The organism is Nostoc sp. DedQUE08 (assembly GCF_034530895.1).
GTDB lineage: Bacteria > Cyanobacteriota > Cyanobacteriia > Cyanobacteriales > Nostocaceae > Nostoc.
In genome coordinates this window covers 57,672-115,342 of sequence record NZ_JAVRCD010000013.1, presented here as the reverse complement: position 1 = coordinate 115,342, position 57,671 = coordinate 57,672, and the positions used below count along the sequence as shown (strand labels likewise).

26 protein-coding genes and 1 pseudogene (1 of these 27 only partly in view) are annotated in these 57,671 nt (G+C 40.1%); 11 read left to right on the top strand and 16 right to left on the bottom strand.

Annotation, left to right across the window (positions count from 1 at the left end; translation table 11 throughout):
- From RMY64_RS11435 to RMY64_RS11375, 13 genes are all read right to left on the bottom strand, one after another.
- A protein-coding gene (locus RMY64_RS11435; protein ID WP_322700106.1) for a transposase crosses the window boundary here: on the bottom strand, positions 1-261 show its 5' portion. Its footprint begins 1,122 nt before the window's first position; 261 of the gene's 1,383 nt are visible here — the first part of the coding sequence; the start codon lies at positions 259-261; the stop codon falls past the left edge of the window.
- 304 nt (positions 262-565) lie between these two features.
- Entirely contained in the window at positions 566-9,091 is an 8,526-nt protein-coding gene (locus tag RMY64_RS11430; RefSeq protein WP_322700105.1) for a non-ribosomal peptide synthetase, read from the bottom strand.
- A gap of 64 nt (positions 9,092-9,155) precedes the next feature.
- Positions 9,156-10,364 carry a macrolide family glycosyltransferase gene (locus RMY64_RS11425; RefSeq protein WP_322700104.1) on the bottom strand — a complete coding sequence of 403 codons (1,209 nt, stop codon included), beginning with the start codon at positions 10,362-10,364 and terminating at the stop codon, positions 9,156-9,158.
- A gap of 125 nt (positions 10,365-10,489) precedes the next feature.
- The gene (locus RMY64_RS11420; protein WP_322700103.1) at positions 10,490-11,551 is read right to left on the bottom strand and encodes an NAD-dependent epimerase/dehydratase family protein; all 1,062 of its coding nucleotides are present in this window, start codon (positions 11,549-11,551) and stop codon (positions 10,490-10,492) included.
- A gap of 332 nt (positions 11,552-11,883) precedes the next feature.
- Positions 11,884-12,735, bottom strand: a complete 852-nt coding sequence (locus tag RMY64_RS11415; protein ID WP_322700102.1) for a cupin-like domain-containing protein — start codon at positions 12,733-12,735, stop codon at positions 11,884-11,886.
- Between the two features lie 48 nt (positions 12,736-12,783).
- Complete coding sequence (locus tag RMY64_RS11410) at positions 12,784-23,739, bottom strand: non-ribosomal peptide synthetase (RefSeq protein ID WP_322700101.1); 10,956 nt, start codon at positions 23,737-23,739, stop codon at positions 12,784-12,786.
- 225 nt (positions 23,740-23,964) lie between these two features.
- Positions 23,965-24,579, bottom strand: a complete 615-nt coding sequence (locus RMY64_RS11405) for an IS4 family transposase (RefSeq protein WP_322700100.1) — start codon at positions 24,577-24,579, stop codon at positions 23,965-23,967.
- Positions 24,580-24,846: 267 nt separating this feature from the next.
- Positions 24,847-27,708: a CHAT domain-containing protein gene (locus RMY64_RS11400; protein WP_322700099.1), complete on the bottom strand. Its 2,862-nt coding sequence runs from the start codon at positions 27,706-27,708 to the stop codon at positions 24,847-24,849.
- 230 nt (positions 27,709-27,938) lie between these two features.
- A complete protein-coding gene (locus RMY64_RS11395; protein ID WP_322700098.1) occupies positions 27,939-31,565 on the bottom strand; it encodes a filamentous hemagglutinin N-terminal domain-containing protein in 3,627 nt (1,208 codons plus the stop codon).
- A gap of 74 nt (positions 31,566-31,639) precedes the next feature.
- The gene (locus tag RMY64_RS11390) at positions 31,640-32,413 is read right to left on the bottom strand and encodes a DUF928 domain-containing protein (RefSeq protein ID WP_322700097.1); all 774 of its coding nucleotides are present in this window, start codon (positions 32,411-32,413) and stop codon (positions 31,640-31,642) included.
- 20 nt (positions 32,414-32,433) lie between these two features.
- A complete protein-coding gene (locus RMY64_RS11385) occupies positions 32,434-34,755 on the bottom strand; it encodes a CHASE2 domain-containing protein (RefSeq protein WP_322700096.1) in 2,322 nt (773 codons plus the stop codon).
- Positions 34,756-35,017: 262 nt separating this feature from the next.
- Entirely contained in the window at positions 35,018-36,298 is a 1,281-nt protein-coding gene (locus tag RMY64_RS11380; protein WP_322700095.1) for a DUF1822 family protein, read from the bottom strand.
- 23 nt (positions 36,299-36,321) lie between these two features.
- The gene (locus RMY64_RS11375; protein ID WP_322700094.1) at positions 36,322-37,965 is read right to left on the bottom strand and encodes a sigma-70 family RNA polymerase sigma factor; all 1,644 of its coding nucleotides are present in this window, start codon (positions 37,963-37,965) and stop codon (positions 36,322-36,324) included.
- A 945-nt stretch (positions 37,966-38,910) separates the two neighbouring features.
- On the opposite strand from RMY64_RS11375, the gene RMY64_RS11370 reads away from it, so the two are divergent.
- From RMY64_RS11370 to RMY64_RS11350, 5 genes and pseudogenes are all read left to right on the top strand, one after another.
- The gene (locus RMY64_RS11370) at positions 38,911-39,924 is read left to right on the top strand and encodes a transposase (RefSeq protein WP_322700093.1); all 1,014 of its coding nucleotides are present in this window, start codon (positions 38,911-38,913) and stop codon (positions 39,922-39,924) included.
- A 320-nt stretch (positions 39,925-40,244) separates the two neighbouring features.
- Positions 40,245-41,549, top strand: a pseudogene (locus RMY64_RS11365) (RNA-guided endonuclease InsQ/TnpB family protein).
- A gap of 175 nt (positions 41,550-41,724) precedes the next feature.
- Positions 41,725-42,414: a hypothetical protein gene (locus RMY64_RS11360; RefSeq protein WP_322700092.1), complete on the top strand. Its 690-nt coding sequence runs from the start codon at positions 41,725-41,727 to the stop codon at positions 42,412-42,414.
- 9 nt (positions 42,415-42,423) lie between these two features.
- Positions 42,424-42,621 (top strand): hypothetical protein, encoded by a 198-nt coding sequence (locus RMY64_RS11355; protein ID WP_322700091.1) that lies wholly within the window; start codon positions 42,424-42,426, stop codon positions 42,619-42,621.
- Positions 42,622-42,727: 106 nt separating this feature from the next.
- Positions 42,728-43,099 (top strand): hypothetical protein, encoded by a 372-nt coding sequence (locus RMY64_RS11350; protein WP_322700090.1) that lies wholly within the window; start codon positions 42,728-42,730, stop codon positions 43,097-43,099.
- Positions 43,100-43,137: 38 nt separating this feature from the next.
- Here the strand turns inward: RMY64_RS11350 and RMY64_RS11345 are convergent, their stop codons facing one another.
- Positions 43,138-44,079 (bottom strand): hypothetical protein, encoded by a 942-nt coding sequence (locus tag RMY64_RS11345; RefSeq protein WP_322700089.1) that lies wholly within the window; start codon positions 44,077-44,079, stop codon positions 43,138-43,140.
- Positions 44,080-44,411: 332 nt separating this feature from the next.
- Here RMY64_RS11345 and RMY64_RS11340 point away from each other — a divergent pair, with 332 nt between their 5' ends.
- From RMY64_RS11340 to RMY64_RS11325, 4 genes are all read left to right on the top strand, one after another.
- A complete protein-coding gene (locus RMY64_RS11340) occupies positions 44,412-45,101 on the top strand; it encodes a hypothetical protein (protein ID WP_322700088.1) in 690 nt (229 codons plus the stop codon).
- A 374-nt stretch (positions 45,102-45,475) separates the two neighbouring features.
- Positions 45,476-46,981 (top strand): NAD(P)/FAD-dependent oxidoreductase, encoded by a 1,506-nt coding sequence (locus RMY64_RS11335; RefSeq protein WP_322700087.1) that lies wholly within the window; start codon positions 45,476-45,478, stop codon positions 46,979-46,981.
- Positions 46,982-47,185: 204 nt separating this feature from the next.
- Entirely contained in the window at positions 47,186-49,654 is a 2,469-nt protein-coding gene (locus RMY64_RS11330) for a filamentous hemagglutinin N-terminal domain-containing protein (protein ID WP_322700086.1), read from the top strand.
- 19 nt (positions 49,655-49,673) lie between these two features.
- Complete coding sequence (locus RMY64_RS11325) at positions 49,674-52,166, top strand: CHAT domain-containing protein (protein ID WP_322700085.1); 2,493 nt, start codon at positions 49,674-49,676, stop codon at positions 52,164-52,166.
- On the opposite strand, the gene RMY64_RS11320 is transcribed toward RMY64_RS11325, so the two are convergent.
- Together RMY64_RS11320 and RMY64_RS11315 are read right to left on the bottom strand one after the other, a co-directional pair.
- Entirely contained in the window at positions 52,139-52,996 is an 858-nt protein-coding gene (locus RMY64_RS11320) for a hypothetical protein (RefSeq protein WP_322700084.1), read from the bottom strand. The two genes, RMY64_RS11325 and RMY64_RS11320, sit on opposite strands and share 28 nt — an antisense overlap.
- Before the next feature lie 345 nt (positions 52,997-53,341).
- Positions 53,342-55,186 (bottom strand): protein kinase domain-containing protein, encoded by a 1,845-nt coding sequence (locus RMY64_RS11315; RefSeq protein ID WP_322700083.1) that lies wholly within the window; start codon positions 55,184-55,186, stop codon positions 53,342-53,344.
- A gap of 267 nt (positions 55,187-55,453) precedes the next feature.
- Here RMY64_RS11315 and RMY64_RS11310 point away from each other — a divergent pair, with 267 nt between their 5' ends.
- Positions 55,454-56,962, top strand: a complete 1,509-nt coding sequence (locus tag RMY64_RS11310) for an NB-ARC domain-containing protein (protein ID WP_322700082.1) — start codon at positions 55,454-55,456, stop codon at positions 56,960-56,962.
- Between the two features lie 11 nt (positions 56,963-56,973).
- A complete protein-coding gene (locus RMY64_RS11305; RefSeq protein WP_322700081.1) occupies positions 56,974-57,306 on the top strand; it encodes a fertility inhibition FinO-like protein in 333 nt (110 codons plus the stop codon).
- The last annotated feature ends 365 nt before the right edge of the window (positions 57,307-57,671 follow it).

Genomic DNA, 57,671 nt, shown 5'->3' with positions numbered 1-57,671 from the left:
GACCGAGGTAACTGAAACACCTATTTTTTCCACTGATGCTTGGTGTGCTGCGTGTACTGATGGATGAACTCCGCAGACCACAAGGCTCATCAAATTAACTACTGTGGAGAATAATAGCTCACGAGTGTACTGGGTTTTGGCACTACGTTCAAACAGTTCATCTATGATTTGGGGACATAGTGCTTTCTCTAAAAGCCCACGAACCATCACCGATACTGGGCTTTCTGTGACAAAACGCTCAAATACCTGCCCTAGCAACATTTTTTTTCTCCACCCAACAGATTTGCACCTCTTTTTACCAAACTACAAATCAGCCCATCACACAACACCTTGAAAGGGCTAGTATAACTTAACACTGCCACCATATTTTGTTACAACTTCAGTGTCAGGATAGATTTTCACTGAGGGCGCTATATAACAAGCGACGTAACCTAATCGTATTTGTTTTGTCTTTCTACCTATCTCCTAATTAGGTAAAAATATCTACTTGTTTGCGCTGATGAAAACTTGCTAATTTTTTTGAAGTGAGGAAAAACCTTCAAAGTTTATTGTCGCAAACATTTTTTTAATTAGTATTACCCAGCAAAATTTCTTGAATAGCTGCGGTCAAGTCTTTGACATAAGGTTCTTTCATCAGACTCTCATGCTCTCCGATGATGCTGCAAACGCGCACCTGCTTGCTAGTTAATTTCTGCCAACCTGCACTGTCATCAGTGGGAAACTGTTGTGTGAGTGCAACAGTTTTGAACAGGGATAGAAGAGATTTAATTGGTTTTGGTTGATAGCAAAGACTCGCTTGCGTGTTGGCTTTGAAAACGTTAAGCAATCCCTGCACGAGATTCTTTCCAGAATTAGGAGGAACGATTTCATGATATTGCAACACTTGCAACACATGCTCAAATCGTTGTTGTGTATCTAAAACTGCAAGTTCCTCAGAGGAAACATTTACAGATTCGTTAAAGTGAAGTCCAATCTGTTTCACCATAAAGGCAAGGAGAGCAGCTTCGTCATCTAACGATGCCTCTTTTTCCATGTCGGGTAAGGGGGGATGGGTATCGATAATTAAAAGATTTTCAATTTTTTCTCCTGCGGCTTCCAATTGAGATGCTATTTCAAAGGCAACGAGTCCGCCAAAAGAGTAACCCCCCAGCAAATAGGGGCCGTTTGGAACTATTTCTCGCATCGCTTTAATGTAAGTAGAAGCCATTGCCTCAATGGAATCTAAAGGCTGTTGTTCGCCATCTAAACCAGGTGCTTGGAAGGCGTAAAGCGGTTGTTTTTTGCCGAAAATGCTTGCAAAAATTGAGTATGACAAGGCATAACCGGCTCCTGGATGTACGAGAAATAGAGGCAAGCGATCGCCTTTAGGTTGCAAGGTCAGTAAAACATCGGCATTACTCGGTTTGCTCCCGCCTTCTAAGTGGAGGGCAATCTTTTCTACGGTTCCCTCACGGAAAAAGCTGACGACCGGAAGGCTGTACCCTAATTGCTTTTCGATTTGGGCTATCAAACGGATCGCCAACAGAGAATGACCACCCAGTTCAAAGAAATTATCAGTAACACTAATCAAACTCACCTGAAGTGCTTCTTCCCACAGTTCCACCAATTTATGTTCTAACGGTGTGCGAGGTGGAATCCGTTTGCTCAAGCGTGCTTTCCCATCAGCGCTTGGCGCAGGCAATATTTTTCTGTTAACCTTACCGTTGGGCGTTAAAGGCATAGCATCTAAGAACACAAATGCTGACGGCACCATGTACTCAGGCAACTTTTCTTTCAAAAACTGACGCAGTGCGATCGCGGTAGGTGGATTCAGATGGGGGACAACGTAGGCGACAAGCTGCTTGTTACCTGGTTGGTCTTCCCGATCAATAACTGTTATTTCCCGCACATCTGGATGCTGGCTCAACAAAGTTTCAATTTCTCCTAGTTCGATCCGGAAACCGCGAATTTTTACCTGATTGTCAAGGCGGTTCAAAAATTCAATCTTGCCATCGGGTAGATAGCGGGCTAAGTCCCCTGTTTTATAAAGGCGGGTACCCTCTTGATCGCTAAATGGGTTAGGGATGAACTTGGATGCTGTTAAATCCGGGCGATCGTAGTAGCCTCTAGCCAAACCAACACCGCCAATATATACCTCGCCTGGAATACCGATCGGAACGGGTCGCAGTTCTCGATCTAGCAGATACACGAGTAAGTTTTGTAATGGTTTCCCAATCGGAATCTCTCGCCCATCCACTTCTAACTCCGACAAATTGCAGATGGTTGCCGATACTGTAGCTTCCGTAGGGCCGTATTCGTTCACCAGTTGGGGATATTCACCCACACACTTTTTCCAGGCATTTACTTGTTCTGGAAGTGCTCGCTCACCTCCAATCACGACCAGACGCAAGGACTCAGGTAGCAGTAAATTTCCGAGTGCTAATTCAAAAGTCACTTGCTGCCAGTATGCTGTTGGCAAATCCAATACCGTCACGCCATAATCCCGGCAGTTTTGCATGAAAGTTGCTACGGAACTCAACATTTCATTGGTACGCAATACTAACGTTCCGCCGGATATCAAGCAAGAATAAATTTCCGCAACTGCGACATCGAAACTAATAGATGCAAACTGGAGAAAACGCTCTCCACTGCTGAACCCACATTCCAGAATCCGCCCCTGCGTATAATTTACTAAAGACTGATGTTGAATCATTACTCCCTTGGGCTTGCCAGTAGACCCAGAGGTGTAAATAAAATAAGCCAAATTATCGGGATTAACCTGACTAACTAGATTCTCCTTACTTTCCTGAGAAATTTCTTGCCAGCTTGTATCTAAGAAAACTACATGTCCTTGATATTCGGGTAGTTCTGGTTGCAAATAATTCTGAGTTAACAACATCGACGCTTGGGAATCCTCTAGCATGAAGGTCAAACGTTGCTGGGGTAATTGCGGGTCTAAAGGCAGATAAGCCCCGCCAGCTTTCAGGATTCCCAACAGCCCTACAATCATTTCTAAAGAGCGCTCCATGCAGATACCCACCAGCACCTCTGGCCCTACGCCCAAGGATTGCAGGTAGTGCGCCAAATGATTTGCTTGCTCGTTTAACTCTCGGTAGGTAAGCTGTTGCTCGTTAAATACTGCTGCTACAGCCTCTGGTGTCTGTTGCACCTGAGTTTCAAACAACTGATGAATACATAAATCTTGGGAATAAGACCTCTGAGTTTCGTTCCATCCCACCAACAACTGATGTTGCTCGCTTGCTGGCAGTAAAGGTAATTCTGTAAGATGCAACTGAGGATTGGCGACAATCGCTGCAAGCAAAGTCTGAAAATGCTTCTCCAGCCGCTCAATAGTTGCTGGTGCAAACAAATCAGTATTATATTCCCATGCGCCCTCAAGTCCCTTTTCTGTCTCCATCATCGACAGAGTTAAATCAAACTTGACGGTGACGCCTTCCATTTCCAAAGGAGTCAGCCTGAGATTGGGCAGTTCCAAATTTCCGATCGGTGCATTCTGCAAGACAAACATCACCTGGAACAAAGGGTTATGGCTCAGGGAACGCTCTGGCTGAAGCTCTTCAACCAGTTTTTCAAAAGGCAAATCTTGATGGGCATAGGCTGATAAGGTTTTCTGTTTAATCTGCTCCAGCAACGCTGTAAACGACGGATTGTCTCTGACATCGGTTCTGATAACTAGAGTATTGACAAAAAAGCCAATTAACTGTTCGATTTCTTTACGGTTACGGTTAGCAATCGGGGTTCCAACTAACAAGTCGTGTTGTCCAGAATAACGCATCAACAGAGTTTTAAACACCCCTAACAATCCCATGAACAGGGTAGCGCCTTGAGATTCACAGAACTGCTTAAAGCCTTCATAGTTTTTGTGGTCTACCACGAAAGGAATTTCACGACCCTGATAAGAAGCGATCGCCCGACGGGGATAATCAGTTGGCAATTCTAAGGGTTCTAATTCTCCGGCGAGTTCCTGCTTCCAATAATCTAGTTGCTGTGGGAGTTGAGTTTTCTCAAAGGTAGTGCGCTGCCAGCTGGCAAAATCGCCGTATTGTAGAGAGAGTGGTGATAAAGGTGATTCCTTGCCTGTAGAAAATACTGGATAAATCGCAGACAATTCCTGCACCATTACTCCAAATGACCAAGCATCGGAAATAATATGATGCATCACCGCTACAAACACATGGGCATCCTCGGCCAACTTATAGAGATAGACGCGAAGCAAGGGCCCAGTTTGAAGATTAAACGGACGCACCGACTCCGATATCACTGCTTGTTTGAGTATCTCTTCTTTGTCTTGCAAGTGGCTGAAATCGGTAATCGACAGCGATATATCATTTGATTCGTTGATAATTTGCACGGGATTACCACTGGCATCCTGAGAAAATTTTGTGCGTAATACCTCATGCCGTTGGACTATCTCCTGCAAACTGCGCTCAAACGCTTGTTGATTTAAACATCCGTCCATGCGGAACCCTACCGCAATGTTATAAGCAGGATTATTCGCCTCTAACTGGTCGAGGAACCACAGTCTTTGCTGAGAAAAAGAGAGTGGTAAGTTGTCACGTTGAGCAATTTTTGGGATCTGAACGTTCTGATTTGTCTGATTCTCCGTCTTAATAGCAAGCAAATCAATTTGTTCAGCAAGACCAACGAAGGTAGGATATTCAAAAATTGTTCGCAAAGGTAAGGCTAAATTAAATTCTTCCCGAATTCGAGAAATCAGTTTCGTCGCCAGTAGGGAATGTCCGCCCATTTGGAAAAAATTGTCCGTTAGTCCGACGCGCGACCCTCCAAGTACATCGTTCCACATTTTACTTAAGCGTTCTTGGGTGGCGGTTGTTAATTTAACATCAGAATCCTTGGCAATTGTCTCTACAAGTTCTGGTGCAGGTAAAGCACGTCGGTCTAATTTGCCGCTTGGAGTCATGGTCAGCTTCTCCAGCAGCACAAAGGTGGCAGGGATCATGTATTCTGGAAGTTCTTCCCGTGCATATTGCTGGAGTTCGGGAATCAGCGCCTTGGCAAAACGGGCTTTCAAGGGATTTACCCAATATAATTGCGTTGGTTTTAGGGGGGCGCTATTTTGGGTAATAGGCATCATAGGTTTTGTCCCGTTTGCAGCATAGAAGCAAACGTCAAAAGAATTAGCACCAAAATCTTTTGAGTAGCTAATTGTGACTTGACAACCTGCTTGTTGAGCAAGTTGATAGAATTTTTGCGGGTCAACAGCTGTTTCTGGATTCAGCTTGTTCAACAACTCCCGCAGTTCGCCGACTGTAGCGACTCCGTTATTTTCCTGATACCACTGTAAAATAGTTTCGTCTTCAAACAGACGAGCATTGGGGACACCCCGCCAAGCAATGGGCAACTCTAGCCCCTTGATTGATTGCAGATTTCCTTGCTTCCAGTCTTCCCAGACAGGTTCAAATGTATGAGCTTTTGCAAAACTGCCTTTTTTGTGAAGAACCACATCGTAACGGTATTTAGTTAGCTCATTATGTGCGGTTTCTGCTTTGAGGTGAACTTCCACCCTTTCTAGATTTGGCAAAACCTGCGGTAGATTTACAAAGAAGGCTGGATCGAGAACGAGTTCGTTTTCTTTTTGAGTAACTCGTCGAACTAAGGCGGCAAAAGCTTCTCGGTCAGTTTCAGCCGCAGCTTGGAAACAAGCTATACTGGCGTGAAAAGCGTTTAGAGTCGGCAGGTGGCGATTATCGCCGATAAATAAACTTCCTCCAGGAGCTAGCGCTTGTAATGCTTCGGCAATCACTTGCTGGAAGTATTCAATCGAGGCAAAATACTGCGCTACAGAGTTAATAATAATCGTATCAAAATAGCCAGAAGGAATATTTGCAAAATCCTTTGCTTCCTGATGGAACAAGCGAACATTGCTTAAAGAGTGTTTCTGAGTGAGATTTTCTAGACGAGCGATCGCCTGTTGGGAAAAGTCTGTCGCCCAATAATATTCAACATCAGGCGCAACATTGAAAAGAATCATCCCAGTACCGCATCCAATTTCTAAGACGCGTTTTGGAGCCAAGGTTTGAATGCGTGTTAAAGTATTGTTTAGCCACTCGCGCATTTCTGGCGCAGGAATAGGTTGACCGTCATAGCTGTTGTTCCAACCAATGATATTAAAAGCTGCATCAGCTTCGGTTTCACTAGCGCTATAGTTTTCGTCAAAAGTATATTGCCATTCTTGAGTTTGCTCCCGCGTTAAGTTTTCATAATCGGGTATTTTCGCCAAATCAGTCTCAGGCACGATGTAAGCAACCAGTCGCACATCTTCTTGACTTTCTTGTTGGGTAATTACGCAAGCTTCTCGCACACCCGGATGACGCTGCAAAAGCCCTTCAATTTCACCCAATTCGATCCGAAAACCGCGTATTTTAACTTGGTGATCGTTACGCCCCAAATATTCGATTTCTCCGTTGTGCAGATATCGCGCTAAATCACCGGTTTTGTAGAGACGGTTATTTTCTTGCGGGTTGGCGGGGTTGACGATCATCCTCTCTGCGGTTAATTCCTCGCGGTTAAAATAGCCCCGCGCCACACCTGCACCACCAACATAAATTTCACCAACTACCCCCAAAGGAACTGGTTGTCTATAAGCATCGAGAATATAAAAAGATAGATCCGGAATAGGTTTACCGATAACACTTCCCAAACGCTTCTTGACATCGTTCCAGCGAATCGGACGATAAGTAACGTGAACAGTGGTTTCCGTAATCCCATACATATTTACCAATAGGGGAAAATCATCGCTGTGACGTTCAAACCACGGTTCCAAACTTGACAAATCCAAAGCTTCGCCACCAAAAATTACATAGCGTAAATTTAATTCGCTTTCTCGACAAATGATTTCTTCAGCTTGGATCAATTGGCGGAAAGCCGATGGTGTCTGGTTTAAAACTGTTACTCTGGCGTCAATAAGTAAGTTGTAAAACTCTTCTGGCGATCGACTCACTAAATAGGGGACAATAACCAAACGTCCGCCAAACAACAACGCCCCCCACATTTCCCAAACAGAGAAATCAAAAGCGTAGGAATGAAACAGAGTCCACACGTCTTTTTCGTTAAAGTGGAACCATTGTTCGGTTGCCAACATCAAACGTACAACGTTGCAATGGGTGACAACAACTCCTTTGGGTTTGCCAGTTGAGCCGGAAGTGTAAATTATATAAGCGGCGTTATCTGGATTGAGATTAACTTTTGGATCGGTAGCCTTTTCCTGAGCAAGTTCCGCTTCACAATTATCAATAAAAACTAGATCGGCTTGGTGTTTTGGTAGTTGCGTCTCAAATTCTACCTGTGTGAGCAAAACTGACACCATGCTATCCTCAAGCATATAGGCGACACGCTCCGCAGGATAATCCGGGTCAAAGGGAACGTAAATACCACCAGCCTTTAGTACTGCTAAGATAGCTACCATCAAATCCAAAGAACGAGACATCCACAATCCCACTCGTGATTCAGGTTTCACACCCAAACGGATGAGATAATGTGCCAGTCGATTAGCTCGTTGGTTTAATTCTGCGTAGGTTAGGGATTGATTCTCAAAAATCAGCGCCGTTTTGTTTGGACGCGAAGCCGCCTGTTGGCTAAAAACTTCATGCAAACAGAAATCTACTGGAAAACTCTCAGGCGGGTTTGCAGGCATCAACTGAGCGTATTCTTCGTTTGAGAGAACCGCTAATTGAGTTATCGGCACATCAGGTTGCGTCACTAAATTTTCCAGCAAATTACAAAAGTGACGCGCGATTTGTTCTACTGTTTGCCGTGTAAATAAATCAGTATTGTATGAAAAAACACCACTGAGATTATTTTCACTTTCTGAGATAAAAAGTTCCAAATCGAAGCGGGCGGCATCTTGACTTTTGATCGGAGTTACAGTCAAGTTCCCCGCTTGAAAATGAGGTTTTGGGGCATTTAGTAGAGTAAAAGCAATTTGAAATAGCGGGTTGATACTGGTGTTTCGTTCAACATTTAATCTATCTACGAGTGCTTCAAAAGGCACTTCTGAATGTTCAAAACTTTCCAGAACCGTTTCTTTTACTTTTCTTAAAAGAGTACGAAAACTAGGTTCTCTCGATAAGTCGGCGCGAATTACCAACATATTGACAAAGAAACCGATGAGTTTTTCCGCATCGATTCCTGGACGGTTAGCGATAGAAGTTCCCACGGGGATATCTTCCTGTCCGCAGTAACGCCCAAGCAGAACCCCAAAAGCAGCCATGAGGGTCATGAAGAGGGTAGCATCTTCTTGTTGGCTGAAATTGCGAATAGTCTGTGTCAGGGAAACAGGGATGGAAAAACTGACTAAATCTCCTTTAAAGGATTGTAAACGCGGTCGGGGAAAGTCAGTAGGAAATTGCAGAACGGGTAAATTTTTGAGTTGTTTTTCCCAATAGGCAAGTTGTTCGTCTAAAACCAAATTATTAATTTTCTCTTGTTGCCAAATAGCATAATCTGCATATTGGATATTCAGTTCTCCAAGGGCAATGACATCACCCTTGACAGCTAAATGATAAAGAGAAGCCAGTTCTTCAATAATCACGCCTATTGACCAACCATCAGCGATAATATGATGAAGGGTGAGAGCCAAAACATATTGTTCTGGTGCTAGTCGTAAAAGTTTGGTTCTGATTAACGGGCCTTTTTCCAAGTTAAAGGAATATTGTGTCTCCGAGCTAGCTACAACAGAGATTTGTTTTTCGATTTCAGCTTCAGCAATATCGCTCCAATCTTCCAAAATTAAATCCGCTAAAATATTTGGATGAATCCGTTGCCAAGGTTCACCGTCAATTGCCGTAAATGTAGTGCGAAGGCTTTCATGTCGCTGCTGCAATTGTCTAAAAGCTTGTTGCAAAGCCTCTATTTGCAGCGAACCATCTAAACGGAATATAGAACAAATATTATAAGCAGAAGAAGTAGGTTCCAATTCATGAAGGAACCACAAGCGTCTTTGTTGAAAAGAAGCCGGAGTTTCTGTAAGAGCGCGTTTTTTAATGAGAAATTTGTCTTCTTCGTGGTTAATACCTTCTTGTTCTAGAAGCAATTCTAAAAGTTCAAAATCGTTTGTTTCTAAATAATTCATAATGAATATAACTTAATCTTTGTGGTGGACTTGAGATTGAATCTTGACGATTTGCCTGCTCTTTTTATTCTCTACTTCCACTCATTGCCACATATCCGAGAATTTCATCTACCGCCCGCTTTGCTCCTCCGGCCGCCCGACAAGCATCACCCAAACGATCGCTATTTGCCTGAAATGAGTCATTGTTCAGGATGTGTAGTGCCGTCTCTCGCAAACGTTCAGAATTGACATCTTGGGGCAAAATCATGATTCCTGCGCCCTGCTCTTGAAGGCGACGTGAAATTATCTCTTGCTCGTAGGTTTGAGGAATTGCGATTGTGGGGGTTGAGTGCCACGCCGCTTCCCGTGCGCCGCCTCCCGCACCGTGCATGATAAATAAGCTGGTGCGTTCTAATATCTTCAGTTGGGGAATTGTGCCTGTAGCTCGAATGATAAAATTTGTGGGTATATCCCCCAGTTGGGTAGCATTGATCTCTGGACTCAGTACCATTAGAACTTGAGCATCGATGTTATGAAACGCCTCTATGCAAATTTTGTAAAAAGCTAATCCCGGATCGTGAATGCTGCCAAATGAAATCAAGATCAGCTTGTCTTTTTGCAACAGTTCCATAGGGAAATCAGATGCGATCGCCCGTACCGGATCGCAAGGGCCGACAAAGTGAAAGCTTTGGTCAAATTTCTCGACATATGGCTGGAGTTCCGGTGGTAAATAACAAATATTTAAGGGTTCTGGATTGGTAAAAGTATCGATAAATTCAATAGGTGGAATTTTGTAAGTCTCTCGCAGTTCTGTTTCATATTGACGAAACACTTGGATATCAGGCGATGTTTCTGACAACAATTCAGGTAGTTTTTCCTGAAGTTGCGGACATTCATAGAAGCTGCGCGGACAAAATGCAGCGCTAGCAATAGTGTTAACTGCCGGGACGTTCAGTAGCTGTGCTACCAGTTTTCCCCAAAGACACAGTGAGTCGTGAATAATGTAGTCTGGTTTGTCCGCGCGAACCGATTCCAGAAGTGTGTTCAACATTTCCTTAGCAGTCCAAGTCAAAGCTGTTACTAGCGAAAAATCATTATAGGCTTGTGGTGCTGCCTCAAGTCGTAGTGCTGGATAAAAACGAAAAGATGCCCCAAATGCCTCAATCTCTTTTTGGAATTTGGGAATTTCATAGTAAATAACTTCTTCACCTCTGTGAATCAGTTCTGCTACTAAACCAAAGCTTGGGAACACATGCCCAGCTGCTGAAACATTCAGAAATACAACACGGCTCATAAATTAAAATTTGATTAATCTGCTTTTCCTATTGATATAGGAAATATTATTTGTAACTTATGCAGTTATTCTTTGATTTATGTTGCCTAATTGCGGTTGATTCAGATTATCGTTGTCAAAACTTATCAAGCAATATATGTAAGTTTATCTGACCAAGCACCGACAATTTCTGAGAATATTAATTGCAAGGGTTTGGTGATCGACCAGTTGGGATAATCCTGCTTCATTTTCCGCAGGTCACTGTAGTAACATATATGGTCTCCCTCGCGGTTTTTATTTACATATTCATACCGCATCTTTTTGCCAGTCAGTGAAGTAACAATGTCAAAGGCTTCTAAGATGGAACAAGTATTTTCCTTTCCTCCCCCCAAATTGTAAACTTCACCGCTTCTGGGGGCTTGGATAAACTCTTCAATAAAGCGAGCAACATCATAAGAGTGGATATTGTCTCGTACTTGCTTACCCTTGTAACCAAAAACTTTATAGGTACGACCTTCTAAATTGGATTTTACCAAATAGCTGAGAAATCCATGTAATTCCACACCACTATGATTAGGGCCTGTCAAACATCCGCCGCGTAAACAGCATGTTTTCAGCCCAAAATAGCGACCGTATTCTTGAACCATCACATCAGCAGCAACTTTTGAAGCACCGAATAAAGAGTGTTTTGATTGGTCGATGCGGAAAGATTCTGGGATGCCATGCTTATAAGTGTAGTCACTATAGTCCCAACGTTTGTTTAACTCCAACATGGGAATTTCATTTGGTGCATCTCCATACACTTTGTTGGTAGACATATGCACAAAAGGCGCATCTGGAACAAATTGACGAGTCGCTTCCAACAAATTTAACGTTCCTACAGCATTGGTATCAAAGTCATCAAAGGGAATCTTCGCAGCCAAATCGTGGCTGGGTTGTGCTGCTGTATGAACGATCGCATCTGGTTTGAGACTCTCGATTAACTCTAGGATGCTAATGCGATCGCGAATATCTATCTCATGATGCACAAAACCTTTAATTAAAGATTCTAAACGCCATTGATTCCAACGAGTATCTCCTTGAGTTCCAAAGAAAACGGATCTTTGGTTATTATCTATACCGTGAATTTTCCACCCTTGCTTGGCGAAATGCAAACAAACTTCTGAGCCGATTAGCCCTGATGAACCAGTTACAAGTAACTTTCTCATTTGATTCTTGCCTTTATTTACTATTTCTCTTTGCTTGCGACGGGGAGAGAAAGCGCAGCGTTAGCGTAGTTGAGTTCAGAGCAAATTAAGGGTAATTTAGCGACCTGATATAAGTCCTAATTCAGTATTAACGTACTCCCCAACATTTACCTACCTGCAAGTTAGGATTTAGTACGTTTTTTTTGCAGAAGTCTAGTTTTTTCTTCTAGTATCATCTGTTTCATCCGTAGAAACGCTAGCGCTATCTTTTCAGTACACCCTTGTGAAGTTTCTTTCGCTATTAAAAACAGCACAGTTTTCTCAATCATTAAGGCATCAAATCTAATATAGAATCATTGACGAAAAGCTGACTTTAAAAGAGTGGGTATCTGTGCTGCCAATCTCCGCCCAGGAGGAGTTAAAAATTGACTAATAGGTGGCTTAGACCAGAAATTTACAGAAATATTTAGCTCCTGATTTGAATTGTCTAGGGAATATACTTGATGCCACCAAAAAGCCGGAATAAATAAAATTTCACCTAGTTCGACAATACACTCAAAATATTTGGCTTTTTGGAAATTGGGAAATTTATCCAAATCTGGCTTCTCAATATTTATTTGGCTCATGTGTGGGATTTTTGAAGTAGCAGGAAAAGGATATAATGAAGATGTTTGTTGGGGGTCAAACAACAGGAAACGCTTGTGATTGCTAACTTGAGTAAATAAGTTATCCATTGCATCATAATGTAATGGGGATATGTTGCCGCCAGAACCAATCCAAATAGTTGGATCGACAAATAACTTTTTATCAAAATATTTTGGGAGCTTAATATCTTGCAGTATTTCAGGAAATTCTATGGGAATTGACTGTTGTTGGAGATAGTAGAATTTCTCAAATTTATCTTTTGAAGCCAGAATGTTGATGAAGTCGCTAAATTGCATTTTCTGTTTCAAATTAGCAAATCCATTTTCCAAATCGCCTGTAAAAATGCTATTTTGTGAAACACTTATATCAACCTGTTTTTCGCTGAATAAGGTAGTTAGATAATTAGCAGTCCATAAAGACAGAGCATTCCAATCATTAATAACCCCAGTGATGATGACGGGTCTTCTAGGAGAAAGAAAATTTCTTTGGAATTCCTCTTTTGTCGGTTGTTCAATGCGTTCAATGTGGCTCACTGTAGTAAAATCATGCTTGCTCATCATACATAAAATTCATGTTTATAGATGTTTTTTGGAATTAGACAGACTATTTTAGTTGAGAAGTTTAGCTTTTTCTTCTGGTGTCATTTTTTTGATGCGTAAAAACGCTTTCGCTATTTTTTCAGTGCGTCCCACTTGAGGTTCTCGCGTCAACAAAAGTTGTGCCATTTTTTCAATTGTCACCGTATCAAAAAGTTCCCGTAATTCTAAATCAATCAAGAATACTTTTCTAATGCGAGCATGAACTTGAGCGGCTAATAGAGAATGTCCGCCAAGTTGGAAAAAGTTGTTTATAATTCCCACCCTCTCGACTTGGAGAATTTCTTGCCAAATATAGGTTAATGCTTCTTCGATCGCATTTCTCGGCGCTGTATAATCAACTTGACCATCGAACTGATTTGGTAACGGTAGAGCAAGGCGATCGAGTTTATTATTAGGTGTTAGAGGCATCGCATCTAGAAACACCCAAGAGTCAGGCAGCATATAATCAGGCAATTTTGCCAATATATATGATTGCAAAGTTTCGAGAGTGGGTTTTTCAGCTTCAGATTTGACAACTAGATATGCAACAAGCTTTTTACCTGCTACAGTATCGTCAATAGCTTGGACAATAGCTTGGGCGATCGCAGGATGAGTTTCTAAAACTGTTTCAATTTCCCCTAGTTCAATACGGAAACCACGGATTTTCACTTGGTAATCGCTGCGTCCCAAAAATTCAATTTCACCATTCGGTAGCCAACGTGCCAAATCACCAGTACGATATAATCGCTCACCGGGATTTGCGGCCAAGGGATTGGGGACAAATCTTTGGGCCGTCAAATCCGGTCTTTGGCGATAACCCCGTGCTAATCCTGCTCCCCCAATCAACAACTCACCTACAATCCCTTCTGGAACGGGATTACCAGCATTATCCCAAATATAAATTGACGTGTTGGCGATTCCCGTACCGATGGAATATGCATCCTGTTGCAGCTTAATTTCTTTGATGGTAGACCAAATTGTGGTTTCCGTCGGCCCGTAAACATTCCACAGATTCACCTTTAAGTTGAGAAGAGAGGCGGCTAAATCAACTGGGATAGCTTCTCCACCACAGAGAACGCGAAAATCATCATTTGGTTGCCAACCAGCTGCCAAGAGCAATCTCCAGGTAGTTGGAGTAGCTTGCATCACCGTGGCTTGGGATGTTTGCAGTAATTGAGCTAACTTAAATCCATCTCTGGTGGTATCCTTGTCAGCTAAGACTAATCTGGCACCGCTAATTAGTGGTAAGAAAAGTTCTAGTCCAGCAATATCAAAAGAAACTGTAGTTACTGCAACCAGAGTATCAGCAGCAGTCAGTCCCAGTTTTTCTTGGAAACTGAGCAGGAAATTCACCAGAGATTCATGCTGAATTTGTACTCCCTTGGGTCGTCCAGTAGAACCAGATGTATAAATAACGTAAGCTAAGTGATTGTTACTAACAACGGCAGGTGGTGCTGTATCTGGTTGAGTCGAAACCGAATCTAGCAACAGAACCTTTGCAGATGATGCTGGAAGTGCTGACACAATTCGATCTTCAGTGACGATTACAGCCGCCGTGCTGTCTGCAAGCATCCACTCCAGGCGATCGCGGGGGAAGCTAATATCTAGTGGTACATAAGCCGCGCCTGCTTTCATGATTCCTAACAAGGCGATTGGCAAACCTGCATGACGTTCTAAACAAACCGCCACTAAGGTTTCTGGCGTCACACCAAATTGCAGTAGTGCGTGAGCAACTTGATTAGATTTGCGTTCTAAGTCTGCGTAGGTTAGAGAGGGGAAAACAGCGATCGCATCGGGAGTCTGAGCGGCTTGCTGACTGAATAATTCATGTATTGGAGTAATGGGTAATGGAGAGTGGATAATTGGGTGATTTACCTTACCTACTTCCTCTTTCGATAACAGACCAATTTCACCGATGAATTGTGGTTTTTCTGTAACAAAACTGGTCAATATGTGCGTGAGACGATCTAAGATATCTCCTCGTTTTTTTGCACTCCCGATCTGCTCCCCAAAAGCGATTTTCAGCGTCAAATCATCTCCTGGCAAAGCATATAGACTGATCGGGTAATGATTTTTCTCCACAGACTCAACAGCATGGATCGCCAATTCTCCTGGATTTTGACGCAGACTTTCTTCCACCGGGTAATTTTCATAAACCACAATGGATTCAAACAACGGTTCTCCTCTAGGAATGTCACTCCATCCTTGAATATCTACTAAACGAGTGAAGGAATATTCATTAATTGCCGAGAGGCGATCACGCAATTCTATTAACCACAGCTTCAAGGGTGTGCCTGCATCTAATTTCAGACGCAAAGGCAAGGTGTTAATAAACAGACCCACCATCTCAGCAAAACCTGATAATTCCGTAGTACGTCCCGACACAGTGACACCAAAAATCACATCTTCAGAACCACTATATCGGCTCAAAAGAATGCCCCAAGCAGCTTGCACCAAAGTATTTAATGTTACTTGATTTTTTTGGGCAAATATTTTGAGTTGGGTGTAAATTTCTTTGGGAATAGTAGTTTGTAAGGTCTGGTAATCATCAGGGGAAGGTTTTTTAATACCCAAAGTAGTTGCTTCTTGCAAACCGCTTAATTCTTTGCGCCAGAAAGATTCTGCCAAACCAGATTCTTGTTTGTGCAACCAAGCAATAAAGTCTCGGTAAATGGGTGGTTGTGGTAAATTCGGGCGTTCTGTTTTAGCTTGGTAAAATGCGATCGCATCCCGGAAAACCAGCGGTAATGACCAACCATCTAAAAGTAAATGATGGTGAGTCCAGAGAAATTGCCATTTCTGTTCTTGGGTTCTCACTAAAGTCATCCGCATCAGTGGGGGCGTTTCTGTTGACAAGCTTTGCTGGCGGTCTATTGTTAACAAATTTGACCATTTTCTTGCTACTTCATCAATATCGTATTCGCGCCAATCTTCGCAGACAAAGGGCAAATTAACTTGGCGGTGAATGCGTTGCAACGGTCGGGGTAAATCGCGCCAGACAAAGGAAGCACGTAAACTAGGATGGCGGTTGATACAAGATTCCCAAGCCTTTTTAAAACTTTCTACGTCTAGAAATCCCTCAATTTTACCACTCACCTGTTGCAGGTAAATATCTTTTTGTGATTCATAATTTGAATGAAAAAGTATTCCCTCCTGAACAGGGGACAGAGGATAAATATCTTCCACATCAGTAGTTCCCGCCAAAGCAATAACCAGTTGTTCGGAATTCAGGTTAGCGAGGGGAAAATCAGCAGGTGTTAAACTGTATTCTTGATGGCGGCTACTTGCTAACAAAGTCTGTAAATGTTTGAAGAAACTATCTGCTAAACGGCGAATCGTTTCTTCTCGATGTAAAGCTTTGCTAAAACCAAACCGCATTTGGAGTTTGCCGTTAGCAATTAAACTAGTAATTTCTAGTTGAAAAGCACGCCTATTTTTGGGGTGTCGAGATAATCCGACATCTTCGCTAGCTGGGGTAAAGGGTGCTGCTTGGGAAAAGTTTTCATCAAATTGTCCCAAATAGTTAAACAGAATGCCTTGGGGAATTGGCGGTAAGATAGACGCGAATTCGGATTTTTGAGAGAGGATACCGTAAGTAAAGCCATTATTTGGCAAGTTCCGCAACTGTTCTTTGACACTTTCTAAATTGTTGAATTTGCTCTTTTGAGTTTTCTCTAGTTTGCAGGGGAAAAGAGATGTAAACCATCCCACAGCATCAGAGACATCAATAGCAGTAGAATCGCTTTCCCGTCCGTGACTTTCTAGGGCAATTAATATTTTTGATTCACCTGTCCATTCTGTTACCACTTCTAAAAGAACTGCCAGCAAAACTTCCTGAATCTTAACTTTGTGAGTGCGCGGCAATTCATAAAGGAGACTATCAGTTTCATCTTCACTGAAATTGCATTCTATTTGGGTAGCAGAAATTTCTGTGTTATCTGCTATGCCATCAGGAAAATCAAGAGGTAATTCGGAATTAGAAACTTGTTGTGTTTTCCAGAAAGCTACTTCTTCTTCCCAATCAGAATTTTCAGTCAGAGTGTGTAGATGGTGAGTCCATTGAGGGAAACCGACACTATGAGCAGATAAAGAAATTTCCTGTTCCGTTTGCAAGGCATTACAAGCTATAGCTAAATCTTGCAAAATGACTCGCCAAGAAACACCATCAACAATGAGGTGATGGATAATTAGTAGTAGCTTATCAGATATATTTTCGTCAGTCTGGAAGTAGACAGCACGAAATAGAGGGCCATTTTCTAAATTAAGTTGAGCCTGAAATTCAGAGGTGATTATTTGTAGTGTTTCTGATAGTTCTACTTTGGAAGTACCTTTCAGGTCAACGATATCAAAATTGAAAATATGACTATCATCGTCTAACCATTGTATCCATCCAGCTTCAGTTTGGCGGAATCGCAGGCGAAAAGCTGGGTGAATGGTAGCAATATGACTTAAAGCAGTTTGAAATTGTGATGCATTATATTCCGGTTTTACATCCAAGAAAAGCGCCTGATTCCAGTGTTCAGGATGACGTAATGATTGCTGGAAAAACCATTGTTGGATCGGAGTTAAGGGGACTGCACTGCCGACAGCAATTGAGAAAGAATTTGGGAATTTTGCTGTGGTTTTAATATAAGGTGTCAGTGCTGCCACTTGGGGATTTTTAAACAAATCTTGCGGCGTGAAATAAAGTCCAGCATCCCGGGCTTTAGCAATAATTTGCAGGGCAAGAATCGAATCTCCTCCCAGTTCAAAGAAGTCATCTTTAATCCCCACACGGGATACTTGTAGTACTTGCTCCCAAAGTTTAGTTAAAATCTCTTCAGTTTTGGTTTGTGGGGCAATGTATTGCTCACGAGTAACTGTATTTTCCTCTTGAGGAGCGGGTAAGGCGTTGAGGTTAATTTTCCCATTTGGTAGTAAAGGCCAAGCATCGAGACTAACAAACACCGAAGGAATCATATAATCAGGGAGCAGGGCAGATAATTGCGATCGCAAAACTGTTTGCCAGGATGTCGGCGGTGTTTTCAGTTCCAAATAAGCAATTAGTCGATTGGGTTTACCAGGAGTAGCAATAGCTTTAATCACAGCCCGAACTATCCAAGCTTGTTTTTCTAAAGCTGCCACAATCTCGCCAGTTTCGATGCGGAAACCTCGGATTTTGACTTGTTGATCTGCACGTCCGAGAAACTCAATCCTACCATCAGGTAAATAGCGGGCGCGATCGCCTGTGCGATACATCCGACTGCCCGCATTTTCAACAAATGGATCGGGTAAAAAGCCTTTGGCGGTCATTCTTGGGGCATTCCAGTAACCACGAGCTAATTGAGAGCCAGCCACAAATAATTCACCTGGTGTACCAATAGGCACAGGTTGCAGATGAGAATTTAGGATATATAAACGAGTGTTACTGACTGGTTTGCCAATGGGAATAACGTCGGTAATTTCGTTTTCTCCACAACGATGGAAAGCAACATCAATAGTTGTTTCCGCCGGCCCATAAAGATTCACCAATCTAGAGAAGTTAGATGCAACATCTCTAAACTCATCCCACACCCGTGTTTTTAGTGGTTCACCACCACTGAAAACTAAACGCAGACACGAACATTCAGAAAATCCCGGTTCACCAACAAGCATTTCTAAAAGACTCGGCACCAATTGCAGCAAAGTCACATTTTCTTGCTGAATAGTTTTGACTAAGTACGCCGGATCTTGATGACCTCCTGGCTTCGCCATTACGAGTTTAGCTCCTACCATCAAAGGTGTCCAGAATTCCCACACCGAAGCATCAAAGCTAAATGGTGTCTTTTGCAACACTACATCGTCACAATTCGCTCCAAAAGTCTCTAAAAACCAAGCCTGATGCTGGGCTAAAGCCTGATGGGAAATCGCAATACCTTTTGGTCGTCCAGTGGAACCAGATGTAAATATGATATAGGCGATATTGTCAGCCAAAACCGGAATTTGTAAATCTTCAACAGATTGAACTGCAATTTCTTCGCTATAAATATCAACGCAGATAACTTGGCAAGAATCAGCCAAAAAATTGGTTGTACTCTCGTTCTTCTGCGGTTCGTTTTTCTGATTCCAGATATCTAAATCAGAACGAGACAGCAGCAAACTAACATTAGCATCCTCCAACATCGACTGAATACGGACAGCCGGATAATCAGGGTCAATTGGTACATAACAACCACCTGCTTTCAGAACCGCCAACATAGAGCAAACCATGTCTAAAGAACGTTCCAAACAAATACCCACAGGCTGTTCTGCACTAATACGATCACCTAAAAATCGCGCCAACTGATTGGCTTTTTGGTTCAATTGGGTATATGTCCAACTTTCTCCCTCACAAATAACAGCGATAGAATCAGGATTTTCTGCGGCTTGTTGGGTGAAAATTTCATATATTGGGGATTGGAAATTGGGAATTGAGAATTGGCGATTATGAATTAGACGATCTATGACCAATTCACGATCGGCCTGTGGATTTGCAATTAGTGCCTCTAAACTTCTTTGACAATAGTTAGCAATGTTCTTGATTTGCTGATCATCAAATTTTTGCCGATCGTAGGTGATATTAAATGAGAGAAGTCCCGCAGCTACTTCCTCACTCCAACTGACAGCAAAAGGAATATTTGTTTCATCCAATGATTCTGACTGGATTAATTCCAATTTTCGCCAATTTAGCAGTCCTTGGTAAATGTGGAAATGAACAAAATTAAAGGAAGTTTCATATAAAGGTTGATTCCCATTTAACTTTTGCAGTTCTGCCAAAGAAAAACGACGATTTGGCATTAACTCTTGTTCAGCACGCCAAGTTTCTGCAATCAAGTCAACCCAAGAACCTCTCACTAATGATAAGCGTAATGGCAATGTATTTAAGAATAATCCTAAAACGCGATCGCTGTCATTTTCTGTCGGCCTCCCATTACTCACCAATCCAGTAACTACTTCTGTGTCGCCAGAGTAAAAACCAATAACTTGGAGATGAACTGCTAGTAATAACGTTTTCAGAGTCACACCCAATTGCTTAGATAAAGCTTTTAAACTGTGGGAAATTCTTTCTGATAAAGTTAGATCAAATTTCCCCATTTTTGGTTCTAAGGGAACCACATCCGGCCAGCGTGGTAGTCTAGTGAAGGGAATTTGTGCCAGTTTATTTTGCCAAAATTCTTGCTGATTACTATCAGCCAAAGCTTGTTTTTCTAAGGTGATAAATTTAGAGTATTTTAAAGCTGGTGGAGGTGGTGGTGCAGGCACACCCCGATCGAGTAGATGCAGATATAAGCCTGTTAATTCTGATAGAAAGTTAGCTAAACTCCATCCATCCATGATGGCATGATGCAAAGTCAAAGATGCTTGCATCACATTTTCATCCAGCAGGTGAATATGAAAACGCATTAATGGCGCACTCTTGTAATCGAAGCGATTCTCCCGTTCTGTGCCAATAAATATTTTTAGATAATCATCTTGTGCTGATGGTAATAAATTAGTTAAATCCTCAAAAACAACTTTGGCAGATACTTCTTTGACAACTGCCTGAATCGGTTGACTAAATTCAGCTAAATAAAATGCCGTCCGTAATATCTGATGTCTGGCAAACATTTGGGCATAAGCTGCTTCCCAAACTTTGAGATCAAAAGGTACACGAATTCGGAAACTGAAAACATCATGGTAAGTTGTAGAACTTTGTGAATATTCACCGTGAAAGAGCATTCCTGCTTGCAGTTGCGCCAAAGGATAAGCATCTTCAGCCCAATCTTGGAGCTTTTTTCTATCTGCTAGTGAAATTAAGGTGAAGGGTTCTTCATCAATCTTATTGCTGTTTACTACTTCCGATTGTGCCAACAATCTGGCTAAATCTGATAGCATAGGATGGGCAAAAATTTGCTCTATTTTTAAGTTTAATCCCTGAGTTTGGGCGAGAGAAACAATGCGAATACTGCGGATAGAATCGCCACCCAAAACAAAATAATTATCAAATCGTCCGACGCGATTTACACCTAAAACTTGTTGCCAGATGTCAGCTAAAATTTCCTCGATGGGTGTAGCGGGAGGAACAAAGGCAACTTCGAGATTTTCCCGTTTAATTTCTGGTGCGGGTAGCGCTTTGCGATCGATTTTGCCGTTGGCTGTCAGTAGTAATCGCTCCAGATAAACAATCTGCGATGGTATCATGTAATCTGGCAAACGCTGCTGCAAATAATTTCGCAGCGTTTCGATGGTTGGTTGCTTTCCAGGAGTACAAACTACATAAGCAATTAAGCGTTGTTGATTGCTTTGAGCTTCCAAATGAACTAAAACAATAGTTTCCTGGACATCAGGGAACTGGGAAATAACGGCTTCGATTTCGCCAATTTCAATTCGGAAGCCGCGAATTTTGACTTGGTAATCTATGCGTCCGAGATATTCCAAATCACCGTTAGGAAGAAAGCGCCCCAAATCACCAGTGCGATACAAGCGTGATGGTGAATCTACTGAGAAGGTATTCTCAACAAACCTTTCTGCGGTTAGTTCTGGTCGGTTAAGATAACCATGCGCCACTCCAGCACCGCCAACATAAATTTCACCAATCACTCCGGTTGGTAGGAGATTACCATCAGAATCTAAGATATAGAGACTTAAATCGGGGATTGGTTGACCAATTAAGCTACCAGATGAGTCGTCTATATCTTTTTTGCTAATAGGTCTATAGGTGACGTGGACTGTTGTCTCTGTAATCCCGTACATATTCACCAAACGCGTCTGATTTTCTCCATGACCTTCAAACCAGGGACGCAGACTTGGTAGATTCAGGGCTTCGCCGCCAAAAATGATGTACCGTAGGGGCGGGGTTCTCTCACCCGATTCTGCTGCTAGTAATTGAACAAAAGCTGAGGGAGTTTGATTCAGGACAGTAACTTGCTCATTGTCAAGCAGCTCAAGGAAGCTTTCGGGATCACGGCTGATACAATAAGGAACGATTACCAGTCGTCCGCCATAAAGCAAAGCTCCCCAAATCTCCCAAACGGAAAAATCGAAGGCGAAGGAATGGAAGAATGTCCAAACATCCTGCTCGTTGAATTCAAACCAGTGCTGGGTGCTGCGGAATAGTCGGGTAACGTTGTGCTGGGTGACTAACACGCCTTTGGGTTTTCCTGTTGAACCAGATGTGTAGATAATATAAGCCCCTGAATCTGGGTCAAAGGTATCTTCTATCAAAGGTTCATTGCTTTGAGTTAAATAGGGCGCATCTTCTCCATCCAGACAAATTTTAAGTGTGGATTCTGGAAGTTGGGGACTGATGGTAGTTGTGGTGAGAATTAGTTCCGCTTCACAGTCAGAAATGGTAAACTCGATGCGATCGCCAGGATAAGTCGGATCGACAGGAACGTAAACACCCCCTGCCTTAACTACACTCAACATGGCTATTATCAGTTCTGGAGAGCGCTCAAGGCAAATCACCACGCGTTTATCTGGACCAATACCTTGCTTTTGCAGATATCGAGCAATATGGTTAGAACGGCGGTCTAGTTCTTCATAAGTAAAGCTTTGATTCTCAAATGTCAGAGCAATGCGGTTTGGATATTTGCTTACAGTTTCTGCAAACACTTCCCTGATGGTAATTGGTGATTCGTAATTGGTAGTTCGCCTGTTATCAATTACCGATTCCTCATGACCAATTAGTGTTAAAGACTGCAAAGGCGCTTGGGCATTATTTGCCATATTAAATAGTAAATGGCAGAATTGCTCTAGCAATAATTCCATAGCCACCGCATCAAAGCGACTCGCATTGTAGCTTAATTTAACCTCAAGTCCATCCCCCGGAACAACCACTAGGGTCAAGGGATAATGGGTAGTTTCGAAGAAAGACGACTCAGGAACATTCAACCCAAAATCTGCTGATTTTAACGATTTATCAACCGGAAAATTTTCAAAAGCCAGCAAACTTTCAAACAGTGGTTGTCCTCGTGGAACATCACTCCATCCTTGGATATCTGATAGGCTGGAATGTTCAAACTGACACATTAAGGCTGTGCGTGCTTGCAGGTTTTGCAACCAAGAATTAAGGGTTTGTTCTCCAGATATTAAGACGCGAAACGGCAAAGTATTAATAAAAGGGCCAATCATCCCTTCTACTTCTGGTAGTTCTGGGGGGCGTCCCGCTACTGTAATTCCATAAACTATGTCTGTGTTGCGGCTATAACGGTTAAGTAATATTGCCCAGGCTCCCTGGATCACGGTGTTAAGAGTGACGCTACAATTTCGGGCTAATTTCTGCAATAAAGCCGTATTTTGAGGCGATAATTGATGTTTGATTTCTCCACTTTCAAAAGTACTATCTAGCTTGGTTTTAGACATGATTAATAAGGGAGTAGCACTTTCAAAACCACCCATATATTCACGCCAAAATGATTCCCCCTCTTCGGGATTTTTCTGTTTTAACCAAGTAATAAAATCACCGTAAGGTCGCACGCTTGGTAGAGAAATTTCTACATTTTCTTTAGCTGCTTTATGCAACATCAAGAATTCACGTAGTAGTATCGGCCAAGACCAACCATCCAAAATTAGATGGTGGTGACTCCAGACTAAATCCCAGCAGTCTTCACCTAGACGAATTAAGGTTACTCGCATCAAAGGCGGACGATTAAGAATAAATCCCTGTCGTCTATCTGCTTGGAGAAATTCTCTTACTCGGTTTTTTTGCGCGGAGTTACTCAAACCACGCCAATCTTCTTCTGCTATTTTAAATACGAGATTGCGAAATACAACTTGTACGGGTTCGGTTTGCCCTTTAATGATAATCGCAGTCCGTAAAATTGGATGGCGTTCAACTAAACTTTGCCATGCTTGGCGCACTGCAATTACAGAAACATCTCCTTCTAAACGGCAATGGAATTGCTCAAAATAAACGCCAGATTCTGGTTCGTATAAGGAATGAAATAATAGTCCTTTTTGTAAGGGAGTTAGGGGGAAAATATCTTCTATTTTATCTTTTAGACTCATATATAAATACACCTTAAATTTACTTGAACTAGACTGATGACAAAAACAGTAAATATTTAACAAGTTTTCTCAAACATTAATCAAAATATATTTACAAAGGCGATGATTTACTTCCGTATAACGTGCATTTGCTCTTACATAACTTATATAGAAATATTTTTGCCCAACTTATGCACTAAAAATGAACTCTGTCTTAGAGGATGTTTATAAATCTGACTTTTCCCGTTAAGTCTCTTTTGCAAGCTGCCAACCTTCACAAAGGTCATGCAATTTTAACCAACCTCGCCACAGTACCTGAATACCAATTGGTGTTTTGTTTCGATGTTCTAGGTAGCCACCAAGACGAGCGATGCCTACGGCGGGCTTCGCCAACGCTTCGACAGCCCAATTAACTGTGAGGAGTTTGGGTGGTTTGGGAGACTTAGCTTTTAAAATCTTGAGTTCAAGGGGATTGAGAATTTCAATTGCGGGAGCTAAAGGCTGAGTGCGGTGGAGATAAGTCAACTGTAAAAGCTCAACAGCAATCACACTCAAGAATCCAATGAGAGTTTTCATCCCCTCAGCAGCAAGCCGATATTTTTCTACCTGACATCCTGATTTTAAAATTTTATGATACTCCTCAACTCGCCACCGATAAGAATACCAGCGTAAAATCGTCGAAGCCATCTCCATATTTGCAACAACTTCTGTAGTTAGCAACATCCACTCGACAGGAGTTTCACCTTCGGGGCAATCCACTTCTGTAGCACGCAATGGGAGCAATGCGATTTTGGGAGGTGCTAAAACCAAGAACGGAAATAGGGTATTTCCAAATGCGTAGGCGCAGCCCACCGCAGGCATCGCAACGAAATAAACCTGGTTTTATTGAGAATATGGCGATGTAGTTGATAATTAAACCCCGATCTCAGAGCTGATTCGTAAACAAAAGCTTAAGAAACCATTCGCCTGATCATCAGACGAATCAATGAGCCATAAATCATTGCTTCACTTAACTCCGTTAGGACTTACGCAAGAACTCTATTGATGAAACAACTTAGAAATCAATCGCAGCATTAATTATAAACTGCTTGATTTAACTATGTTTTGGTTTATTTCAGTGACAGTCACCTAAAGCCAATTCCCTACTAAAACATACGGTGCCCAATAAAATGGATGTTCTTTATCCTTCAAAACAAACTTTTGAGCACGACGTAGGGCTTCTGCTTTACTTAAATTGGCATCTTGTGTTAACTGTCGATAGAATTCACTCATCAGAACAGAGGTAGATTTATCGTCTACTTGCCACAATGAAGCCAAGGTACTGCGTGCGCCGGAACGCACAGCGACACCAGCAAGCCCCAAAGCAGCACGCTTATCTCCAGTCGCTGTTTCACAAGCACTGAGGACAAGTAATTCAATTGGAGGAGGTACGCGATTAGAGCGCCCTACCACTTGTTCTCTAGTTTGCAGTATTTCACGCAACTGTTTAATTTTAATCTTGTCATTCCAAGCAAGAATATATGTATCTTCGAGTTTAGAACTAAATTTACCGTGAGTTGCTAAGTGAACTACAGGAAAAGAAATTGCACTGACTTGCTGTTCAATGTTGATGCTAGTAAAAGCTTGGTTGATGAGTTGTTTAGAAGGAATAATAGACTCTATTTGCTGCAATTCGGTACCGACATTTGACAGGGAACTAAAGCCTTGGCGAGATTCTGTTAATCCGGCGATTAATGCTTCCAATCGTCTTTGTTTTTGTTTGGGTGCTAGCAGTTGCAAACCGGGCGAAAGGGCAACACTATATTTTTCTATCAAATATTGTTTGCCGTCATAAAGCGCAGCCATTGGGATATTCTGCAACGAACCATCCATCACAAAGACTAGATTTTTGACATTGCTTTGCTCCAAATGTGCAATGGCAGGTTTGATAATCCAGTTATATACTTCTTGGGAAAGGTCTTCGCGATCGCGAAATGTATAGCGTTGTTCTAGTTTTTGTCGTAGTGCTTCTAAAGTATTTTCTACTTCAACTTTGGGTTTGTAAGTCGTATAATGCCGTAATTCTTGAGAATGTGGTAATTTGACAATTATTTCGATGCGATCTGCTAATATAATTGAATAAAAAACTGCTGTTACTGGATTAGAATTGTCCACTACTTCGTCAATCTGCGTTGGCTGGATGGTAATACAAGCATCTTGGAAAAAGTTGTCTAATTCAGCCAATTGCAAAGCTTCAATTATATCACGAGCTTGGTTTAATTTTTTCTGACTGACTTGTTTCGTTACTGCTTTGTCAGTCGAGGTTTGGTCAGATTCTAAAAGTAATCCTACCAATTGACGATACACTGGTTCTACTTCATCTCGAAAGTCAAATTGAGTGTCAGCATTAAGAGCTACCAAATCACCACGTAAAGTATGAAGAGTGGCCACTGCTGTGGTATAAGCTGCTACTGCTCTTTCTGAATCTCCCTGTAACATAAGCAGGCGTCCAAGTTGCCATTCCCAGTGATAAGCAATATCCGGTGCATTTATGAGTTGAGCAAGATTTAAAGCTGACTCGGTATATCGCTGTGCGTTTGGAAATTGTTTTCTCATCTCGTAAAATTGAGCCAGATAACCCAGACTATAAGACTCGGCTCGTTGGTCTTTGATTTCTTTGGCTTGTTGCACAGAGATATTTAATAGCTCGACAATTTCTTCGGAATTTTGGATTTTAGCTTGTTCCCTGGCTCCTGCTTGGAAATCCTGATTTTGGGTTGGGGAATTGAAAATTTCTTTTGTTGTCTGCTTGTGCGTTTTTTCAAAGCAAACCAAACTCTGAACAAAATTTATTCTAGCGTATACTGCGGCTCGACTGGGGGTTAAATTGGAGAGTGCAGATTTAATCGATCCAAGATATTCGCTCGTCGGTTGTTGCCCAAGAAACTGCAATACGCTCAAGCGATTGAGTTGGGCTTGTATAGCAGTAATGGGAGAACTTGACTTATTAGTGATTTCATGATAATAATCAAATGCTTTTTTGAAGTATTTGGTATCCTGTGTTTGGGCGCTCGCTGTTTGTCCACACCGCGATGAGAGAAAATTATCCTCGGTAATGCTTTCTTTGATGAGATTTCTTTTGCCCTTTGCGAATGCGGCATTGCCTAAACTGAGTAAAGTTGCACTTTCTTCTTGTGGCGATCGCAACTGTTGCGCTACTGTCAAACTTTGCTCCAGCATTTTTTGAGACTTTTCTATATCTCCACTGGCTAGCAGCCAATTCCCCCAACTTCGCAATCCAGCAGCTTTTAAAAGCGAGTTTGGCATAGAAAAAAGATTTTTTTCTACCTGCTCAAATATTTTCATGGTGCGGCGGTAAAGCCCCAAAGATTGGAAGGCTGTAGCCTGGTTAATTAAACTACCAATATTACCAGCAGTATCGCCAATTTCAGTATAGGTTTTAGCTGCCTCTTGCCATGATTGCAAAGCATTTTCAGTTTGCCCTAGTGCTAATTGTAAATTGCCTTGAGTGTTGAGGACTAGAGCGAGAATATGTTTTGCGTTACTAGTAGTTAATTTTGATTGGTTTAATAAATCGAGACTAGTTGTAATTGCAACACTTGCTTGGTTCCAATGTCCCAATTTTTGCTCACTCAAGGAAAGAAAATTTAACGCCAAAGCTTGGTTCAACGCGCCATTTTGGGACTGATAAACTTGTGCAGCCTGCTGAAAACTTTGCGCTGCAAAGGCAAATTGTCCTGATTGGTATAAAGTTTTGCCATTTTCTATCAGTTGTTCTATGCTTTCGGGGACTTCGGTATGGGATATAGAAACATTGCTAATTGGCTGACTTGATCCGATGGGGACTTTCTCAATAACTGGGACAATGGAAGCAGCCGATAGCAGATGAGCACCAAAGCTAAAAGTGAATCCCAGCAAAACTAATAAGATAATTTGCCACTTGTGAAATACACCCTTTTTTCTAGCCGTGTTCCAATTAGGTCTTGCCATTCCAAATCCACTCCAAAACAATCACCGGGGAGGCAGAGGGAAAGGGGGCTATTAGCTGGGAAAGCAAGCCTTTTCCTTCTGCGACAAACGTTGCGGAACATGGGTTAGAAGCCCCTTCCTTCCTGGACGCTTCTGCTGGGGCAAAGTACAAGCTCCGTCTCAGTCTTTCCCCTGCTCCCTACTCCTTGCCCCCCTGCCTCTTTCAACCATTGCCCTATGCCTCTTGTCCATTACTGGACAATTGCTGACTGACATCCAGATGATGAACTTCCTACTTTGCGTAGTGTTGCTGTGGGAGCGTAAGCTGTAAGAATCACTTCCCCATTCTGATTAATTATCCACCCTTGCGCTTCCATAATTTGATTAGGGCTTAAGGATTTATTCTCTCCCCTTTGTTTCCTTATACCCAGAAGGGATTCCTCTCTTCCTTTTACTACAGTAGTGAGTCGCCAATCTTCCCATACCGCATCACTATTAAGTGTGTTGTTGGGAGAGGCAGGTAAACCACCACTTCCGGTATAAGTGAAACTACTGTTAGCAGTTTTGGCGCAGATATTATCGTCTACTAAACGTGCTACATCCACCACATCTGTTGTTAAAGAAACTAATCCTTTATTAGGATCTGTATCAGGGGTATTGATTTGTATATTTCCGCTCAAGTCAGGACTTGCTCCTTTTGCAGTAATACTACTTATTAGCGGGAATGATGTTGTTTGAGATTGAAAACCAAAGATTTGAGCAACATTAATCTTGACATTTCCACCACGAAAGTTTTCAGAATCAGCACGAATATTACTATTTTCATTTTTAACTGCAACAAGAAAGGCATTTTTGCCATCGATTGTAATATTACCACCAGTAATATTATTTCCAGAAGCTTTAGTAGTAATTTCACTATTACGACGCATTAGTAATAAATCTCTTGGATTTAGATTTATATTGCCTTGTGTTGCAATGGTATCGGCTGAAATTTTACCTCGGTTGTCAAGACTAATCAAATTAGCATTTACCGTTAAATTGCCTGCGGCTCCATTTCCCTGACTGCTGCTAGATAGTTCGGCGTCATTGGTAATAAAAAGTGAGTTAGTTGTAATATCAACATTCCCTGCATCGCCTACAGCATTTTCTTCTACCTTAGTTTCAATCGTACTTGGTAATCCATTAGTGCTTGCTCCATCAATAGATACCATATTTTGAGCAACAATATTTATTTTTCCGGCATTTCCTTGTCCTTCTGTGCCTGCGCGTAAGTTCGCACCATTTTGCAAAAAAAGTGAGCCTGTATTAATGTTAATATCATTTGCTGCACCTGTTCCTTGAGGTAACACAAGACTATAAGCACCACTTCTGTTGTTATTAGTGCCTACACCATCAAATAAAACAAAATCAGTGGCGTTGATATTGACTATACCAGCATTTCCATTACCATTTGTACGAGTAGCCAAGAGGGCACCATCAGTGACTTTCAATGACCTAGCAGTGATATTTACATTGCCTCCATCACCTGGTTTAATTGTCGCAACTTCGGTGTAAATGCCTCCTGGAAAACCTTTTTGGTTAACTCCACTTAAATTAATGGAATTAGCAGCATTAATAGTTATACTGCCAGAATTACCTTCTCCTAGAGTGCTTGTTGCTATAAAAGAACCATCACTCAAGGTCAAAGAATCTGCTTTAATATCTATATCACCCCCCCTACCATTGGCGTTTTCTTGTACTCTACTATAAGCTCCTCCTTCAGTTATAAAAGACACATTATCTCGTGCTTGAATACTAATATTACCTCCGTCTCCTAATCCATAAGTATCAGCCTGGAGCGAGGAAGCACTGGCAACTGAGAGTGAACCTGTGGTAATGCTAATATCACCTGCTTTACCCGTTATTTGCCCTCCTAACAGGGTTTTTATAGAACTTCCATCTGATAAAGAGACGGTATCACGGGCATCAATGATGATATTACCTGCATCTCCTTGTTTGCTGTAGCTTTCTGCTGTTAATATGGCTTGGTTGGTGAGCTGAAGCGAACCTGTAGAGATTTTTACTATACCTCCGTTGCCTGATCCTTCGCCATATTCTCGCAAACCTACGCTGCTTGCAGCATAACTGTTACTACCATCAAATTGAACCGAATCAGCGCCAATTATTACATTACCTGCGTTGCCTTCACCGAAAGTAGCTGCTGTTAAAAATGCTCCATTAGTAACCGAAACTGATCTTGCTTGGATTGAAAGGTCATTTCCATTTCCTTTGCCGCCTGGTTGAACTGCGGTATCCGCTTTACTATTATTTGCAAAGGATACACTATCGCGAGCCTGTATTTGCACGCTACCCGCATTTCCTTTTGCAAGGGTACTGGCACTAAGAAACGAATTATCGTTCAGTGTAAGTGAACCCGTATTGATTTTTATGATCCCGCCATTACCTTCTCCTTTTTCAATTTGACTGAAAGCAAAAGAATTATTATAAAAATCAACGGTATTACGAGCATCAATTGTTAAATTGCCAGCATCTCCCGTACCTAAAGTACTAACCTTTAATTGAGAGTTGTTACCAACTAAGACAGAATCAGCTTGAATTTGCAAATCTCCACTTTTTCCTACATCTGTAGGGTTTGTAGGTTCTAAAGTAGTCGAGCCAAAGCTTCCATCTAGAAAAGAGACTTGTCCGCGAGCATTTATATTGATATTGCCGGCATTACCTGGACGCTGCAAGGAATGATCGCCCAAAGAACGAGTGTAAATTCCAGATCCGACCTTTAGAGATAATAAGCCAGTAGTAATATTAATATCACCAGCATTGCCGATCCCATTCGTTCGAACCTGATTTCTAACTTCGCTTTGCTCTTCTATACTAATTGCTTCCGTGGCATCAAGAGTAATATTTCCAGCTTTGGCAGTTGCTGATCCCAAATTTTCCTCAATACCACCATTGAGTGAACTTCCTTTTAATAAATCTATGTTGCGTGCGTTGACTGCAATACTACCACCATTCTCATAAGAAACATTAGCGATCGCTCCATTATTCAAAAATACATCGCTTCGTGATAATTCTGGTACTTGAGTACTAAAAATGTTGCCATCTGTAAAAAGGTTTATACTTCCTGGAGCAGCTAATCCTGTTAATTCGATTCGTCCACCATAAGCATTTAATTGTCCATTATTCATCGTTACATTACCACCGATTAGTAATATGCTTTTACCATCGGGTACTCGCAAACCATAGGTTTCAAAACCTGTTAAATGAGGGCCAGCAGGTGCAACTGAGCTATTTTGAATTGCTCCTGTAGTGATTTGGTTGTATAAAAAAGCTGAAGGATTAATTGTCAGTAGCGGTGAAGGCGCTTCTGGATTTGTCGCGCTGAAGTTGCCTAGACTGCTGAATTGTAAAGCGTTGGCTGTTGTCGCAATAAAGGAACCACGAATATCTAAGGTACCAGTTGGGCCAAATACAATGCCATTCGGATTAATTAAAAACAGGTTTGCATTTCCAATAGGGTTTGTCTTGATTAAGCCATTAATATCAGAACGACTGCTACCTGTCACTCGACTAATAATATTTTGAACGTCTGAGGCGTTGTTAAAAAAAGCAGTACTTCCATTGAGAACAGAAAACTCAGAGAAACTGTGGAACAGATTACCGCCTCTTGTCGTTCCACCCTCAATAACTGTAGTATTGCCCTCTAATTTGACATTAGAATTATTTGGCAGAGTGCTATCCGGTGTAATTTGAGCAATAGCACAATTAGCAGAGAATATTATCGCACCAGCGAACTGACAAGTTAGGGCTTGGGCGATAAGCGAAGCATAGCGCGGGTATGCGATCGCAGTTCTTAAACCTTTGAAGCATCCAAAACGCATATATTTTTCCAAAATAGCATCCCTCTAAAGAGCTAAAAAAAGTGGGTGCAGATATCTAATGCCCGATGCCCATGTTAGAGACTACAACAAGGTACGATCGCTTCAGTAGAAATATTTTCCAACCCCACAGACTCCAACAAATCTTTCCAATCAGTCGCCAAGGTTGCATCTTGGCGTTGACGGGTGCGAAGTTCTCCTAAAGTAGTTAGAGCATCTTGCCAAACACCTGCTTGAGCATAAAGAGCTACTCGTTGACGTGGGGTTGCTGTATCTAAGGCACGTGTTAATTCCTCTTTTGGGATAATGCGTTGTACTAACCCCTCAACTGCTATATCATCTGAGCGGCTTTGGGGGTTACAATCAATCAAAAAGTACCAGTGATAATATTGCCCAATTTCCAGCGGTTTTTCTGTTTTAGGAATACTAACCCTAATCACTCCTGGCGTGTTGGATAAAGTAATAGGAATTGGTTCTTTGGTAAGAGAGTTATTTTGTTCATTCAGTAAGACAAATTTTACTAAGTTGATATTCTTGGGTACATAGGGAACGTAAAACCAAAAAGTTGGATGTTCATCTGTGGTTAAGCTTAAAACAGTTTTGGACTCCAAAGGTACTAAAGCTGTGAGAGGTTTGTTCGCCGCTGGACAATCACCGCGAGTTCCTGCACCTGTTCTGTCTCTCGGTGCGCCTCTATTTGCTGGCTGTTTTTCTAAGCTTGGCTGAACAAAACGTATTTTTGTAGTGTTTAATTGCTGAGTTTGTGCTGATAATTGCGTAATATTGACTAATAAAAAAGTTGCACTCAATACTAATGCTTTTAGTGGTGAAAGAAAGTCGATTTTAGTCATAATTAAATTTTTATTTCCAGTTATTTTTTTATGAATAATTTTTCGGATTTTTTTACACTGATTCCAGTGATTACTAATCCTAGTGCAGAAGGAAGAAATGGCATCCAACCTCCATATAGCAAAAGAATAAAGCAGCATCCGTAAAGGATGAGTAATTCAGCACTAATGAAAATAGCAAGTTTCAATTGTGAGCGACTGTATACAGCTAATATTCCGGCTACCAAAGACGCACCGCAAATCCACAATATTTCACCCCATGCAGGTAAAACCCACAGCAGCGATCGCTTGTCCAAAACAGCACTTATAATTTGACTAACCATGTGTGCATGAAGCAGTACTCCAGAAATTTCCTGGTGGGGGGTCGTTGCCATACTATAGGGTGTAAGAAAATAGTCTTTAACGCTTTGTGAGTCAACGCCAATCAAAACAATTTTATCTTTTATCCAGTCGGGGTTAAACTGATTATTCAGGATTTGTGCAACACTAACTTGTTTGGCAACCTCCCGTGAAGAACGATAATTAAGTAGTATTTGATGTCCGTATCCATCAAATTGCTGATAACCACTTGTGGGGATATCTATAGGTTTAAAGACTATTTTGCCAAGTTGCAGGTAGCCTTCGTCAGTAATATTAAATCCGATGCCTTCTTTAGCTAGATATTGTCGTGCGAGTTGAAAGTTGAGGGAGTAGGGCGACTTGCAATATGACCCTACATCTGGTGTTATAGATAGTAGATTACGACGGATTATCAAATCGCTATCAAATACAACATCACTAAATCCTATGCGGTTAGGTGGAATTTCCGGTGGTGGTGAAATCCCAACTGCTTGTTGTTTGCTACCGCCAAGTTGACAGATAGCAATAAAATTGTTGTCAGTTCGCAAATGATTTGCTAAATCTGGATATTGAGAATCTACCGGAAAATCTCGATAAATATCCAAACCAATTGCTCTTGGGTTGTAAATTGACAATTTTTGCAATAGTTTTTGTAGCGTACTATCTGATAGTGATGATTTTTGTCTTTGTTTTTGAGCCTGAATATCTGCTTCTGTGACAGTAACTACTAAAAGACGTTTATCTGCGCCTTCATCAGGTCGCATCCGCATCATTGAGTCGAAAGCCGACAGTTCCCATTGTTGCATGAAACCGAGCGATCGCACTCCCGTAATTAAGCTGGGGATCAAGACACTCACTAAAAATGTTATTTTCAGATTACGCGCTCTCAATATAGGGAAAGTAGCTTTATTAGTTTGACCGCATAATTGTTGCCAAGTTAGAGTTTCTTCCGCTATATTTTGACAAATCATAGGTAGCCAAGAAGCAGCAGGAAATTCCTCTTCCAACCCCTGTAATCTTGAACGTGCATAACGCACCGCTAAATAGAAAGATTTACCTTCAGAAAAAGCTCCCAAGAAATGTTTTAGAAACTCTTGTGCTATAAAGTCTGGTATTTCCTCCCGCATAACAATAATTTGGCTAATTTGCAAATCACTTAACTGTCGCGCTAATCCCAAACCATCACAAGAATTGAAAATAGCTATTTTTAAACCGCGTGAAATTGCATAACTCAACGAATTTTTTAACTCGGTTATTGTTAATGTACTAGTTGGGTTTATATGTATCTGACCCCGATCATTTTCGCTCTGACTATGACCTGCAAAAAACAGTATATCCCAGCCTTGTTCGTCCCAAAGCCACTTATCTAATTCCTGACGTGAAGGCTCTACTAAAAATACTGTTGATGCATTTCGTAATTGTGCTAAAATATTTCTATCTTGTTGAATATCAATCCCTTGACTATTACCCAAAATTGCCAATATTCTAACTTTATTTGTTTTTTGTTTGGGTAATCGTATTACTCGCTCATATCTTGGAGTACTTACAGCAACTTCGCATAATTGGTAATGCTCAATAAAATTCCATAAATGCCAAGGTAGCCGTTGTAGAAGAGAATCGCTTGCTTCAATAATCACTTGAAATTCTTCATTTAAAGCCAATTTCTCACGTAACTTTTGATCGATTGGGCGAAATGAATCAGAGTTTAGCCAAGAATTAATTGCTTCATATAATTGTTCTTGAACTTCACTAAAATCTACTTCACCAACGTTATTTAAACCTGTGGATTCTACTTCGATTCCCGAACGACTCACGAATCGTTTATGAAGTGCTTGATATATTAATTGAAAGCGTTTATAAAGTTCAGCAATTTTTGTTGCAGGAGGTAAACTACCTGTAAATTTTATCGGACGAGAGTTGTTATTTTCCCACAATTGTGCAGTTACAGGGAAAAAGCCATCGTTTAAGTTACCTTTTTCTAAGCTGATAACAATTAACTTACTCATCTTTAATTTTAATATAGCTATAATTCACAGTCAAAATGCATACTGATTTAATGCATATTATAAGTTTTAATCTGTTACCTCATGGCTTGAAAATACTAATTAGTTCATATCAACTTTTTTAAACACTTATAATATTTGTAGGTTAATTATTTGAAGAACAAAACCTAACTCGACTTTAAAGCTCATTTTGATTTTCACAAGCATCAACCCAATTTGTATCAGTAAATTTTATTATAAGTAATTATCCAAGTTTGATATAGTTTCAAATAGAAAAATTTTCTGTCATCCTGAAATTATCAAGAGTCAATTGGATAGAGAATTTGGTTCCGCTTAACCCTTTAAAACGGTTAAGTTGAATGTAGCAATCTAGACTTCTCGATTCAATTTGTTGTAGAATATTTCCCGATTCTAAAAGCATAACTTTGAGATTTGCTGGCAAATATTTCTTATTGCCAGTGGGATGAACTTGTACGATAATAGCAACTTTCTTGTCTTCTTCCTGTGAGAGAGCAAGCATCAGTGCTAAAGATTGCCCTCCTAATTGTACCCCTAAATCAATTAGCTTGACTCCATTTACACCTGTTTTACTAGTTGCAGAAAAACTTCTGAACTCAAATGCTAAATTTCCTAGTTGTGAATTTAAAACTTCGTCAAGAGGTTGCCATCCTGCTGTAAACAGCTTCTGAAACCATTGATTAAGGTTCACCTGAATCAATGAAGAGTCTACAGAGACGTTATTCATTGATTCTATACTTGGTGACAAGTATTTATGAGCAGTGGATACAAGATTTTTTTCTTGGCTTAAACGTTGATTATACAGTTGTTGTCGCCACTGTTCGTTGGAAATTAATGCCGCCCACTGAGCAAATGGTATATCTAAATGTACTCTGGGAGAATAAATAGAAGCATCACTCAATGTCTGCAATAGGTTTTGAGCTTCTGTTGCTGACAAATTTACTTCAGGTGGAACTTCTTCTCGCCAACGCAATCCAAGTGTAGCAAAAAGTAAGGTAAAATTTTCATTTAACTGTTCGATAGGTAAAGAATAAGTGCGATCGCTTGAATTATATTTGCCTTGGTTTTTCAATTGACGATGGGTAGCAAATCCGCATACTCGTATCCAACAATCATCATCATCACCTTCCAAATTTACCTGCACTGATATATAATAGTCACCTGTCCAACTACTAATATCTATCCATTCTTGCGGTACGCGCAATTCTTCTATATCTATTGTTTCAGTCGGCACGAATACTATCTTGGTTTCACCCACCTTAATTGCTGTGCCATTTACTATCTCTAAGATCGTAGGTAAATTTTCTTCACTAGGAAATATCTCTGCGCGTAAAGTATATTCTTGCAAGGAAACCTGAAACCAAGTGAGTAAGCGGCTCAAGCAGATGCGATTAAGATAAGCATTATAAATTGCGATCGCATTTGAGTGATGTTGGGAAAGCTGCCATACTTTTTCTTGTTCGGCTGTCTCTACCTGCAACCAAATATGCTTAACGTCAATATTTACGAAATCTGATAAACTCAACATAATCTTCACCCTCACTAATAAAGTTAATACAACTGATTTTGGATATATATTTCCAGTAGGTAAATTTTTTCTTCTAGTTTTAATTCTCCCTTTCCTAATTTAGGTTCATTTTTTAACACTACTTTTAGTAGAGATTTGTAATAGTTAACCAACCATTTTTCTAAATATTCTTTCATCCAAATATTTATTTCTAGCATCAATTTTTCTTGTAACATATTTCTTGCTTTAGTAACCCTTGTGGCTATTTCACTCAAGCTAATACCTAACTGAGAAGCAATTTTTATCTCATCTATTTGCTCTCCATAATAAAGTTGGAAAACCTCACGTTCTTCATTTCCTAATTTTTTAATGGCTGATACTAAAGCTGCTTGAATCAAATCTGAGTGTACTGGTGTATGATAGTCGTTTTCTAACCATCGTTTTACATACTGTTTAACCCATTGTTGTGGTTGGGAGATCCTTGCTATAGCTTCTAATAATTTGATTGTAGATTTAGTTAGATAACGAGAAATTGTACTTTGATTCATTCCTAATCTATCTGCTAGCTGTTTTTGATTAAATCCAAACCCATAATAGAGAAGTAAAATTTTCTGCTCATCCAGTTTCATGGATTGAAGTTGCTCAGATAAAATTGAATTAGCTTGATTAGCCAAAAATCCTTGTTCTCTTGTATCCTCAGTGCTTGATATCTTTTCCCATTCGATCTCCGAAACTTGTAATTCTGATTTAACTTCAAATTCACCTGATTGGAAAGCATCAAGTGAAAATTTTGGTATAATTGATATCGGATAACTTTCTAAAGCTTTAATGCAAATCTCCATCCAATCTTTAATTTGTTTTGCAGTCACCTTAGTAGAGTTAGCAAATACCTCATGGGGTGCAGTTGGTAATACTTTTTCCGCGTTATAACATTGAGCAGATTTTTCAAAATCCTCTTCGTCAGGTGCTATCCACTTTTTACCTGTAGCTCTAGTTGAATTCTTAACTTTGCTAATTAAATAAACTTGCTTAAAGTATTTTCTAACAAAAATAATTAATGAAATTTCTGGCTCGATAACTCCGAATACTTTTAGTGCTTCTATGAGTTCTTTATCACTCTTTTTGTATAACAATCTCCACCGGGAAAATCTATTAGTTTCTGCTGAAAACTTAATATGGTTTTTTAATATATTATTTATATATGTATCTATATTTGCACTTTCATAATTATATTTAACTAAAATCTCTTTCAGTTTCAGTGGATTATAAACTAGCAATCTAGCAATACATAAATATTCTTCCCAAGAATTGGCGTTACGGTCTTTAGATAAATCTTTAGCAGCCCAATAACATTTCTCTTCAAAGTAACTTGCTAAATGTTCATAGGCAAGTTGTATTTTATTATTTGGCTCCCAATCTGCTATTAATTTTGATTCATCAAATGCTATTTTTCGCCAAAACTTTGCGATATCTATTCCTTTATCATGATGGCAGAATAAATTAGAAAACTCCTGATGCTTTTCTTCATATAATTTCAAATTACGTTGCAGAGAAGGTTGATATTTCCATTGCAACGCTAATTGATTATTTTGGTCACTCAGCACAATATAGGTAGAAAATTTATTAAGATTATCCCTCCGTTTTGGTAGTACGGGAATAGTATTATACTTGGTAAAATTAAGCACCATATTTCTTCTACCTACTAGATAACAAAATGAGATTTACAATCTATGCAAAGGGAGCAACGCGATTTGGTGAAGTGCTAAAACCAAGAACGGAAATAGGCTATTTCGGGATGCGTAGGCGCAGTCTGTCGTAGACATCACAACGAAAACCCTGCTCCTGGTTTTATTGAGAATTTAGCGATGTAATTGATAATTTAACCTTGATCTCACCAAATCGCGTTGTTCCTATATGCAAGTATTAAATACACTGCCTTGTTTTGTGTGATTTTAGCTTTACTGAACTTATTGGGAGCAAAGCAAGCTAATTATGCGGGTTGTAGGCATAATTAAAACTTGAGAGTAGAAATCGGTCAAAATAGCTTATACTTTGACCTTGTGAGCATAGAATACAGCGCTTCCGGCTATTATGCAATATAGTTTTCTCCTTGCTCCTCTCCTATGGGAGCAATGCGGTTTTGTCAGATCCAGTAAAAAACAAGCGATCGCAAAAATAAAATCTAAATAATAAGTAATTTTATTTACTAAGTATGTGCTGGTAGCCACGAGAATTCATCTTGATAAGATATCTCAAAAAGATTAATAGCAAGCCATTCGACGATTGTTAACAAAAATATCTACAATTAGTCTTTTATACCTAGTGTTAATTCAACCAAATAATAAGTTGAGAGTAGAAGTAAAGTATAAAATTTATCAAGCAGTTTCTGGTTTGATAAAGGAATTAAAAGAAGTGGGGGAATATGTATCCAGATCCACTCCGCTCCATCCCCAATTAACAGGACTTACGCAACTGGCACAGCGCGCTCGCTCTTTTGTAGTATTTATGTACTATATAAAATAGCTGACCCATAGGCCATTGCTGAAATTAGTAACAGTAATCGGCTGTGTCAAATATTCTTCAAATCATGAGAAAATTAGTTGAGGATGCATAAAATAAAACAATAGTAGTTTATGAGATTTACTAAACTTAACTATTGCCAATACTTGTTAAGTAGTCAGATTAATTATACTCTCACAAATTTGGCAGAGCATTTAGAACAGATTAGTCATGATAAAATTAACCGCTATCTCAAGAATGAAAAGTTAACGCCAAGGTTGCTTTGGGATAATGTTAAAGATATCATCGAAGTAAGTGAGAACGCATATTTAGTGTTTGATGACACAGTAATTGATAAACGATATGCCATAGAAATAGAAACAACTAAACGACAATGTAGTGGTAACGAGCATAGAGTCATCCAAGGAATTGGACTAATAAATTGTATATATGTCAATCATGAACTCGGAAAATTTTGGGTAGTTGACTATCGTATTTATGACCCGGACAGAGATGGAAAAACAAAGATAGTTCATGTGACGGAGATGCTGCAAAACCTTGTATATCATAAAGTTTTACCATTTCAAACCGTGTTAATGGACACTTGGTATGCCACAAATAAATTGATGTTATATATTGATGGGTTAGGGAAATATTATTATTGCCCTCTGAAGCGTAATCGACTTGTTGATGATACAGACAAGCAAGAAGATTATAAAAGAATTGAATTGTTATCTGGGGATAATGAGCAGTTAAAATCAGGTAAAATAGTTAAAATCAAGAAATTTACCGCAGCCAAAAAAGTGAAACTGTTCCGGGTAACTGTCTCCACTGACAGAACGGATTTTATCGCTACGAACGATTTATCTCAAGCTTCTACGGACGTTGTACAAGAAGTGTGTAAGGTTCGATGGAAAATTGAGGAGTTTCACCGTGAATTAAAGCAATTGACTGGCATTGAATCATGTCAATGCCGTAAGGGTCGGATTCAAAGAAATCATATTGCTTGCGCTATTTTAGTCTGGCTTAGGCTCAAAGATTTAGCTTATAAAACTGGCCAAACAATTTATCAAATTAAGCATGGATTGTTATCAAATTATTTAGTTCAGCAACTAAAACGTCCGGATGTTCCCATGTTTATCGTGTAGTTGCTTGGCGCGCGGCGCGGCTACACCGCGCCATTGCTTGTGACAGTTGCGTAAGTCCTGTTGCGTAAGTCCTGTTGTAGCCAAATTGCTCAAGCTCTTTCATTGAATCCCTGTACTGTAGCTAAATGGGTAAAACGAGGCCGGCTCAAAGCTATTCGGCGTTCTGCGACAAATTACCTCGTTAAGAGTCGGGATTTAAAACGGTTTTTCAAGAATCCTCCACATTCTATTAGGCATCGGATTGCTGCGATAGATCCGCAGATTATTAGCTATTTGGTAGGTTAGCTAGTATTTTCAGTCATGCGAATAACAATAGAGAGGTGATTAATTTGTACAGTTGTCAACAAATTTTAATTCATCCAAACCAAGAATTGAAAGCTATTTTAGAGTTCATCTGTTCAGAATCGAATAAGTTAGCAAACTGCACCATTTACTATGCTCGTCAAATCTGGTTTAAGGCGAAACGCTATATAACTAAGTTTGAATTACACCACCAGATGAAATCAAATCGACATTTTCAAACACTCTATTCTCAGGCTTCTTAGCAGTTGTGCAGCTCTATGTATGAGTCGTTTGCATCTTTCAAACAACTTAACACATTGTACAAACGTGGTGAATTGACAGATAAGCCAAGTCCTCCAAAGTATAGAAAAGATGGTTTGAACTTGGTTACTTATCCTAAACAACCATTAAGGCTAAAAGACGGACAAATCACAATACCTCTTAGTTCCCTAGTAAAAATATGGTTTAAGTTAGATTACTTTACTCTACCTATGCCCTCAAACTTGCGATTTGAAGATATTAGAGAGTTAAGAATTTTACCGAGGAATCGCTGTTTTTTTGTAGAGTTCGTCTATAAGACTAATCCTGTTGCATCAGATGTAGATAAAAGCAGGGTGTTAGGAATTGACCACGGATTGAATAACTGGTTAACCTGTGTTTCTAACCTTGGCAAAAGCTTTATTATTGATGGTCGGCATTTCAAAAGTTTAAATCGTTGGTATAACAAACTCCTCGCAACAATTAGAAAGAACAAACCTCAAGGTTTTTGGTCAAATAAACTTGCTGCTATCACTGAAAAACGTAACAGACAAGTTAGAGATGCCATTAATAAAGCTGCACGAATTGTTATTAACCATTGCATAAAAAACCGAATTGGACGGGTCGTGTTTGGCTGGGGACAAGGAATCAAACAACAGACTAATCTAGGGAAGAAACGCAACCAGCAATTTGTACAAATCCCAACTGGTAGGCTCAAAGGGCGAATTAAGCAACTGTGCCAGCAGTATGGCATTGAGTTTATAGAGACAGAAGAAGCTAACACCTCAGCAGCATCATTTGTTGATGGGGATACACTACCAAAACACGGTGAAAAACCCGATGGGTGGAAATCTTCTGGTCGCAGAGTAAAACGCGGATTGTTCCGCACGAGCCAGAATTGGTATATTAATGCAGATTGCAACGGAGCAGCCAATATCATCCGCAAAGTAAGCACAACACTTAGTTTAAACTTAAGTGGAGTGTCTAGGGGGTCATTGACTACCACCACCCGGATCTATATCTGGGTGACAGCTAAGAAGAAACGGGGTAACGAGGTTTTAGCCCGTTGCATAGTTTCCGCTTAGAGTCTCCGCGTCTCAAGATGGGGGAGTGTCAAAAAGATATGTTCGAGATTAGTCTATCTCATTGACGATAAAGTTGATTTAGAAGATTTCTAAATTTGTGTCAAAAAGATATGTTCGAGGTTAGTCCATCTCATTGCCCAGTGCGGCCCTGCCCGTTACATCCAGAATCTTAGAGATGACCACATACCGCCAATTAACAATCTGGGATGTGCTTGATGAGTTGTCCGAATCTCCACCAACTTCTTCCCTTGATGCAGTATGGCAGTGCTTGGATACAGAACTGCATGATTTACCTATTGAAACCCAATTATCAACCGCAGCGCTTGCCTTCAGTCAGATTGCGGATATTCTTAAGTCTCGTGCCGAAATGCTGTTGCAAGATACCCGCGATCGCAATAGTCTTTTGGGACCAATTGTTAGCACCGATCTTTTTGCTGGTCTAGTGCGGACAACAATGCACTTAGATTTAGATGATTTGATTGAACTGCAAACACCACAAACCTTTAGACCACACGGCCCACACCAATTTTTATCTCCTACTGAGTTGGGTGATTCTGTAGTAGCACCCGTTGAGAAAGCGAATGTTTTGGCAATGCTCGATGAGGTAACAACTTTAGAAGATGTCCGCAATTTGGCATCAGATGAGGATGTCCAAAAATGGCAAAGTGCGATCGCTAACTATCTGATAAATGTCAAAGATGAGATTTCTTTAGTTAAACTGCAACGTGTGTTGCAAATGCCGATGGTAGAAGTATGGTTGGGACTATTGCTGGGTGGGTTTACATTAGAACAGCGTGGTGATTTTTATCACAACCAAAATGTCTGGGTGAAAAGCTCTCCAATCACTAACACCTACCCGATTTGATTTCAAATTTTGAACTTTCAAGCTGCTTTGACACTCAATAAATTCATCACTTCTACTGCTGACAAACCAAATTGTACTCTCTCTCAACAGCCACCAGCAGCAAAGCTTGCAAGGATGACAGATACGGTGAAAGCAAAATCCCCAATTCTTGCAACTACAAAATGCTTGAAACCCTTGATTTATCGTTACAATAGTATTAGTAGTTAACAACCCCCAGAGGGTTAGTCTGAGCGCTATTGAGCTTATTCGTTGTCAGGAGATTTCTTATCTTCTTCGTCATCCTTGTCAAAATTTGTATTGCTGAGGGGGACTTATGGGTGAATCGAAACGCCGAAAGGCAATATTAGGCAATCACTATGGCTTGCCTAATATTTTCAATGAAGTCCAATCAATGTGGACGCAGATTAATTTCTCGCTCAAGCGAGTCAAAGATTCTGATAGTGGATGTTTACTTGTTCAATGTTCTAACAACGACCGAGGATTCCATCAAGACACTATTGCCCAAATTCAAAAAGAAATAGAAAATTGGAAATGTGATTTGGATATTCCTATCTTGATCCAAGTTCTCCCAAGGGGAGTTCAAAATTCAGGAACTAAACTTTTTGATGGGTTCGTTACCCTTTGGTGTAATTGTCCGGAATTTGAATTGTGGCGAGAAATATTTGAAACTAAACTCGATAAGTGAACTTTGTTGCATTAAATTATTGTTTCCTCGCTGCACCATCATTTCTGTTGCCTCCACTCGATTTTGTACTCCCGTTCCACAGCCGCCAGCAGCTTTGCCTGCAAGGATGACAGATACGGTTTGGCTTGTTTCCCCAACCCCTGCAACAGCCAATCCACAGCCTCGTCACGGTTGGTTACTTGATGCAACTGCCGTAACCTCACACATAACTGCTGCATGAATTGGCAATCTTCATCAAGCAATTCCAGTAACTTCAGGTGTTCGATTTTTACAGTGTAGTCGCCGTCCCATGTCTGGACTGTATAACTATATTCGCCAACATGAGTTACCACTCCCCAATAACCCGCTTTACCCCTCAAGTCTGGATTATCTCTGGGCAGAAGAATGCAAATTTCACCAATATGGTAAGGATTGGGTACTTTCGTGCTTTCACGTATCCTATCTACAATATCTTTCACTATGCGACCAGATGGAATCTTATTCCCAGCTTGCTCTACTGCCTGTTGCCATACATCCGCTTGCACAGCCGGTTCCAACTCTGCTTTCGCCAAAAACCGCAATTGTCGTTCGTTGGTCGGCATTGGAATTTGCCGACCATTGGTCGGCAAAAACTTTTGAAGGTTCTCATAAACCACAGTAGCCGAAATCTTCAAGTAAGCCGCGTCACGACTATAATTGAAGCGATCGCGGCAGTATTCTTCAAAACTACGGTGCGTGGAACGGTACAGCCGTCTGTCCCTCAACTCCATCAACGCCTGACCTGCTGACAAAAATGCCCTTTCTACCTGACGTTCCAATTGCAAGCGTAAGCTTTGTTCTTCAAGAGTCAACTCTGTAACTTCAACAGCAGTCACCGTAATCGTTGCTGAGGCTAGGTTGTCTTGGCCAGAAGTATTTTCGGGAGCAGAGTCGGTTGCTGGCTTTGGTTCACCAGATGCCAGAGGGATAACTTTCTTGCGTCTAGATGGTGGTTTGTTCATTGCCCCACCTCCAGGCTGACAGCAGTCGAACAAATATTGATTTGTGTCATCATGAAATATACTGTTTTTATTTATGCCCCCATCTTTTAAATAGGTTGGGGTTTTTCATTGCTTTTTATATTTTGCACCGATGAAAGAATACTTTGACGAAAATCAGTCTAATATCACAGTTAACAAGAAATACTTCAGCTGTCAGGAGCCTGAATTCAATTCTGATTTTTGACTTCTGCCAACTGAATTCAATTTAGCTTATTCTAGAAAATACCCTCTTCAACACATGGGTAAAACAACGGCTAATGCTTGATTATTTGACCGCGAGTATTGCATTTTGGATGACTTTGTTTGGAGTACAAGAGTCGTTGTTAGAATTTCGCCTGGGTTATCTCGGTCGCTACTGGTTTCTTGCGATTAGTGCTAGCTTACTTCTGAGCTTTTTGCTCTCTGCCCCGATTATTATCACGCTAATCATTAGATTTACAGTAGATCCGTTTAGTTTCCCAGGTAATCTGATTCTCTCAGGAATTGCTGCGGCAATCTTTGGTGTGATTCTCACCCTGGCGCAATGGCTGATACTTCGTCAAACCCAGATGACACCGAGAGTTTTTGCACCGATTAATACTGTTATTGGAATTCTCGTTTACTTCCTACTAGTGTGGCTCAATGAGGGTAGTTTGGAGTGGAGCGGTAATCCCATTCAAGGCTGGAAAACTGTAATAATATTTTTGGCTGGTGGTGCAATTACCGGAGCAGCCACTGGTAAAGCCTTGGATTTTTACTGTGAGAGAGTAGAACAGCGATTAATTCAGCTTGAAAGAGACAGGGTAGAAAGAGAAACCAGAGAGAGAGAACGGATAGAAACAGAAAGAATAGAAAGAGAAAAGCTTGAAATAAAAAAGCTTGAAATGGAAATTATAGAAAGAAAAAGACTCGAGAGAGAAATCGCTTTGGAGGAAGAAAGAAAGTGGTATGAAGAACATGGCGATGATGATTTCGATTATGAGGATGATGAAGATGAAGAATAATATCTGAGCTTCGTGTTATCAGTTATACAAAATACTACAATCTTAAATACAATTTCTACTCAATCAGAGTATATTTTAATATGGCTATCAAATACCCTCTTTTACTTGCACTGTTATCCCTCTCTATTATCTGTGTTGGTACGGCTTCCGTCTCTACACTCTATTCACCAATACCAACACCATTAGCACTTATAAAGGGCAACCAAAAGTACCCATCAATCATCTGAGTTTTTCTCTCAACAATTTTACAAAAGTTTTTATTTTCTGGAATAAAAAGCTCTGTAATGTGGTATTAATATGCTAATACACTGATACACCTGTTTGAAGTTCCCTGTCAAATTTAGTCTGGTGTTTACTCGGCTTTCTTTTGCTTTATGGAAAAAATATATGATGTTGTAATTGTTGGTGCTGGCCCCGTTGGATTAGCAACTGCTATTGGCTTACGCAAGCATGGTATAAAAAATGTTCTTGTCATTGACCAAACTCGTGCCTTCCGTCAGGTTGGCCATGGGTTGGATCTTCTCCCAAATGGATTAAAAGCTCTCAAGTGTTTAGATTCTAACGCTTACGAAGAGGTCAGAAAAACTAGTGTTAGGCTCTTTAATCCTCAACAATCTAATAACGAGAAAACTGTTAAAACCAATCAGGAACAAAAACCTCCAAAGACTTCTCCTAGATGGGTTTACAAAAATTTGCAGGGGCAGCTAATTCGGTCAATACCTCTTGGGTTCGACGACTGGTTTAAACATTATGGGGAAGGTCGAGTGTCAGTTCCTTGGTATGATTTGCAGACAACCTTAAGACATCTACTACCTCAGGAGCAGGTTCAAGCTAATCACCGTTGCATCGATGTTGTGGATGAACCAGAAAATGGGTGTGTCCGAATAGATTGCGTATCTAATACAAGCATAGAAACCAACCCCTATGCTCATTGGGCAAACGAAGACAAACATAATGATACACAGTTCGAGAGTTCAAATACTGTTCCCAAACAATTAGAAACAAAATCGCTTCGAGCTAAGTTAGTTATTGCAGCAGACGGGATTAACTCTACAATTCGTAAAGTTATTTACAAAGATAGTCCATATTGTGATTTTGCACAGCCTAAATATTCAGGATTTACAGCAATATCTTGTATGGAAACAGCTGAGATACCAAGTGAACTGTGGACAGAATTACAAGATAAATTTTTTCAAGACTCATCAATTGTAACACTTAGTAATGATCGAGTATTTAGTGATCAACCTTGGATAGAAAAACCAAGGTTGATGTTATTTCGCAAACGAAGCAGTCAAGTTGGATATATCATAACTCTGGCTTTGCCTTTGGATTTATTACAGGGTAAGTCTGGAAGTTCTTTGATTAATTTAGCTGTACAGGAGTTAGAAAAGGGAGGCTTTCCTCACATACTCAAGCAATTAGTGCGTAGCTCTCCCCCTACTAATATGCAGCAGCGCCCATATTACATCCACCGCGCTACCATTTCAGATCCTATCCAAATTCATAGCAAAATTGACATTAATACTGAAGAGTACCCTGTCAAATTTCAACCATCCTGGAGTAGCGGGCGAGTTGTACTGGTTGGTGATGCAGCACATGGAATGCCTCCGTTCACAGCTCAAGGAGCTAATCAAGGACTTGAAGATGCATTAGCTATTGCAACGATTATTGCTAACATCGCTCTCGAAAATAACTGGGATGATAAGCAAGCTATAGCCACAGCCTTTGAGAAATATGAGCATCTTCGACGCCCATTTGTGACATATGTCCAAAAGGCAACATTGACAGGTTTTCCTCACTCATCAAATGAAAAGTGGCAAGAATATCACCAACAGGTATATTGCCGTAATTTTGACCAAGTAGTAGAAGCATTGTTGTGAAAGCCTCTGCGAACAAGGCATAGTTAGGAAGCAGATTAATTTTTCTCCTACCTGGTATCATCTGTACTACTTGAAATAAATAATTTTTCTGAGTTAATTGGACTTGATAATTTTCTTAATACAAATAATAGCCAGACTTTGTTCTATGAGTAGCAAATGCATTTTATTCATTCATTAATCACAAATATAAAAGAGGGGCGTTCAGTGAAACAGCGTGCTACACAATTCTGGAGTATTCAAGGTAGCATACTCTTTTTTTTGCTAGCCTCCCCATCAGTTACAGCACAAGTTATACCAGATAAAACGTTACCCGTTAGTTCTATTGTTACATTACAGGATAATACCAGAGTCATTGATGGAGGCACTATCAAGGATAGCAACTTGTTTCATAGTTTTGAACAGTTTTCTATTCCTACAGGCAACACGGTTTTATTTAACAACGCTCAAAATATTCAGAATATTTTTGGTCGTGTAACAGGCTCATCAGTTTCCAACATAGACGGGTTGCTCAAAGCTAACGGCATAGCCAACTTATTTTTAATCAATCCCAATGGGATTATCTTTGGAAAAAATGCACGATTAGATATTGGTGGCTCGTTTTTTGCAAGTACTGCCAGTGCTGTCAAATTTGCTGATGAGTTTGAGTTTAGTGCTACAAATCCTCAAGCGACACCCTTGTTGACTGTTAGTGCTCCTGTTGGCTTACAACTTGGGAGCAATTCAGGTGCAATTCGGGTACAGGGTACAGGTCAAGGTCTAACTGCTCCAAGTACACTGCGTTCACCAATTATTAGGGGTAGTACCTTAACTGGTCTCTCGGTACAACCAGGTAAAACATTAGGTTTATTAGGGGGTAATGTTACTTTAGAGGGTGCCACTTTGACAGCAGAGGGAGGAAGGATTGAACTGAGCAGTGTTGACTCTGGTATGATCAGCCTTATTCCAATTGTTCAAGGGTGGACTTTAGGATACGAAGAGGTATCTTCTTATAAGGACATTCATCTGTCTCAACAAACCTTAGTAGATACCAGCGGGAATAATAGTGGCTCTATTGCTATACAGGGTAAGCTTATCTCATTAAGCGATGGCTCCATAATTTTAGTTCAAAACCAAGGTTCACAACCTTCGGGCGGTATTAGTGTCAATGCTTCTGAATTACTGAAATTGAGCGGAATCTCTCCAGATGGAAGATTTCCTAGCATCTTGCGGACTGAATCTACAGCTTCTGGAAGTGCAGGAGATATAGACATCTCCACTAAGTGGATGGTTATTCAGCAAGGAGCAGGTATAAGCAGTAGATCCTATAGTTCTGGCAAGGGAGGTAGCATTAATATCAATGCCTCTGATTCTATAGAATTGCTTGGTTTTTCAGCCTCTAATCCTTTTATTACCAGCAACATCACTACTAGTACCTTAACTACTGGGAAGGCAGGAGACATCACAGTGTCAACAGGGCGGTTGATAGCTGAGGATGGCGGAGTGATTATATCTTTAACTCGTGGAATCGGCGCAGGAGGTTCGGTGACTCTGAATGCAACCAATTCTGTACAATTACTGAACTCTGTGGAATTGATTAATTCAGATAGAGAGTATGTTCCTAGCTATTTAGCTGCTTCAACTTTTGGTACAGGAGATGCTGGCAATCTAATAATAAATACATCAAAAATGGTAGTGGGGGATATGGCAACAGTTAATACTTCCACTATAGGCTCTGGCTCTGCTGGAAGTGTTACTATAAACGCTTTCGATTTAGAGATACGCAATAGAGTAAGTTCGTCTGCGATTATACCAGATTCAGACACCCAAAAAGTATTCGGAGTTCCTTCAGTACCAAGTGGCTCCCCTGGAGAGGTAAATATCAATACAGAAAGTCTACGTATCACAGATGGTGGACAAGTTAGCGTTAGCAATGAGGGAACAAGTAGTGATGCTGGAAGGCTTACAATTAATGCTCGGTCAATTACTTTAAATAATAAAAGCTCTATCACTACCGCAACTGCTTCCGGCGAAGGCGGCAATATCGACATCAATACACAGAATTTACAGCTACACAACAGTACTATTAGTGCAACTGCCGAAGGTAACGGTAATGGTGGCAATATCGACATCAATACACAACTCCTAACTAGTTCAGAAAACAGCAGCATAAAAGCTGATGCATTCAAGGGACGCGGTGGCAATATTCGCATCAATACTCAAGGATTGTTTTTTTCTCGTAATAGCAGAATTACAGCCAGTTCCCAGTTGGGAGTTAACGGCACGGTTGATATCAACGGATTTTACGCTAATCCTACCGACATTAAAGCAACGTCAGAAATAGTTAAAGAACCCCCTAAGATGGCTTCAGGTTGTGCTGCACAGTCAGGCACAGGAAGAGATATATTAACTGTGGCTAGCAACAGACCACTACCCAACTTTGACGAGCACCTAGATCCTCAGCCTATCTGGCAGAAGAATTCTGGTTATTCAGTTGAGTCCATTGAACTCCCAGTTAAATCACAGCCGTCAACGATCAAGGAGACTACGAAAATTGTAGAAGCTCAAGGTTGGGTAATAAATTCTAGGGGAAACGTCGAATTAGTTACAACAATACCGAATCAACCGACACCTGGTAGTTTTTTGGCTGCTAGTTCGTGTTCTTCAGTCGGTTCTGTAACAAAACTTTTCCCATAATTAGAAACAAAATAAAGCAATGATTAAATGGAAAACTTGGCTAAAATACATTGTTTTAGGCATTCTAGCTTTATCAATAGTTCTAAGCAAATCATCTCTGTTATCAGCTCAGACTGCTAAAAAAGAAACAAATCTACAGCAGGCTGAACTGCTAACCCAAATAGGCAGAAAACAATTAAATCAAGGTCAAGCAGCAGAGGCTTTTGAAAGTTGGCAACAAGCCACAGAAATTTACCGTCGGATAAAAGATACTGAAGGTATTAGTGGAAGCTTAATTAATCAAAGTTTTGCCTTGCAAAAATTAAGTTTACACTCTCAGGCTTGCAAAACACTTTTGGAAGCTTTGAAGTTAAAGGATTTGATCTGTGAGGCTACACCAAAAGAACCTACTGAATACGAAAAGTTAAAACTAACAACAGCAATCCATAGGCTAAAATTAACGCCAATAAATTTATTAGGTTTACAAAGCCTGGGGCAAGTCCTACGTCTATTTGATAAGCTAAGTGAATCTGAAATAGTTTTGGAAAAAACACTATTACTTACTCAGCAAACATCTTCAGAAAATATTAGCGAGATTTTACTGTTATTAGGTAATACAAAACAGTCCATCTACAAACGACTGCGAGATGAGTATAAGTGGATAGAGGAGCCGCTTTTTAGAGAGACGATTGTAAATCTTATTCCACAGAAGGCACAAGAGTCACTTATTCTATACCAACTTTTGGAGAATAAAGCGAATGCTCCCGTAACCGTAAAGCTACAAGCCCAACTTAACCGTTTGAGCTTATTGTTAAACTTTGAAAATTGGTTAATAGATAGCTCTAAGTTCGCAGATATTCACGCAAAAATAAGTCAGCAGATTCAACCCTTAGCAAATCTTATATTGCAAAATCCTTCAGCGTTTTCTCAATTATCGCTTGAGCAATCTATTCAAGCTAAATTAAAATTTGCTAATAGCCTAAGTAAAATTCAAGAGAAATCTTTGCATTCAACAGCTATTCAGTATGCTACATCTGCTCTACAAACAGCTAAAAGCATTAACAGCCAACAGTTAGAATCTAAAAGTTTAGGCGCTTTAGGTAAGTTAAATGCAGAGAAATCGCAAACATATTTTGAAAAAGCTTTAAACTTAGCTCAGTCAATTAATGCTGTAGATATTGCTTATGAATGGCAATGGCAGCTAGGAGACTTATACCAAAAACAAAGTAAATTTCAAGCAGCAATTCAAGCTTACGGTGCGGCCATTGACAGCCTTACCCAAATTCGCGACAATCTTTTGTCTAACAATTTAGATGCACAGTTTTTCTTTTACGAAAAAGTAGAGCCTGTGTATAGGAATTACATGCGACTGCTGATAGCAGAACAATATCCTAATTTTGAACATCAAGTCATAAAAACTAACCAACAACTTCAAATAGCACAGTTGGAGGATTATCTGAAATGTGGCAAGCTCGACCTTGTTGCCTTAGATAAAATTCATAATCTTGCTAGTGCATCAGCAATTATTCACATTATCGATCTGGACGACACCATACAAATATTTGCTCAACTTCCAGATTCTTCCATACACCACCACTCTGCTGACCCCAAGCTAGTTAAAAATCATGTCAATGCTTTGCTAGACATCCTGCAAAGCAAAGAGCTTGTTTCCAATGGAGAGGAGCTTATTATTTCACATTCTCAAGCACTTTATAAGCATTTAATTGAGCCTCTGAATAAATCTTTACCTCCCAACGGAACCTTAGTATTTGTTTTAGACAAACCTTTTCAAAGTTTACCGATGGGTATACTTCATGATGGAAAAGATTATTTTTTAAAGCAATATAGCTCCTCAGAAACTTTAGGGTCTAGAATGCGCCAACCTCAAGCTTTACCTCAAGAACATTCCAATGCTCTAATTGGTGGAATTTCCACATTTGCTCCTAGCTATAATGACCCTGATGCTCCTCAAGGGTTACACCCTCTACCTGATGTAGAAGCGGAAATAGCAGATGTGAAAAAACAAACCACTTCTTCAGTAGGTTTAATCAATGAAGAATTTAATACCAAGCGGCTTAGTCAAGAATTAAGTAAAAAAGACTTTAACATTCTTCACTTAACAACACATGCTCAATTTAGTTCTATTTCTAGAAGAACGGGATTTTTAACTTGGGATGAGTTACTCAATATTAACCAGTTTGGCACTTTACTAAAAAGTAAAGCTCAAATCCATCAAGATGCAATTGAGTTATTGGTGCTAAGTGCGTGTCAGACAGCCAAAGGCAATAAAATGTCAGCACTGGGAATTGCTGGTGTAGCAGCACAAGCCGGTGCGAGAAGTACAATAGCTACTTTATGGCTAGTAGATTCTAAATCTAGTGCTATTCTCATGAATGAATTCTATAAAAATCTGAAAAATGGTGTTTTTAAAGCAGAAGCTTTAAGACTCGCACAAATCAGTTTAATGAATATGCCTGAGTACAATAACCCCTACCATTGGGCCCCTTACCTTCTTGTAGGAAGTTGGTTATGAAGCTCCACTAATTTTAGTCCCTCTTGTACCTTCTTTAACTCAGCTGGGTTGTTATTAGTTTTCAACAACTCAGCTGCTTTTAAATATTGATGCTTCGCTTCATCTCGCATATCTACCTGAAAATAGCGATCGCCCAGTACTCTGTAAATAGTTGGATTGCGAGTACCTGCTGCAACTACATTGTTTAGCTTTTCAATTGTTTCATCCAAAAGGCCTCTTGATGTAAATACAGCATCCGTGTCAAGAGCAGCTTCATCTGGAGGCAGTTTTAATTTACTAATTTGCTCTACTGCATCTTTAATCCGTGTAATCTCATCCTGTGGTAATAGAGAGATTACTGACGAATCTCCCCCAGTAATTTTGTCATTCTTATAAGCGAAGACAAGAATTTGACATGTTTGCCCAGATGGTAAAGGTTTTTCTTTAGAAGGATAAACCAATTTCGTTTCATTTACAACCCTTTCCCAATCAAACTCATGACAATCCAGTTTTACTTTATAAGAAGTAGTACCTTTAACCGGAAACCAAACAATTTCCGGTCGTGATTTCAATGTTGACATAGTATAAGGATAAATGATTGTCGGCTCATCGTTTCCTTCTGCCCCACCTTTTGGTGTCCTTTGGCAAAAGTATCTGTTACCTATATAGCAAGCAGACCTAAATGAATCAGGTTTTGCACATTCATCAGAGGAAAAAACTCCACTAGATAAATCCAAAACTTTTCCTGTACTGAAACATAAAAATTTAATACTACCACCATTAAAAATTTCTAATTTTTCTCTATCACAAAGCAAGCTTCCTACTTCAAAACGTTTATCGCCTGGAGACATTATTCTTCCACTTGGGTTGCAGCGAACCTGATTCCTTTTAGTTCTTACTAACGGGATACCTGCCAGTATTGGCATATCTTTTATCAGTAGAAAGCTCAAGCAGAGTCCTACTAAGATTTTTGTACTTTTTTTCACTATTTCACATATAAATAATACGCTTGTATAGCGATTCATGTCTGGTGAGGCATACCTAAAATCATATATAAACCATTTTAACTTTGAGGTGTACCTAATCTGATAAATAATCGCTAAATACACTCATTATTACATAGGTTTACTGAATATATTCTTATTTATGTAAAATTTTATTTCTTATAAATATCCATTAAATTCATTTAAAAAATGCTACTTTTTAAGTATGCGGTTGAGTAACTCTTGCCTCCAATTGAAAACCTCTGGCAAACTAGACTTAGCTAACATACACCCTTCTATATAAATTCTAGCTGTGTCAATATTACCCGACGCTTCTTCAACTTGAGACAGCAAGCAAAAAGCATCTGTTCTTCCATCTAGTTTAATCGCTTCCTCTAAATATTTCTTAGCTTGACCTAGCTTATTCTGTCTCAATCTTGCCCAACCTAAATCTTTATACAAAGCTGCTTGTATTTCAGGATCTGTAGTTTCTTTTAACCCTTTTAGAGCTAAATTAACTGCTGCATCATGTTCATTATTTTTATTTTTTAATCTTGATAATGATGCTACAGCAAGCACTGCTTTATCACTTTGTTCAATAGCAATTTTATATTCTTTTTGAGCTAAGTCATATTTTTCCTGATCCTCATAAAATTTTCCTAGGCCGTAATGCGATTCCCAACTGTTAGGCTTAAGCTTAAAAGCTTTTTCATAGCTCTCAATTACACATTTTGAATCTCTTAAATCTTGACAAACTAGCGCTAAGTTACTATATGCAGAGGCATCTTTTGGATTATACTTGATTACTTGGTTAAAATACTTTCTAGCTATTTTAGGATTGTCTAAATTTCGAGAAGCCTTCCCAAAGTAAAATTCTGCCACTTCAACTTTAAGTTGAGGACTAATTTTTATGGCCAAGCTAAAAAACTCTTGTGCTTCTTGAGAATTATTTGCTGCTTCTAACTTTTGCCCTTGAGTTACTAGATAGTTAGCTGCTAAAGGTATAGACAGAAAGACACCCCCAACAAATCCCAAAACCATCAACGTATATTTGCTATATTTAAAAACTTTAGAATTAGCTAATCTATAATTTTTAATTTGCTTAGGCAGTTTTTCTAACCGCTGCAAAATTACTTCAGTCGTTTGCGGCCGCTGCCCCGGCAAGGAAGCCATTAACTCATCAATGAAATCAGCCAAAGGTTTGTCAATCTGCGGTGCTTTATCTCTCCAAACTAGGTTTCCTGTTTTTTTATCTGTTGGCAAATCAATTAGTTGAGTAGCAGTGGTCAAGTAGACAAAAGTCCGACCCAAAGCGTAAAAATCTGACTGGGGTACTGCTTTACCATTAACTTGCTCCAGGGGGGAATAAAGAGGCGTGCTGATAGCTGTAATTTCATATCGTCCTCCCCTACCTGTACTAGTCCCTCCGCTACCACTGACTTTTGCTAGGTAAGTGTCAGTCACTTGCCGGGCTGCACCAAAATCAATTAATGCTAGTTGACCACTTGGCTTAAGAATTATATTAGAAGGCTTAATATCTCGATGAAAAAAGTTAGAGCGATGCACTGTGTCGAGAATATCAACCAAGTGTTGCAGCCATTCCAATGATAGAGATTGTGAAATCGGGCTATTAGACTCTAACCATCGCTCCAAATTTTGTCCCTCAATTTTATCCATAACTAAGCAATGCAATGTTAAGGAATTATTGGAAGGAACAAAAGTAAAAAAATCATCTATGGTGCTTCTAGGAATACCGGAATGGCGGATTTTTTGTAAACAGAGAGATTCCCGCTCAATTAACTCAACCAGCTTAGGCGAGTTCCATTTCAAAACTTTCATGACTCGCTGCTTGCGAACAGGATTCCATTGAGTACCAGCATCATCTACTTCAAAAACTTCAATGTAATTATACGGGTCGTTAGTGAGCGCTCTTAATGGCTTGACTAAGCGAATACGATCATTAATCAGCAACGAAGTCCCACAAGAGAGACATTCTTCGACATGATCAGAATTATGATTTTGGCGGTGATTGCAAAGGGGATTGATACAGTAACTCACTGAACCTCCTTACCCAAAAAGCTCCTAGCATTTATACATAGCGAGTTACGTACACCATATAATGTATATTGCAACACCGTGCTATCACCGCTTAAGAAAAAGTCTTCAGTAAAACTATCAGAAAATTTTATGATACTTTTTTACAAAAAATAGTTAGAACTGGAAGAAACAAAGTATATTAATGTGATGCAATACCCTCTTACAAGTAATCATAGTCTAGGAAAAGCCCTTTATAAAGGTCTTCTAGACCTAGGTAAATAGCAAGTCATGGATTTTAGTGCCGTACAAAAACTGAATTTACCTGCCCTTACCTCAGTTATCCCAAAAGGACGGAGGGAAGGGCAAATATCCTCGGCAGCAGTAACTTTTGAAGCTGCACTGGTTGTAATAGATAATTTAGTGTTTGGCAAAAGAGGCAAACACCTATCTGAAGCAGAAATTATTGTCCTAAAGGGTGCATGGGATGATGATGATTACGAAGAGGTGGCAGAAAATTCACCTTACAGCCTTAACTACTTGCAAAGACGCGTAGCTCCTCCCTTATGGGATTTACTCTCCGAAACTCTTGGCAGTGGAGAGCGGGTTGGAAAAAAGAAGCTGCGGCGTATTCTATTAGAGCAGGTTACTAAAAAGTATCCTATTCTATCTGCGTCAATTGAAAACCAAAGACCCTCTGGCAAGGAACTAGTGCAAGTTATGGGAAGTCACCTGCCTGACATATCCAGTTTTTATGGACGGACAAAGGAGCTAAACCATCTAAAGGAGTTAGTAATAGAGCAGCGATGCGTATCACTCATAGGAGTAGCGGGCATCGGTAAAAGTGCATTAGCTGCAAAACTCTTAACAGAACTTAGTGTAGAATCTCAATCTAGATTTGATTGCTTAATTTGGAAATCGGTGTCCCATGCACCACTACTTCAAGACTTAATAGCCGATTTAGTAGAGCTAACTCAACCCACAGAACCTGAGCCAAGCTTACCTAAATATACTCAGGCAATGCTTACTGTGTTAATCAAGCAGTTGCAATCACAGCGTTACTTCATAGTATTGGATGAATGTGAAGCCTTATTTCAGACAAATAATTTGGAGCAGAGGCTAGAGTATAAACTATTTTTTCGCCGCTTAGTAGAGGAGCAGCATAAAAGCTGCTTACTTTTGACTAGTCGAGTTTGGCCTAATGAGTTCGATGTACTGATAGAAGCTGATCGACCTATTCAGTATCTCAGAGTTGAAGGTTTAGATCCGGATGCGGCCATGCAGTTTTTATCTGCCTTGGGATTGTGCAATGAAGAAAAGCGCTGTAGTCAGTTAATTCAAACTTATCGCGGTAATCCTTTAGAACTAAAAGCAGTTTCCAATCGAATTCACCACTTCTTTGCAAGTAGTACTGAAAGATTCTTTCAAGATCCAACTACACTCGTTAGTAGTCGGTTTCAAGAAATGCTCAATAATATTTTTGGTCAAGTATTAAGCAAAATACAGCGAGAAATTATGATTCATTTAGCAGAGAAAATAGTTTTAAACTTTCAATATATTAGTTTCAGTAAATTATTAATTGAATTAAATCAAACCCAAAATCTATCTATCTCAACATCAGAGTTGATTACAGCACTTGAAGGACTTGAGAAAAATTCATTAATAGAAAGTAGTAAAGACCCAATTACAAAAGAAATTAACTTTACTATACAACCAGTAATAAAAAAGTATATTATGACAGATCCTCTGGGGTTGGTACATACATCGGATGCTTCAACAACATTAGCAATTGCATCTTAAGAGAGGTAGCTATGATTGTAGGCAACCCAAAACTAACAATTAAGATTAACAAACTGTCACAACCCAAGACCATAGAGAATGGTTGGCAACAGTTTGACCTAGACTGTGACGGACGCATCATAACAATCACAGTTAAACCAAAGATTTACAATAAACTGATCGATGATACCAGTAATTACCCACTGTGGGTAACAGCGATGTCTAACGACAAGCCGCGAAGCATCTACGCAGGTAAACTCGGTCAGTCAACTGAGTATGGGTTCGTGTTAGAAGAACCCAGCATACAAGTTTTCGAGCGCAAGCCTAAGGCAGAAACAACGTTTGCGGTAGGTGCTGCTTCTTGAAAAAGTGATTACCCAACTAGGGTAAGCTGAAACCAATACTGATAAATATGGAGGAGTCAAGCACAAAAAAATCAGAATCTCGCTAGATACGGAAAGACCACAAGTTATGTAAAATCAAGCTGATTGCGTAAAGGAGGAAAAGGTGAAGATACAACAGTACGACAACTTAACGCACAAAGCGCCACTAAGGAGTAGCGCTTCGTGCGTGGCTTAAATTTCATATAACCTCAGAGCGGGGTTATCTCACGAAAACCAAAGCAGTGGTAGATAAAGTTTGGCGACTTTCCCACTGACTGGTCAGACGAGATTGAATCCGCTGCTTCTCGTATTATACGAGAAGCCGCACGAAACTCACCAGTTTCTTG

Coding starts and splice junctions, on each gene's coding strand:
- RMY64_RS11345 (WP_322700089.1), bottom strand. CDS start 44,079: ATGAACAAACCACCATCTAGACGCAAGAAAGTTATCCCTCTGGCATCT.
- RMY64_RS11430 (WP_322700105.1), bottom strand. CDS start 9,091: ATGAATTATTTAGAAACAAACGATTTTGAACTTTTAGAATTGCTTCTA.
- RMY64_RS11405 (WP_322700100.1), bottom strand. CDS start 24,579: ATGCCTGCGGTGGGCTGCGCCTACGCATTTGGAAATACCCTATTTCCG.
- RMY64_RS11325 (WP_322700085.1), top strand. CDS start 49,674: ATGATTAAATGGAAAACTTGGCTAAAATACATTGTTTTAGGCATTCTA.
- RMY64_RS11350 (WP_322700090.1), top strand. CDS start 42,728: ATGGGTGAATCGAAACGCCGAAAGGCAATATTAGGCAATCACTATGGC.
- RMY64_RS11380 (WP_322700095.1), bottom strand. CDS start 36,298: ATGTTGAGTTTATCAGATTTCGTAAATATTGACGTTAAGCATATTTGG.
- RMY64_RS11425 (WP_322700104.1), bottom strand. CDS start 10,364: ATGAGCCGTGTTGTATTTCTGAATGTTTCAGCAGCTGGGCATGTGTTC.
- RMY64_RS11395 (WP_322700098.1), bottom strand. CDS start 31,565: ATGCGTTTTGGATGCTTCAAAGGTTTAAGAACTGCGATCGCATACCCG.
- RMY64_RS11305 (WP_322700081.1), top strand. CDS start 56,974: ATGATTGTAGGCAACCCAAAACTAACAATTAAGATTAACAAACTGTCA.
- RMY64_RS11400 (WP_322700099.1), bottom strand. CDS start 27,708: ATGGCAAGACCTAATTGGAACACGGCTAGAAAAAAGGGTGTATTTCAC.
- RMY64_RS11340 (WP_322700088.1), top strand. CDS start 44,412: ATGACTTTGTTTGGAGTACAAGAGTCGTTGTTAGAATTTCGCCTGGGT.
- RMY64_RS11420 (WP_322700103.1), bottom strand. CDS start 11,551: ATGAGAAAGTTACTTGTAACTGGTTCATCAGGGCTAATCGGCTCAGAA.
- RMY64_RS11390 (WP_322700097.1), bottom strand. CDS start 32,413: ATGACTAAAATCGACTTTCTTTCACCACTAAAAGCATTAGTATTGAGT.
- RMY64_RS11335 (WP_322700087.1), top strand. CDS start 45,476: ATGGAAAAAATATATGATGTTGTAATTGTTGGTGCTGGCCCCGTTGGA.
- RMY64_RS11360 (WP_322700092.1), top strand. CDS start 41,725: ATGACCACATACCGCCAATTAACAATCTGGGATGTGCTTGATGAGTTG.
- RMY64_RS11370 (WP_322700093.1), top strand. CDS start 38,911: ATGAGATTTACTAAACTTAACTATTGCCAATACTTGTTAAGTAGTCAG.
- RMY64_RS11320 (WP_322700084.1), bottom strand. CDS start 52,996: ATGTCTCCAGGCGATAAACGTTTTGAAGTAGGAAGCTTGCTTTGTGAT.
- RMY64_RS11310 (WP_322700082.1), top strand. CDS start 55,454: ATGGATTTTAGTGCCGTACAAAAACTGAATTTACCTGCCCTTACCTCA.
- RMY64_RS11415 (WP_322700102.1), bottom strand. CDS start 12,735: ATGATGAGCAAGCATGATTTTACTACAGTGAGCCACATTGAACGCATT.
- RMY64_RS11410 (WP_322700101.1), bottom strand. CDS start 23,739: ATGAGTCTAAAAGATAAAATAGAAGATATTTTCCCCCTAACTCCCTTA.
- RMY64_RS11385 (WP_322700096.1), bottom strand. CDS start 34,755: ATGAGTAAGTTAATTGTTATCAGCTTAGAAAAAGGTAACTTAAACGAT.
- RMY64_RS11375 (WP_322700094.1), bottom strand. CDS start 37,965: ATGGTGCTTAATTTTACCAAGTATAATACTATTCCCGTACTACCAAAA.